The 50186-nt window shown below is 69.0% G+C and carries 57 protein-coding genes (1 of these 57 only partly in view); 13 read left to right on the forward strand and 44 right to left on the reverse strand.

Annotated features, from left to right (window positions below):
* The 3 genes from ASE10_RS16800 to ASE10_RS16810 all read right to left on the reverse strand — a co-directional run.
* Nucleotides 1–267 carry the start of an HAD family hydrolase gene (locus ASE10_RS16800; RefSeq protein WP_056305764.1) on the reverse strand. It extends 327 nt beyond the left edge of the window, so only the first 267 of its 594 coding nucleotides appear in the window; it begins with the start codon at nucleotides 265–267; its stop codon lies beyond the left edge, outside the window.
* Between the two features lie 105 nt (nucleotides 268–372).
* Nucleotides 373–636 carry a hypothetical protein gene (locus ASE10_RS16805; RefSeq protein ID WP_055901069.1) on the reverse strand — a complete coding sequence of 88 codons (264 nt, stop codon included), beginning with the start codon at nucleotides 634–636 and terminating at the stop codon, nucleotides 373–375.
* 293 nt (nucleotides 637–929) lie between these two features.
* A complete protein-coding gene (locus tag ASE10_RS16810; protein WP_055901072.1) occupies nucleotides 930–1550 on the reverse strand; it encodes a GIY-YIG nuclease family protein in 621 nt (206 codons plus the stop codon).
* Nucleotides 1551–1685: 135 nt separating this feature from the next.
* On the opposite strand from ASE10_RS16810, the gene ASE10_RS16815 reads away from it, so the two are divergent.
* Complete coding sequence (locus tag ASE10_RS16815) at nucleotides 1686–2015, forward strand: hypothetical protein (protein WP_055901075.1); 330 nt, start codon at nucleotides 1686–1688, stop codon at nucleotides 2013–2015.
* A gap of 33 nt (nucleotides 2016–2048) precedes the next feature.
* Here ASE10_RS16815 and ASE10_RS16820 read toward each other — a convergent pair whose 3' ends face one another.
* The 12 genes from ASE10_RS16820 to rlmE all read right to left on the reverse strand — a co-directional run bounded on the left by ASE10_RS16820 (nucleotide 2049) and on the right by rlmE (nucleotide 16450).
* Nucleotides 2049–3863: an SLC13 family permease gene (locus ASE10_RS16820; protein WP_055901078.1), complete on the reverse strand. Its 1815-nt coding sequence runs from the start codon at nucleotides 3861–3863 to the stop codon at nucleotides 2049–2051.
* Between the two features lie 30 nt (nucleotides 3864–3893).
* A complete protein-coding gene (locus ASE10_RS20375) occupies nucleotides 3894–4424 on the reverse strand; it encodes a hypothetical protein (RefSeq protein WP_157480992.1) in 531 nt (176 codons plus the stop codon).
* 154 nt (nucleotides 4425–4578) lie between these two features.
* Entirely contained in the window at nucleotides 4579–5871 is a 1293-nt protein-coding gene (locus tag ASE10_RS16830; protein WP_055901084.1) for an adenylosuccinate synthase, read from the reverse strand.
* 495 nt (nucleotides 5872–6366) lie between these two features.
* A complete protein-coding gene (locus ASE10_RS16835) occupies nucleotides 6367–6567 on the reverse strand; it encodes a DUF2065 family protein (RefSeq protein ID WP_055901087.1) in 201 nt (66 codons plus the stop codon).
* A complete protein-coding gene (hflC, locus tag ASE10_RS16840) occupies nucleotides 6568–7431 on the reverse strand; it encodes a protease modulator HflC (protein WP_055901089.1) in 864 nt (287 codons plus the stop codon).
* On the reverse strand, nucleotides 7428–8561 hold the full coding sequence (gene hflK, locus ASE10_RS16845; RefSeq protein ID WP_055901093.1) for an FtsH protease activity modulator HflK: 1134 nt from the start codon (nucleotides 8559–8561) through the stop codon (nucleotides 7428–7430). The genes hflC and hflK overlap by 4 nt, the downstream gene beginning before the upstream one ends.
* 75 nt (nucleotides 8562–8636) lie before the next feature.
* Entirely contained in the window at nucleotides 8637–9944 is a 1308-nt protein-coding gene (gene hflX / locus ASE10_RS16850) for a ribosome rescue GTPase HflX (protein ID WP_055901095.1), read from the reverse strand.
* A gap of 94 nt (nucleotides 9945–10038) precedes the next feature.
* Complete coding sequence (gene hfq, locus ASE10_RS16855; RefSeq protein ID WP_055901099.1) at nucleotides 10039–10317, reverse strand: RNA chaperone Hfq; 279 nt, start codon at nucleotides 10315–10317, stop codon at nucleotides 10039–10041.
* Nucleotides 10318–10462: 145 nt separating this feature from the next.
* Nucleotides 10463–11458, reverse strand: a complete 996-nt coding sequence (miaA, locus tag ASE10_RS16860) for a tRNA (adenosine(37)-N6)-dimethylallyltransferase MiaA (RefSeq protein WP_055901102.1) — start codon at nucleotides 11456–11458, stop codon at nucleotides 10463–10465.
* Nucleotides 11459–12505: 1047 nt separating this feature from the next.
* Nucleotides 12506–13405 carry a dihydropteroate synthase gene (gene folP, locus ASE10_RS16865; protein ID WP_055901105.1) on the reverse strand — a complete coding sequence of 300 codons (900 nt, stop codon included), beginning with the start codon at nucleotides 13403–13405 and terminating at the stop codon, nucleotides 12506–12508.
* 420 nt (nucleotides 13406–13825) lie between these two features.
* Nucleotides 13826–15721: an ATP-dependent zinc metalloprotease FtsH gene (ftsH, locus tag ASE10_RS16870; RefSeq protein WP_055901108.1), complete on the reverse strand. Its 1896-nt coding sequence runs from the start codon at nucleotides 15719–15721 to the stop codon at nucleotides 13826–13828.
* A 96-nt stretch (nucleotides 15722–15817) separates the two neighbouring features.
* A complete protein-coding gene (rlmE, locus tag ASE10_RS16875; RefSeq protein ID WP_055901112.1) occupies nucleotides 15818–16450 on the reverse strand; it encodes a 23S rRNA (uridine(2552)-2'-O)-methyltransferase RlmE in 633 nt (210 codons plus the stop codon).
* A gap of 68 nt (nucleotides 16451–16518) precedes the next feature.
* Between rlmE and yhbY the strand changes: the two genes are divergently transcribed.
* From yhbY to ASE10_RS16890, 3 genes are read left to right on the forward strand one after another with little or no spacing between them, the layout of a single operon-like run.
* A complete protein-coding gene (gene yhbY / locus ASE10_RS16880; RefSeq protein ID WP_055901116.1) occupies nucleotides 16519–16824 on the forward strand; it encodes a ribosome assembly RNA-binding protein YhbY in 306 nt (101 codons plus the stop codon).
* 57 nt (nucleotides 16825–16881) lie between these two features.
* A complete protein-coding gene (locus ASE10_RS16885; protein ID WP_055901119.1) occupies nucleotides 16882–17256 on the forward strand; it encodes an Mth938-like domain-containing protein in 375 nt (124 codons plus the stop codon).
* Entirely contained in the window at nucleotides 17253–17855 is a 603-nt protein-coding gene (locus ASE10_RS16890; RefSeq protein ID WP_055901122.1) for a D-Ala-D-Ala carboxypeptidase family metallohydrolase, read from the forward strand. Before ASE10_RS16885 ends, ASE10_RS16890 begins: the two co-directional genes overlap by 4 nt.
* A 280-nt stretch (nucleotides 17856–18135) precedes the next feature.
* On the opposite strand, the gene ASE10_RS16895 is transcribed toward ASE10_RS16890, so the two are convergent.
* The 5 genes from ASE10_RS16895 to surE all read right to left on the reverse strand — a co-directional run bounded on the left by ASE10_RS16895 (nucleotide 18136) and on the right by surE (nucleotide 21544).
* Nucleotides 18136–18405 carry a DUF2798 domain-containing protein gene (locus tag ASE10_RS16895; protein ID WP_055901125.1) on the reverse strand — a complete coding sequence of 90 codons (270 nt, stop codon included), beginning with the start codon at nucleotides 18403–18405 and terminating at the stop codon, nucleotides 18136–18138.
* A gap of 155 nt (nucleotides 18406–18560) precedes the next feature.
* Nucleotides 18561–19448 (reverse strand): peptidoglycan DD-metalloendopeptidase family protein, encoded by an 888-nt coding sequence (locus ASE10_RS16900; protein ID WP_235567571.1) that lies wholly within the window; start codon nucleotides 19446–19448, stop codon nucleotides 18561–18563.
* A complete protein-coding gene (locus tag ASE10_RS16905) occupies nucleotides 19445–20062 on the reverse strand; it encodes a YqaA family protein (protein ID WP_055901128.1) in 618 nt (205 codons plus the stop codon). Before ASE10_RS16905 ends, ASE10_RS16900 begins: the two co-directional genes overlap by 4 nt.
* A 25-nt stretch (nucleotides 20063–20087) precedes the next feature.
* Nucleotides 20088–20768 (reverse strand): protein-L-isoaspartate(D-aspartate) O-methyltransferase, encoded by a 681-nt coding sequence (locus tag ASE10_RS16910; RefSeq protein ID WP_055901131.1) that lies wholly within the window; start codon nucleotides 20766–20768, stop codon nucleotides 20088–20090.
* Entirely contained in the window at nucleotides 20765–21544 is a 780-nt protein-coding gene (surE, locus tag ASE10_RS16915; RefSeq protein ID WP_055901134.1) for a 5'/3'-nucleotidase SurE, read from the reverse strand. The genes ASE10_RS16910 and surE overlap by 4 nt, the downstream gene beginning before the upstream one ends.
* Nucleotides 21545–21893: 349 nt before the next feature.
* Here surE and ASE10_RS16920 point away from each other — a divergent pair, with 349 nt between their 5' ends.
* Nucleotides 21894–22469 carry a Smr/MutS family protein gene (locus ASE10_RS16920; protein ID WP_055901137.1) on the forward strand — a complete coding sequence of 192 codons (576 nt, stop codon included), beginning with the start codon at nucleotides 21894–21896 and terminating at the stop codon, nucleotides 22467–22469.
* A 6-nt stretch (nucleotides 22470–22475) separates the two neighbouring features.
* Here the strand turns inward: ASE10_RS16920 and ASE10_RS16925 are convergent, their stop codons facing one another.
* The 14 genes from ASE10_RS16925 to ASE10_RS16990 form a co-directional block, all read right to left on the reverse strand.
* Nucleotides 22476–22703, reverse strand: a complete 228-nt coding sequence (locus ASE10_RS16925; RefSeq protein WP_055901139.1) for a hypothetical protein — start codon at nucleotides 22701–22703, stop codon at nucleotides 22476–22478.
* A gap of 110 nt (nucleotides 22704–22813) precedes the next feature.
* Entirely contained in the window at nucleotides 22814–23878 is a 1065-nt protein-coding gene (gene truD / locus ASE10_RS16930; RefSeq protein ID WP_055901142.1) for a tRNA pseudouridine(13) synthase TruD, read from the reverse strand.
* Nucleotides 23875–24348: a 2-C-methyl-D-erythritol 2,4-cyclodiphosphate synthase gene (gene ispF, locus ASE10_RS16935; RefSeq protein ID WP_055901146.1), complete on the reverse strand. Its 474-nt coding sequence runs from the start codon at nucleotides 24346–24348 to the stop codon at nucleotides 23875–23877. Before ispF ends, truD begins: the two co-directional genes overlap by 4 nt.
* Before the next feature lie 100 nt (nucleotides 24349–24448).
* Nucleotides 24449–25150 carry a 2-C-methyl-D-erythritol 4-phosphate cytidylyltransferase gene (gene ispD / locus ASE10_RS16940; RefSeq protein WP_055901542.1) on the reverse strand — a complete coding sequence of 234 codons (702 nt, stop codon included), beginning with the start codon at nucleotides 25148–25150 and terminating at the stop codon, nucleotides 24449–24451.
* 55 nt (nucleotides 25151–25205) lie between these two features.
* Nucleotides 25206–25541: a cell division protein FtsB gene (gene ftsB, locus ASE10_RS16945; protein WP_055901149.1), complete on the reverse strand. Its 336-nt coding sequence runs from the start codon at nucleotides 25539–25541 to the stop codon at nucleotides 25206–25208.
* A 20-nt stretch (nucleotides 25542–25561) separates the two neighbouring features.
* A complete protein-coding gene (eno, locus tag ASE10_RS16950; RefSeq protein WP_055901152.1) occupies nucleotides 25562–26848 on the reverse strand; it encodes a phosphopyruvate hydratase in 1287 nt (428 codons plus the stop codon).
* Between the two features lie 67 nt (nucleotides 26849–26915).
* Nucleotides 26916–27473, reverse strand: a complete 558-nt coding sequence (locus tag ASE10_RS16955) for a hypothetical protein (RefSeq protein WP_056305768.1) — start codon at nucleotides 27471–27473, stop codon at nucleotides 26916–26918.
* Nucleotides 27473–28306: a 3-deoxy-8-phosphooctulonate synthase gene (gene kdsA, locus ASE10_RS16960; RefSeq protein ID WP_055901157.1), complete on the reverse strand. Its 834-nt coding sequence runs from the start codon at nucleotides 28304–28306 to the stop codon at nucleotides 27473–27475. Before kdsA ends, ASE10_RS16955 begins: the two co-directional genes overlap by 1 nt.
* Nucleotides 28307–28346: 40 nt before the next feature.
* Nucleotides 28347–30005, reverse strand: a complete 1659-nt coding sequence (locus ASE10_RS16965; protein ID WP_055901160.1) for a CTP synthase — start codon at nucleotides 30003–30005, stop codon at nucleotides 28347–28349.
* Nucleotides 30006–30259: 254 nt separating this feature from the next.
* On the reverse strand, nucleotides 30260–30646 hold the full coding sequence (locus tag ASE10_RS16970; protein WP_055901162.1) for a DUF488 family protein: 387 nt from the start codon (nucleotides 30644–30646) through the stop codon (nucleotides 30260–30262).
* 38 nt (nucleotides 30647–30684) lie between these two features.
* Nucleotides 30685–31380, reverse strand: coding sequence for a phosphodiester glycosidase family protein (locus ASE10_RS16975; RefSeq protein WP_055901165.1), 696 nt, complete (start codon nucleotides 31378–31380; stop codon nucleotides 30685–30687).
* A gap of 72 nt (nucleotides 31381–31452) precedes the next feature.
* Nucleotides 31453–31662 carry a hypothetical protein gene (locus ASE10_RS16980; protein WP_055901168.1) on the reverse strand — a complete coding sequence of 70 codons (210 nt, stop codon included), beginning with the start codon at nucleotides 31660–31662 and terminating at the stop codon, nucleotides 31453–31455.
* A 40-nt stretch (nucleotides 31663–31702) separates the two neighbouring features.
* Nucleotides 31703–32140 (reverse strand): nuclear transport factor 2 family protein, encoded by a 438-nt coding sequence (locus ASE10_RS16985; protein ID WP_055901172.1) that lies wholly within the window; start codon nucleotides 32138–32140, stop codon nucleotides 31703–31705.
* 126 nt (nucleotides 32141–32266) lie between these two features.
* Entirely contained in the window at nucleotides 32267–32512 is a 246-nt protein-coding gene (locus ASE10_RS16990) for a hypothetical protein (RefSeq protein WP_055901175.1), read from the reverse strand.
* Between the two features lie 173 nt (nucleotides 32513–32685).
* On the opposite strand from ASE10_RS16990, the gene ASE10_RS16995 reads away from it, so the two are divergent.
* The 4 genes from ASE10_RS16995 (at nucleotide 32686) to ASE10_RS17010 (ending at nucleotide 37009) form a co-directional block, all read left to right on the forward strand.
* Nucleotides 32686–32904, forward strand: a complete 219-nt coding sequence (locus ASE10_RS16995; protein ID WP_055901179.1) for a hypothetical protein — start codon at nucleotides 32686–32688, stop codon at nucleotides 32902–32904.
* A 25-nt stretch (nucleotides 32905–32929) separates the two neighbouring features.
* Nucleotides 32930–34819, forward strand: coding sequence for a DNA topoisomerase IV subunit B (gene parE / locus ASE10_RS17000; RefSeq protein ID WP_055901182.1), 1890 nt, complete (start codon nucleotides 32930–32932; stop codon nucleotides 34817–34819).
* A gap of 163 nt (nucleotides 34820–34982) precedes the next feature.
* The gene (locus tag ASE10_RS17005) at nucleotides 34983–36062 is read left to right on the forward strand and encodes a hypothetical protein (protein WP_055901185.1); all 1080 of its coding nucleotides are present in this window, start codon (nucleotides 34983–34985) and stop codon (nucleotides 36060–36062) included.
* A gap of 20 nt (nucleotides 36063–36082) precedes the next feature.
* Nucleotides 36083–37009 carry a hypothetical protein gene (locus tag ASE10_RS17010; protein ID WP_055901188.1) on the forward strand — a complete coding sequence of 309 codons (927 nt, stop codon included), beginning with the start codon at nucleotides 36083–36085 and terminating at the stop codon, nucleotides 37007–37009.
* Between the two features lie 159 nt (nucleotides 37010–37168).
* On the opposite strand, the gene ASE10_RS17015 is transcribed toward ASE10_RS17010, so the two are convergent.
* From ASE10_RS17015 to ASE10_RS17045, 7 genes are all read right to left on the reverse strand, one after another.
* Nucleotides 37169–38410, reverse strand: coding sequence for a crosslink repair DNA glycosylase YcaQ family protein (locus ASE10_RS17015; RefSeq protein WP_235565782.1), 1242 nt, complete (start codon nucleotides 38408–38410; stop codon nucleotides 37169–37171).
* A 14-nt stretch (nucleotides 38411–38424) separates the two neighbouring features.
* Nucleotides 38425–39231 (reverse strand): N-formylglutamate deformylase, encoded by an 807-nt coding sequence (hutG, locus tag ASE10_RS17020; protein WP_055901193.1) that lies wholly within the window; start codon nucleotides 39229–39231, stop codon nucleotides 38425–38427.
* A gap of 6 nt (nucleotides 39232–39237) precedes the next feature.
* A complete protein-coding gene (locus ASE10_RS17025) occupies nucleotides 39238–41304 on the reverse strand; it encodes a prolyl oligopeptidase family serine peptidase (RefSeq protein WP_056305770.1) in 2067 nt (688 codons plus the stop codon).
* A 60-nt stretch (nucleotides 41305–41364) separates the two neighbouring features.
* On the reverse strand, nucleotides 41365–42780 hold the full coding sequence (gorA, locus tag ASE10_RS17030; protein ID WP_082559567.1) for a glutathione-disulfide reductase: 1416 nt from the start codon (nucleotides 42778–42780) through the stop codon (nucleotides 41365–41367).
* Nucleotides 42777–44069, reverse strand: coding sequence for an FAD-dependent oxidoreductase (locus ASE10_RS17035; protein WP_200944241.1), 1293 nt, complete (start codon nucleotides 44067–44069; stop codon nucleotides 42777–42779). The genes gorA and ASE10_RS17035 overlap by 4 nt, the downstream gene beginning before the upstream one ends.
* Nucleotides 44070–44297: 228 nt before the next feature.
* Nucleotides 44298–45557 (reverse strand): DUF418 domain-containing protein, encoded by a 1260-nt coding sequence (locus tag ASE10_RS17040; protein WP_055901198.1) that lies wholly within the window; start codon nucleotides 45555–45557, stop codon nucleotides 44298–44300.
* 124 nt (nucleotides 45558–45681) lie between these two features.
* Nucleotides 45682–46161, reverse strand: a complete 480-nt coding sequence (locus ASE10_RS17045) for a peptidylprolyl isomerase (RefSeq protein WP_055901201.1) — start codon at nucleotides 46159–46161, stop codon at nucleotides 45682–45684.
* A gap of 118 nt (nucleotides 46162–46279) precedes the next feature.
* On the opposite strand from ASE10_RS17045, the gene ASE10_RS17050 reads away from it, so the two are divergent.
* Both ASE10_RS17050 and ASE10_RS17055 read left to right on the forward strand, forming a co-directional pair.
* Nucleotides 46280–46864, forward strand: coding sequence for a C40 family peptidase (locus ASE10_RS17050; protein WP_055901204.1), 585 nt, complete (start codon nucleotides 46280–46282; stop codon nucleotides 46862–46864).
* A gap of 210 nt (nucleotides 46865–47074) precedes the next feature.
* Nucleotides 47075–47704 carry a C40 family peptidase gene (locus tag ASE10_RS17055; protein ID WP_082559568.1) on the forward strand — a complete coding sequence of 210 codons (630 nt, stop codon included), beginning with the start codon at nucleotides 47075–47077 and terminating at the stop codon, nucleotides 47702–47704.
* A 148-nt stretch (nucleotides 47705–47852) separates the two neighbouring features.
* On the opposite strand, the gene ASE10_RS17060 is transcribed toward ASE10_RS17055, so the two are convergent.
* Nucleotides 47853–48353: a hotdog domain-containing protein gene (locus tag ASE10_RS17060; protein WP_055901210.1), complete on the reverse strand. Its 501-nt coding sequence runs from the start codon at nucleotides 48351–48353 to the stop codon at nucleotides 47853–47855.
* Nucleotides 48350–48991: an NAD(P)H-dependent oxidoreductase gene (locus ASE10_RS17065; RefSeq protein WP_082559569.1), complete on the reverse strand. Its 642-nt coding sequence runs from the start codon at nucleotides 48989–48991 to the stop codon at nucleotides 48350–48352. The genes ASE10_RS17060 and ASE10_RS17065 overlap by 4 nt, the downstream gene beginning before the upstream one ends.
* Before the next feature lie 104 nt (nucleotides 48992–49095).
* Between ASE10_RS17065 and ASE10_RS17070 the strand changes: the two genes are divergently transcribed.
* Complete coding sequence (locus tag ASE10_RS17070) at nucleotides 49096–49509, forward strand: hypothetical protein (protein WP_055901213.1); 414 nt, start codon at nucleotides 49096–49098, stop codon at nucleotides 49507–49509.
* Nucleotides 49506–49979 (forward strand): hypothetical protein, encoded by a 474-nt coding sequence (locus tag ASE10_RS17075; RefSeq protein WP_055901216.1) that lies wholly within the window; start codon nucleotides 49506–49508, stop codon nucleotides 49977–49979. The genes ASE10_RS17070 and ASE10_RS17075 overlap by 4 nt, the downstream gene beginning before the upstream one ends.
* A 6-nt stretch (nucleotides 49980–49985) precedes the next feature.
* On the opposite strand, the gene ASE10_RS21180 is transcribed toward ASE10_RS17075, so the two are convergent.
* A partial coding sequence (locus ASE10_RS21180) for a hypothetical protein (RefSeq protein WP_235567572.1) occupies nucleotides 49986–50186 on the reverse strand: 201 nt, incomplete at its 5' end.

Here is a 50186-nt window from a genome sequence, read left to right on the forward strand (position 1 = left end):
CCGGATCGCGCCAGGCAGCACCTCATCGGCGAAGCGGCGCCCGGCCTGCTCGGCCGCCGCGAGGTCCAAACCCTGGAAGCCGAACCGCGCCACCCGCGCGCGGATCGCGCTGCCCGACACCAGCCCGAGCTTGTAGCCCAGCACCATCGGCGCGAACAGCCAGCGCCCCAGGCGCAGCCGCTGTGGCGGCACCGCGCGTGCGACGAAATCGGCGAACAGTTCGCGGTCGCTGATGGTGCCGTCGAAATCGAACAGCGCGAGATTCATGCGGGCCGGATCAAGCTGCGGTCGGGGGACCGCAGCATAGCCGGCAATGCCGGAACCTCGCACACGAATGCCAGGCGTGCCGGCGAGACGGCGCGCCCGCGCGACTCAGGCCAGATTGGTGAAGCGATCCACCGTCCACTGGCCGTTGTTGAAGTAGTCCCAACTGGTCCAACTGGTGGCGCCGCCGACGCCGGGCTTGAAGGTGATCGAGGCCACCGTGTGAAATTTGTTGAAGTCGAGCTTGGTCGGATAGTCCTTGCCGCCCTTGACGACGTCGACATAGTTGTCGGCCACCTCGCGCGTCGCGCTATACGGGCCGCAGACCTTGCCGGTTTTCAGGGTGAACGTTACCGCGCCGAGTACGGGCATGAGCGTGCATCTCCTTGGGGCCCCGCGTGCGGAGCCGTGGCGGCGGCGCGCGGGACCATCCCGCGCACCGGTGGGGTCGGCCGCTGAATGCCCGTCCCCTATTCCATCAAACGGTCGCGGGCCGCGCACGTGAATACGGCCCGCGCCTAAGGCACCTAAGATGATTCGGATTTCTCTGCGGACATGTAGAGAAGTCGCCCCCGGCTCCGACTACTGAACGCAGGCGCCCACTCGGGGCGCCCCAACAGGAGTCTCGCCATGAAGTACATGTTGATGATGCAGTTCCCGGACGCTCAGCCGCGACGCATGCGGTGCCAGTCCAGCAAAGCCTCCGGCAGCCGTTGATCGAGCGCGAGACCCAGCGCGGCGTAGGCATCCAGCGTGTCGAGCACATTGCGGCGCAGGCCGGCCAGCGCCGGATCGTCCAACAACTCGGGTTCGCCACCCAAGACCCCCAGCACGCCCGCAGCCCAGGCATAGAGCGCATCGGAATGCGCATCCAGTTCCCGAGCCAGAAAATTCCGCAGCGGCGCGTGCAGGGTGTAGCCGCGCTCGACCAGCGTATCGGCCTGCGCGCGCAGCAACGCGTAGGCGCCGCGGTACCACTCGGTGTGACCGGCGGCCTCGCGCCGGATCAGCAGCGGCGCCGGCGCCCGGTGCGCCACCACCGCGTGCTGCAGCGCGAGCTCCAGGTCGCGCGCATCGCGCACGGTTTCGGTTTCGACCAGGAACGCGCGATCCAGGTCGAAGCTGTCGTAGTAACGCGGTCGCAGTTCGCCGAGACGGCGCAGCGGACTGCGCGAGAACCCGAGTTTGAGCAGGTCCTCGTAGGCACAGGGCACGACATAGACGTAGCAGCGGCCCTCGCTGGCGCTGTGGATGACGTCGGGGTCGCCGGAAGACAGGAAAGCCATAGTCACAGCCTAGGACGATTGCCGCACTCGCGCTAAGGCCCCGCGGTCGCGCCCGGCCCTTGACCTCAACTTTACTTTAGGTTGCAAACTGTGCGCCTCTCCGGCCATCCCCGGCCGTCATCGAAAGGACCACGCATGTCGAACCCCACTTCCGCCGCCCCGGTCTTCCGCCTCGATCATTTCGCCGTGCCCGCAGCGGCCATGCCGGCCTTCGTCGAACGCCTGCGCTACACCCAGCAGGCGCTGGACGGCATGCCCGGCTGCAAGCAGAACCTGGTCCTGACCCGGATCGGCATCGGCGGCGAGTACGACATCGCCACCCTGGTGGAATGGGAAAGCGCCGATGCGGTCTCCGCGGCCAAAGCAGCGATGCAGCAGCGCTATGCCGAGGAAGGTTTCGACCCGGCGGCGTTCATGCGCGGGCTGGGCATTCGCGCGGACATGGCCAGCTATATGCATGCCTGAACGGGTGCGGCGCGCGCGGGGCCGCATCGCCGATCAAGCGAACGGCAGCAAGGGCCCGCCCAGCCATAGCCAGCGCGCCATCCAGGCCACGGTCAGGGCGATCAGCGTGGTCAGCGGCACGCCCACGCGCAGGAAATCGCCGAAGGTATATTGGCCGGGATTGAGGATCAGCAGATTGCCGTGGTGGCCGATCGGGGTCAGGAACGAGGCCACCGCGCCCATCGCGGTGCAGACCACGAACGGCAGCGGCGGCAGGCCCAGGCTCTGGGCCAGGGCCAGCGCGATCGGCGCCAGCAGCACGGTGGTCGCCGCGTCCGACAGGATCTGGGTCAATAGGGCCGCCGCCGCGAACATCAGCAAAAGCAGGCCCAGCACCGGCAGGCCCTGCGCGTGCACCGACAGCAACTGCGCGACCAGATCGGCGGTACCGGTCTTGTCCATCGCGATGCCCAGCGGAATCACGCCCGCGATCATCACGTAGATGCGCACGTCGATCTCTTCGTAGGCGCGCTCGATGCTGACGCAGCGCGTGAGCACCATCGCCACCGCGCCCAGCAGGAACGCGATCTGCGGCGCCAACAGTTCGGTCGCGGCCAGCGCGATCGACGCGGCCATGATCCCCAGCGCCAGCGGCGCGCGCCGGCGCCTGCTGCCGCGCGCGTCGAAGGGTATCAGCATCAGGAAGGCGCGATGCGCGGCCAATTGCTCCAGGCGCGCCTGCGCGCCCCACAGCACCAGCAGATCGCCCTCCTCCAGGCGCAGCTCCGACAACTCGCTGTGCAGCCAGCCCTCCTTGCGCCACAGGCCGACCACGACCACGCCCAGGGTGCTGAGGAAATCGATCTCGGACACGCTGCGGCCGAGAAATTCCGAACGCGGCGCCACCACCGCCTGCACCAGACGTTCCTCGCCCAGCTCCTCGGCCTTGCCGCCCTCGCGCGGCTTCTCGCCGTACTTGACCACGGCGTGCAGAGACAGGCCGGGCTCGTCGCGCACCGATGCGATCTCGTCCGGCGAGGCGCGCACCAGCAACACGTCGCCCGCGGCCAGCGGACTGTCCGCGCGCTGGTCGCGGCGGCGGATGCCGTGACGCAGCCAGTCCACCACCTGCAGGCGGCCCTGGAAGGCCTTGTCGAACGCGGCCAGGGTCTTGCCGATCCAGGGCGAGTCCCGGTCCACCAGCAACTCGGTGTAATAGCGTTCCAGCTTGAGGTAGTCGACGTTGCCGCTCTCGCCCTGGCGCTTGGGCAGCAGCCAGCGCCCGGCCAGCATGTAGACCGCGCCGATCGCGACCAGCATCGCGCCGATCGGCGTGATCGCGAACAGGTCCATGCGCCCGCCGCCGTTGCGCGCCAGCAGATCGTTGGCGAGCAGGAACGCCGGCGCGCTGATCAGGGTCAGGGTGGTGCCCAACGAGGCAGCCAGCGACATCGGCATCAGCAAGCGCGACGCCGCCAGCTTTCGCTCCTGCGCCAGCCGCATCAGGATCGGCAGCATCATCGCGGTGACCATCAGATGATGCGAGAACGCCGCCATCGCCGCGGTCGCGGGCATGATCACCGCGATCGCGCGCGCCTCGCTGCCGCCGGCCGCGCGCCCTATCGCCGCGCCGATGCGGTCGGTGATGCCGGTGGCCGACAAGCCCGCCGAGAGCACGAACACCGCCGCGACGATGATCGCCGGCTCGCTGGCGAAGCCCGACAGCGCTTCCTTCGGCGACAGCACGCCGGTCAGGGCCAAGGCCAGCATCGCCAGCATCGCCACCAGATCCACGCGCAGCTTTTCGCTGATGAACAAGGCCAATGCCGCGGCCAGGATCAAGAGGAATACGATCTGCTGCGGCTCCATCGCGCCCCCTGTTACGAACTGCGTACCAATTTAACGCATGCGCATGGAGGCTGCATTCATGCGCGGACGGCCCATCGCGTCTGTGAGTGTGGAACGAGTGGCGTCTGGTAGGGATCGCTCATGGAAGGCCGGATCGAAAAATAAGCTCAGGTCGCGCGCGCGAGTTCGGAATACTTGTAGCGCCACACCAGCATAGCGATAGCGCCGACCAGCATGAATGCCAGCGGCGGCCAGAAATCGCTCCAGACATAACGGCCGCTGGAATACGCCTGCCAAACCTTGCCCAATGCGATGCCCACGCCGAGCCAGAACAAGCCGCGGGACCTGTAGATGGGGTAACGCTGCTCGAGCGCCCGCCGCCGCGCGATGCGCGCGCGTCGCGCTGGACAGCGGCAGCAGATCGCTCAGGGCGCCGAAGCTCCACATGATCGCCGCCAGGACCACCAGCACCAGCGCTATTTCCCAGGCGGACAGGAACACCAGCGCCGCCAAGCCTATTAGCGCGATCACGAACAAGGCGATCAACACGCGCATGGTGGGAGAACGCGGCGGCTGGGTCATGAACTCCTCCTGCGAATGGCGCTGTGCGAATGACGATCTGTATACGGCGTCAGCCCGCCGCGCCGGCAGCGCGGTCGGCTAAAGATACGAAAAAGCCCCGCATCGCGGGGCCTTCTCGTAACACTGCCTCGTCAGGCGAGGCGTCGTGCCGGCCTCAGGCCCAGGGATCGCGCAACACGATGTTCGCGTCGCGGTCCGGGCCGGTCGAGACCATCGCCAGCGGGCAGCCGGACAGTTCTTCCAGCGCGCGCAGGTAGGCGCGGGCGGCGGCGGGCAGCTTGTCCCACTCGGTGACGTTGTGGGTGCTTTCCTGCCAGCCCGGGAACTCCAGGTAGACCGGCTCGCACTCGTTCCAGCCCTGCGCGTCGAGCGGGGCGTACTCGGTTTCCTTACCGCGGTAACGGTAGGCGATGCAGAGCTTGAGCTTGTCCATGCCGTCGAGGATGTCGAGCTTGGTGATGCACAGGCCGGAGATGCCGTTGATCGCGACCGCGCGCTTGAGCGCGACCAGATCGATCCAGCCGCAGCGGCGCGGACGGCCGGTGGTGGCGCCGAATTCCTGGCCGCGCTTGCGGATGCCTTCGCCGATTTCGTCGTCGAGTTCGGTCGGGAACGGACCGCCGCCGACGCGGGTGGCGTAGGCCTTGGCGATGCCGAGCACGTAGTCGATCGAGTCCGCGCCCACGCCGGTGCCGGCGAGCGCGCCGCCGACGGTGGTGTTGGACGAGGTCACGTAGGGATAGGTGCCATGGTCGATATCGAGCAGCGAGCCCTGCGCGCCTTCATACAGCACGCGCTTACCCTGCTTGCGCAGGTCGTGCAGGATGCCGGCGACGTCGGACTTCATCGGCTCGACGTATTCGCCGAAGGCCAGTGCTTCGTCCAGGGTCTGCTGGTAGTCGACCGCGTCGACGCCCAGGTACTTGGTCAGGACGAAGTTGTGATAATCCAGCGCGGTGCGCAGCTTCTCGGCCAGCTGGTCGGGGTAATGCAGGTCGGCGACGCGGATGCCGCGGCGAGCGACCTTGTCCTCGTAAGCCGGGCCGATGCCGCGACCGGTGGTGCCAATGGCCTTGCCGCCGGCGGCCTTCTCGCGGGCCTGATCCAGGGCGATGTGGTACGGCATGATCAGCGGCGTGGCCGGGCTGATCTTCAGGCGCGAACGCACTTCCACGCCGGTGGCTTCGAGCTCGTCGATTTCCTTGCGCAGCGCGGCCGGGCTCAGCACGACGCCGTTGCCGATCAGGCACAGCGCACCGTCGCGCAGGATGCCGGACGGGATCAGGTGCAGGACGGTCTTCTTGCCGCCGATGACCAGAGTATGGCCGGCATTGTGGCCGCCCTGGAAGCGAACGACCGCGCCGATCTGCTCGGTCAGCAGGTCGACGATCTTGCCCTTGCCTTCATCGCCCCACTGGGCACCGAGAACGACGACTGACTGACCCATTGCACGTACTCCGAATTGGTTTGGCGCGGCCCGGTGGGGCCGCCTCGCGGTAAGGTTCCGCGTCCCGCGGAAACCGAAAACGACAAAAGCCGGCGGGAATCCCCGTCCGGCTTTTGTGCATTATCCGGGTTTCGGGCGACCGGGGCCACCCCGGCGACGCCAGCGGACAGATTCGGCTCAGCCTGCGCGCCGAACAGGCCGAGGGACGGCTCCATGGCCGCGAAACCACGTATCGGCGGTCCCCTGTCCGCGTCTCCGCGTCCTCCAGGCCCTTCGACGTCGCCCGGTACGGGCTGTCCGGCATGGACCGGGGTCCGTCGCGACCGTGCTTCCCAGCCGTACCGCCCCGGCAAACCCGCGCAGACCTGGCCGAGCGACATGCCGCGGCCCTGGGCGCCGCAAAGTGGCCCCGTCCCGGTAATCGAGATGCTCCGAGCCCGCAGGCCGCCGCCGAAGCGGAGGCCGGCTCAGCCGGACCGGCTCAGCCCGACCGACTCACCCGGACAACCAGGCGCGCACGACCCACAAAGCGAGCAGGCCGACCGCTACCGCCACCGCGCCGACGATGCGCAGCTGACGGTCGGGCATCGCCTGCAGCTGCTCCGCGGCGCGTTTCCAGCCGCGCGGGGCGACGAACAGGAACAGCCCTTCCAGCACTGCGACCAGGCACAGTGCCGAAATCAGCTCACCGCTCACTCAACGGTCCGACTTGAGGTATTGCAGGAACGGGTCGTCGCGGTCGAGCACGATCACGCTGTCGCCGTCCTTGAAGGACTGGCGATAGGCCTCGAGGCTGCGCTGGAAGGAGTAGAAGCTCGGGTCCTTGTTGGCCGCCGCGGCGTAGGTGCTGGCGGCTTCCGCGTCGCCCTCGCCGCGCAGGCGCTGGGCGTCGCGCTCGGCCTCGGCGACGATCACGGTCTTGTCGCGGTCGGCGGTCGCGCGGATCGCCTGCGACTGCTCCACGCCTTCGGCGCGCTTCTGGCTGGCGACCTGCAGGCGCTGCGAACGCATGCGGTTGTAGACCGAGGCCAGCACGTTGCTGTCCTGCGGCAGATCGATGCGCTTGATCCGGATGTCGAGAATGCGCACGCCCAGGGTGGAGGCTGCGCGGTTGATGCCGACCAGCTGCTTGCCGATCACGGTGGCGCGATCGCCCGAAACCACCTGGATCAGGGTGCGCGAGTTGATCTCGTTGCGCAGCGAGTCCTTGATGATCGGCGCCAGGCGCTCGGCCGCAACCTTCTCGTCGCCGCCGGTGGCCTGGTAGAAGCGGCTCAGGTTTTCGATCTGGCCGACCGCGAAGAAGTCGACGCTGACGTCGAGCTTGTCGGCGGTCAGATAGCGCTCGGGAGCGGCGGTCAGCACCTGCAGGCGGCGGTCGAACACGGCCGCGTTCTCGACCAGCGGCCACTTGAAGTGCAGGCCGGGACCGATGTCGCGGCGCACGATGGTGCCGAGGCGGAACACGATCGCGCCATGCCCTTCGCTGACTACGAACATCGAACCCAGCAGCGCCAGCAACGCGGCTACGGCCAGGGCGATCCAGGCGGAGAATCTCATGGTGCGGGCTCCTCGCGGCCATCCGGACGCTTGCTGCGGCTCGGGCGCGACATCGTTTCGGTTCCGGAATCGGACGAGGGCGTCGCGATCGTCGGGGCCAGCATTTCCGGCGTCAGCAAGGGCGCCGAAGCGCCGCCGCGGCGTTCGGGCAGCGGCACGTACAGCATCTGGCGCGAGTCGCCGCCGACGATCTTGCGGTTCTCGCTCATCACCTGCTGCACGGTTTCCAGCCACAGGCGCTTGCGGGTGACTTCCGGCGCGGACTTGTACTGGTCGACCAGCAGCGAGAAACGGCTGGCGTCGCCTTGCGAACGTGCGATCACCGCGGTCTTGTAGCCTTCGGCCTCGGTGCGCACCTGCGCGGCCTGGCCGCGCGCTTCCGGCACCACCTTCTTGGCGTAGGCCTCGGCCTGATTGATCGAGGTGGCCTTGTCGGCGTCGGCGCGCTGGGCCTCGTCGAAGGCGTCCTTGACCTCGTCCGGCGGGCGCGCGTTGGGCAGGTTGAGTTCGGTCAGGGTCAGACCGGTGCGGTAGGCCAGCAGCGACTCCTGCAGGCGCGCGCGCACGATCGTGGTCAGGGCGCCGCGCGCGCTGAGCACCGTATCCAGGTCGGAACGGCCGATCTGTTCGCGCAGCACGCTCTGTGCCGCTTGCTGCAGCACGTCGGCGGCTTCGCGCGAACCGAACAGGTACTGCTCCGGATCGCCGATGCGGTACTGGACGTTGATCTCGACGTTGACCATGTTGCCGTCGCGGGTCAGCACCGGCACGGTCTCGGTGTAGGCATTGCTCTGGGTGGCGTTGACCTTGGTCACCCGTTCGATCGGCCACGGCGCCTTGAAATGCGGGCCGGGCTGCAGGATGCGCGAGAAGTGGCCGAAGCGCAGGACCACGCCGCGTTCCTGCTCGGTCACCAGCACGAAGCAGTTGAAGACCAGCCACAGGCCCAGGATCGCGGCGGCCCAGCGCAGGATGCCGCCACCGCCGATGCCGCCACCGCCGCCGAACAGGCCGCGCAGCGGATCGAGCAAGGCGTCCAGGCCGCGGCCTTCAGGCTTGCGTTGCCGCGGCGATCGACCGTTGGGGTCGGATCCGCCGGAATTGTCACTGCCAGGGGTGTTCCAGGCCATGCCTGCTCCAAAGAGGAAACTGCACCCGTGTTCAGCTTACGGGTCGGTTGATTCTAGGTTGGGGTTCGGGCCGCCTCAAGCAAGGTCGTCCGGCACAGCCACCGATTCCAGCAAAGACCTTAGCGGTTCGCCGTGCGGCTGGGCGAACAGACGCTGGGCGTCGGCGATCGCCAGATCGACCTCCAGCTCCCAGCCGTGCTCGTCGGCGAGCTCGTTGCGCACCGCTCCCAGCTCGTGCAGGCGGGCGCGCAGGCGCGCGGCCTGCGACGGCACCCGCAGGCGCCCGGCGACATGGCGCAGCTCCAGCGCCTCGGCCAGGGCCGTGCGCAGCAGGTCCAGCCCGCGCCCTTCGCGCGCCGACAGCCAGACCCGGGTGTGACCCTCGCCCGGACGGTCGATGCGCGGCTGCAGGCCGTCCAGACGATCGATCTTGTTGAACACCAGCAGCTGAGGCAGGTCGCCGGCACCGATCTCCTGCAGCACCGAATCGACCTGGGCCACACGCTCGTCGCGCAACGGGTCGGCGGCGTCGATCACGTGGATCAGCAGGTCGGCCTCGCGCGATTCCGAGAGGGTCGAGCGGAACGCGGCCACCAGTTCGTGCGGCAGGTCGCGCACGAAACCGACCGTGTCGGCCAGCACCACGCCGCCGCCGGACAGCTCGATCCGGCGCACGGTCGGGTCGAGGGTGGCGAACAACTGATCGGCGGCGTAGGCCTCGGCGCCGGTCAGGGCGTTGAACAGGGTCGACTTGCCGGCGTTGGTGTAGCCCACCAGGGCCACCCGCGGCAGCTCGCTGCGCACGCGCGCACGGCGCATCTGGGTGCGCTGCACTTCGACCTTGTCCAGGCGTTTCTGCAATTGCTCCAGGCGCTTCTGCAGCAGGCGGCGGTCGGTTTCGAGCTGGGTTTCGCCGGGGCCGCGCAGGCCGATCGAGCCGCCGCGCTGGCGTTCCAAGTGAGTCCAGCCGCGCACCAGGCGCGTGGCCATGTGCTTGAGCTGGGCCAGTTCGACCTGCAGCTTGCCTTCGGCGCTATGCGCACGCTGCGAAAAGATGTCCAGGATCAGGCCGGTGCGGTCGACCACGCGGCGCTCCAGCGCGCGTTCCAGGTTGCGTTCCTGGCCCGGCGAGAGCGGATGGTTGACCAGGATCAGGTCGGCGCCGGTGGCGTCGGCCGCGGCCTTGACCTCGGCCAGCTTGCCGCTGCCGATCAGCATGGCCGCGTTGGGGCGGTCGATGCGCGCGGTCAGCACGGCGGCCACGGTGGCGCCGGCCGACTTGGCCAGGTCGGCGAATTCTTCCAGCAGTCCCTCTTCCGGCGGACCGCCGGCGTGGGGCTGGATCAGTAAGGCGTGTTCGCCTTTGCGGGAGCGCTCGAACATCGAGTTTGCTAAATGGGGAGGAAAACCGGGAATGCAAGCACAGCGGGACGCGACGGTCCCGCCATCATCTCATCCCTGCGTCCTGGCCCCGCGCTTACTCGTTCTCGTCGTCGCCCTCGGCGCCGCCGCCTTCGCCGGATTGCACATAGCCGCCGCCCGGGCCGACGCGGACATTGCGCGCGGGGACCACGGTCGAGATCGCGTGCTTGTAGACCATCTGGCTCACGGTGTTGCGCAGCAGGACCACGAACTGGTCGAAGGATTCGATCGTGCCCTGCAGCTTGATGCCGTTGACCAGGTAGACCGAGACCGGCACGCGTTCGCGCCGCAGCGCATTCAGGAAAGGATCCTGTAAGGATTGCCCCTTGGACATCGGTAGTTCCCCAGCTTTCTAGTTATAAGGTTCGGGTGCCAAAGACGGCCCAAAGGCATCCTGCGGGCCGCGTCGCCGGTAGCTGTCCCCACAGCGGCGACCGGCCGATGGTAACGCAAGTGGCCATTGCGGATACGGCCAGGATTCAGGCTTTGCGAAGCACGTGCCGGGATCCGCCGAGGAACAGCGCCGCCGCCCGCTCCAGCGCCTCCCGGTCGGCGCCGGGGTCCAGCCAGCGGGCGTCGAGTTCGCCGCGCAGCCAGGTCAGCTGGCGCTTGGCGAGCTGGCGGGTGGCGTAGATGCCGCGGTCGCGGAACTCGACCGGGTCGGCGCCGCCGTCGCGCTCGCAGCGGTCCAGGAACTCCCAGGCCTGGCGATAGCCGACCGCGCGCAGGGCCGGCAACTCCAACGGCCGCGGATGCGCCTGCAATTCCGGCAATGCGCGCAAAGCCCGGACCTCGTCGAGGAAGCCTGCAGCCAGCATGGCGTCGTAGCGCAGCGCGATGCGCGCGTGCAGCACCGCGCGGTCGGCCGGCGCCAGCACCAGCTTCAGCACCCGGTACGGCAGGCGCGGCGCGCCGGCGGCCTCGCGCCGCCAGTCGCTGATGCGGCGGCCGGACAGGCGGTAGACCTCGAGCGCGCGCTGGATGCGCTGGGCGTCGGTGGCGTGGATGCGCGCGGCGGCCTCCGGGTCCAGTTCGGTCAGTTCGGCATGCATAGCCGCCCAGCCGCGCCGCCCGGCCTCGGCCTGCAGTTGCTCGCGCAGCGCCGGGTCGGCCTCGGGCATCGGCGCCAGGCCGTGTAGCAGGGCGTGGAAGTACAGCCCGGTGCCGCCGGCCAGGATCGGCAGGCGGCCGCGGGCGGCGATCTGGTCCAGGGCGCGGCGCGCGTCGGCGGCGAACTCGGCGGCCGAGTACGGCTGCCAGGGCTCGCGCAGGTCGATCAGATGATGCGGCACCCGCGCCTGCTCCGCGGCGCTGGGCTTGGCCGCGCCGATGTCCAGGCCGCGGTAGACCAGGGCCGAGTCGACGCTGACGATCTCGCCGCCGTAGCGCTGCGCCCAATCCAGGGCGAGCGCGGTCTTGCCCGAGGCGGTCGGGCCCATCAGGGCGATCGCGAGCGGGCGCGGGTCGGCGGACATGCGGAGGATACGATTCTGGTACGGAGGCGAGCGCGCAGCCTCGCACAGGCGCGCGCGCGGCGGAAGCGCGACGCCCGCCGCCGCTTTCCACAGCGCTTGTGGAGAAGCGCTGGGGCAAGCCTGTTGATAAGCCGCTGCGGCGCAGGCCCGGCAAGGGCTGCGCGCGATTCGGTCAAAATTTCGCCAGTGCCCGCGCGCTATCCACAAAGCCTGTGGACAAACCTGCGGACAGAATCGGGACGGGCATGCTGAGAGCCAGGCGCAGCAAGGAGCGCAAGAGGTATGGCGAAAAAATGACCAGCGAAATCGCTTGACTTGGCGCGGCGATGACGCATGCGGCGAATGCGCTGTTCGAGCGCGAATCGCGGAACCGATGCCGGCGATTTCGTCAAGACCGAATCGCCGCGAAAAGCATGCTGCGACGCAATAAGCGCGCCGTATCGCGACTATCCACATCGCCTGTGGACAAGCCTGCGGACAGTCGCGCGCGAAGCCTGCGCAAAGCCATGCGCAGCAAGGCCCGCAAGGATATTGGCGAAAAAATGACCAGCGAAAATGTTTGACAGCGCGACGCGTTTCGGCATGCGCGTCGTGGCGAGTTCCGCGATGCGCGAACGACCAAATTCCCGCCTGCGTCAAGCTTGACTAGGCATCGCGATGTGGGTTTGCGCTGCAAGTATCGCGTCTATCCACATCGCCTGTGGACAAGCCTGCGGACAGATCCGCGATGGATGCAGCGCAGGCCAGACGGAATAAGGGGCGCAACAAGTTTGGCGATATTTTGTCCAACGCGCTGCGCAATCGCCGTCGCCGGATGGCGCTCGCGCAGATCGCCTTCGTATCGGCGCGAATGCGGCCTTTCGAGCGGGCGATGGGCTGTGCGCGGATAGGCGATCTTGCGCCGCGGTCGCGGACATCGGATCGAGGCCCTGCCAGCGAGCTCGGATGTGTGCGAATGCGGCGTTCGTAGGAACGTCGTTGCCCAAGGGCAGCGAGTGCGTTCGCTGCCTGTGCTGAGGCGATGAAGCGCGCGCGGACGCAGCGGCCTTATTCGTCGTCCGGCCACTTCGGCATCGACGGCGCCGAGGCGCGACGCGGCATGGCCTGCGCCGCGACCGCTGCCCAGACTTTGAGCGCATCCACGGTCGCGGCGACGTCGTGCACCCGCAGCAGGCGCGCGCCGCGCTGGGCCGCGATCAGGTGCGCAGCGACCGAGCCGTGCACGCGCTCGCGCGCGTCCGTGCGGCCGGTGAGCTCGCCGATGCTCTTCTTGCGCGACAGGCCGGCCAGCACCGGCACGCCGAGTTCGGCGTAGCGCTCCAGCTGCGCCAGCAGGATCAGGTTGTGTTCCAGGGTCTTGCCGAAGCCGAAGCCGGGATCGACCACGATCCGCTTCTTGGCGATGCCGGCCATCTCGGCGGCGAAGATGCGCTCGGCCAGGAAGCGGTGCACTTCCGCCACCACGTCGTCGTACTGCGGCGCGGCCTGCATGCTGCGCGGCTCGCCCTGCATGTGCATCAGCACCACCGGCACGCCCAGCGCGGACGCGGCGTCGAGCGCGCCGTCGCGGCGCAGGGCATAGACGTCGTTGATCAGTCCCGCGCCCGCAGCCACCGCGGCGCGCATGACCTCGGGCTTGGAGGTGTCGACGCTGATCGGCAGCGCGGTCTCGCGCGCCAGGCGTTCGATCACCGGAATCACCCGGCGCAACTCTTCTTCGACGGGCACCTCGTCCGCGCCCGGCCGGGTGGATTCGCCGCCGATGTCGAGCGCGTCGGCACCCTCCTCCGCCAGCTTCAGGCCATGCGCGACCGCGGCGTCCAGGCTGTCGTGGGCGCCGCCGTCGGAGAACGAATCCGGGGTGACGTTGACGATGCCCATCACGCGCGGCCGATCGAGCCTGAGGGCGCGGCCGTTGCAGTCCAGGGTCTGGGCGAGGTCGAACATGGGCGGTCTCGTGCGGGTGCCGGGTGCGAACGGGCATGCTACCGCGCAGGGGGATGCGCTGCGGGCTTCGGATGAGGTCTCTGGGTTCGACCTGAAGCCTACTTCCAGCACCGGGGGAATCTCGCGATCGCGGCTTACGCCGCTCCCACAGTGGAAGCGGCCCGCTCGGGCTTGCTGTGGGAAGGGTCACTGGGTTCTGCCTGAAGCCCACTTCCAGCACCGGCGAGATCTCGCGATCGCGGCTCACGCCGCTCCCACAGTGGCGGGGCTCGCTCGGTCTGTCGGTGTCTGTCGGTGTCTGTCGGTGTCTGTGGGAGCGGCGTGAGCCGCGATGACCCCTCCCGCACGACGCAGCTAGCCCTCAAACGAAAAACGCCGGGACGAACCCGGCGTTTTTCGTATTCGCGAACCAGCAACCGATCAGGTCTGCGCCGCAGGCCCGCCGATCGCGCCCGGACGACCCTTGTCGTCCTTGCTGGTCTTGCCCGACTTGATCCAGTCGGCCGGCGGACCCGGCACGCGGCCTTCCATGATCTCGTCGATCTGGGTGGCGTCGATGGTCTCGTACTGCAGCAAGGCCTCGGCCATCATCTCCAGCTTGTCCATGTTGGCCTTCAGGATCTGCGTGGTGCGCGCGTAGGCGTTGTCGAGAATGTCGCGCACGACCTCGTCGATCTTGCGCGCGGTCTCGTCCGACACGTTTTTGTGCTGGGTGACCGAGCGGCCGAGGAACACTTCGTCCTCTTCCTCGCCGTAGGTGATCGGACCCAGTTCGGACAAGCCCCACTTGGTGACCATGTTGCGCGCCATCTTGGTCGCACGCTCGATGTCGTTGGACGCACCGGTGGTGACCATGTCGGCTCCGAACACCAGCTCCTCGGCCACGCGTCCGCCGTACAGCGAACACAGCCGGCTTTCGATGTTGACCTTGTTGTAGCTGTAGCGGTCGCCTTCCGGCAGGTACATGGTCACGCCCAGCGCGCGGCCGCGCGGGATGATGGTGACCTTGTAGACCGGATCGTGATCGGGAACCAGGCGGCCGACGATGGCATGGCCGGCTTCGTGGTAAGCGGTGTTGCGCTTTTCCTCTTCGCTCATCGCCATGGAACGGTTTTCGGTGCCCATCATGATCTTGTCGCGGGCCTTGTCGAAGTGCTCCATGCGCACTTCCTTGCCGTTCTCGCGCGCGGCGAACAGCGCCGCCTCGTTGCACAGATTGGCCAGATCGGCGCCGCTGAAACCCGGGGTGCCGCGCGCAATGGTCATCGGCACGACGTCGTCGGCCAGCGGCAGCTTGCGCATGTGCACGCGCAAGATCTGCTCGCGGCCCTTGACGTCGGGCAGGCCGACCACGACCTGGCGGTCGAAACGGCCCGGACGCAGCAGCGCCGGATCGAGCACGTCGGGGCGGTTGGTCGCGGCGATCACGATCACGCCTTCGCCGCCTTCGAAACCGTCCATCTCGACCAGCAGCTGGTTGAGGGTCTGCTCGCGCTCGTCGTGACCGCCGCCCAGGCCGGCGCCGCGATGGCGGCCGACCGCGTCGATTTCGTCGATGAAGATGATGCAGGGCGCGTGCTTCTTGGCCTGCTCGAACATGTCGCGCACGCGGCTGGCGCCGACGCCGACGAACATCTCGACGAAGTCGGAACCGGAAATCGAGAAGAACGGCACCTTGGCCTCGCCGGCGATGGCGCGGGCCAGCAGGGTCTTGCCGGTGCCGGGCGGGCCGACCATCAGCACGCCGCGCGGAATCTTGCCGCCGAGCTTCTGGAACTTGGTCGGATCGCGCAGGAACTCGACCAGCTCGCCGACTTCTTCCTTGGCTTCGTCGCAGCCGGCGACGTCGGCCAGGGTCACCTTGACCTGGTCCTCGCCCTGCAGCTTGGCGCGCGAACGGCCGAAGCTCATCGCCCCCTTGCTGCCGCCCTGCTGCATCTGGCGCATGAAATAGACCCAGATGCCGATGAACAGCAGCCAGGGCAGTACGTTGATGAGGATCATGAACAGGGACGGGCCGCTCTGCGGCGGCGCCTGCTCGATCGCGACCTTGTGGTTGATCAGGTCGTTGACCAGATCCTTGTCGGCCGGCGCGTAGGTGGTGAACTTGGTGCCGTCCTTGCGTTCGCCGTTGATCGTGGTGCGATCCTCGGAGATGTTGACCTGCTTGATCCGGTCGCTCTGGACCTGCTGCACGAACTGGTCGTACGCGAGGCCATCGGCACCGACCGCAGGCGGCCCGAACGCCCGGAACACCACCATCAGTACGACGGCGACGATCACCCAGAGCAACAGATTCTTGGCCAAATCGTTCATTCAGTTCCTGCCTGCTGCCCGTGGGGGGCATGGTTGCCGCTGGCGCGTCTTTGCGCCGAGAGAGCGTGACGCCGGGCCGGGCCCGGGTCTCGCACCTTACTTAATTTGCGCCCGCTTGCCCTGTGCCAGCGCATAGACTTCCGTCGAACGCTTGCGCGAGGCCGCGGGTTTGCGGATCGAGACCTTGGCGTAGCGACGACGCAGCTCGCGCACGTAATCGTCGAAACCCACGCCCTGGAACAGCTTGATCAGGAACGCACCGTCCACGCGCAGATGGCGGTCGGCGAAATCCATCGCCAGCTCCGACAGGTGCATCGCTCGCGGCAGGTCCACCGCATCCACACCGCTCATATTGGGGGCCATGTCCGACAGCACAAGGTCCACCGCCTGTCCGCCCAGGCTGGCCTCCAGCTGCGATAGGACCGCATCCTCCCTGAAATCGCCATGAAGGAACTCGACCCCGGCCAGGCTGGGCATCTCGAGAATGTCCAGGGCGATGACCCGGCCCTTGGCGCCCAGGGCCTGGCGGACCCACTGCGACCAGCCGCCCGGGGCGGCGCCCAGGTCGACCACGACCATGCCCGGCTTGAGCAGGCGGTCGCGCTCGACCAGTTCCTCCAGCTTGTAGGCCGCACGCGAACGCAGCCCCTCCGCCTTGGCCTTCTTGACGAAGGGGTCGGAGAAGTGTTCCTTGAGCCAACGTTGGCTGCTCTTACTGCGGGTTGCCATGGCGGCCGGAGGGCGGGGGGAAGGCCATGATACCCTGACGCCCCCTCCGTCCCCTGTTGCGTGCCCGAATGCCGACCCTCCTGACCTCCGCCCAGACTCGATTCCTGCGGGGCCAGGCGCACGACCTGAAGGCGATGCTGCAAGTCGGCGGCAAGGGCATCACCGAGGCCCTGGTGGCCGAGATCGACCTGGCCCTGGAACACCACGAGCTGATCAAGGTCAAGGTGGCCGCCGACGACCGCGAGGTCCGCGACGCCATGATCGGCGAGCTCGCCGAGCGCACCGGCGCCGCCCTGGTCCAGCGCATCGGCCATACCGCCGTGTTCTACCGCCAGAGCAAGGACAAGCGCCAGATCGTGCTGCCGCGGTCCTGAGACCCGGCCCCGGCCGCTCCTACGACCCCCCGTTCAGCCCATCCCGAGCCCGGCCCCATGCAGCTCACCCTGGAAAACCCGGACCACACCTATTACCTGCGCGGCGCCGACGGTCAGGCCGCGCTGGTCAATGAGCGGCGCCTGGAAACCAGCTTCGTGCTCGCCCCGGACCGTCTGATCGAGAATTGGGCGGTCGCCGACGTGCGCGAGCTCAGCGCGGACGACCTCGCCCCCCTGCTCGCCCTGGAGCCGGAGCTGATCGTGCTCGGCAGCGGCGAACGCCAGGTGTTTCCGCCCGCGGCCACCCAGGCCGCCTGCCTCGGCCGCGGCATCGGCCTGGAAGTGATGACCAACGCCGCCGCCGCGCGCACCTTCAACGTGCTCGCCGGCGAAGGCCGGCGCGTGGTCGCGGGGTTCGTGCTGGGCGCGTGAGTTCGCGCGCCGCGCCGCTGGTCCTGTTGGCGGCGGTCGCGATCGGCGCCTGCGCGCCGGCGCCGACCGCCCCAACCGCAGCCGAACGCTACGCACGCTGGCGCCTGTCCCACGCCTCGGCCACGGACGCTTATCTGGCCTATCTGAGCAAACACGGCGTCGCCGACGTGCTGGCGCCGGAGCAATTGCTGCGCAGCGCACGGCGCTGGAAACCTTGCGCGGCCGAGGAGTACGCAGTCCCGGCGCAACCGCAATGGCCGGCGATGGTGCCGACGCTGCGCCTGGTGCGGGACCTGCGCGACGCCGGCTTGCTGAACCGGGTGGGCGTAGGCTCTGGCTACCGCGACCGGACTTTGAACCGCTGCGAGGGCGGCGCCGACGGCAGCAAGCACCTGAGCAACGCGGCGCTGGATTTCGACTTGGCCCCCGACGACGGCCTGCGCCGGCGCCTGTGCGACTACTGGCGAACGCATGGCGCCGCGCGACGCTTCGGATTGGGCTTCTACGACTCCGGCGCGATCCACGTCGACACCGCCGGCCATCGCACCTGGGGCTACGACTACACGCGCCGCAGTTCGTTGTGCACGACACGCCGATAAGGTCCGCGACGTCCAGGACTCGCCATCGCGGCCTGTTGCGGGAGCGGCGTGAGCCGCGATTTCGGCGCCGTCGAACGGGCGCAATCGCTACTCGGCACTCCCGCCATGGCCTTGGGGTAGGAGCGGCGTGAGCCGCGACCCACGTCGCAAAGGTAGTTTCGCGATCGCGGCTCACGCCGCTCCTACCCCGAAGCCGATGCGGTTTCGCCCGGAGCGAACGCGTCGAGCGCCCAAATCGAGCCGAGCCGAACCGCGAAACGGCTTCGGCTCGAATGAATTGTCAGGCTGCCCGCACCAGCGCTGCGGTTGCCTTGCGCACGACAGGCAAGGCCAGCAGCAGCACCGGAAACGCGATGAGCCAGGAAATGCCCCAGGCGCCCAGCCACTTGGACAGGAGTTGATCCGACATGCCCACACTCTTGATCGTGCTGATCAGCGACACGATGCAGGTCATGAAAAGGGACAACAGCAAAGGCATGACCAACGAGCCGTAGCGCGCGGGAAGCTTGGGGATGCCGAAGAGAATGGTGGATTTGTCTGAAGCGTTCATGGGGATCTCCCTGATCCGGTCAAGCGAAGACGCCTTTCGCCCCCGAAGGGAACGAACAGCAGCGTTGCTTGACGTGAACGCTTACGGTATTCGCGAGAACCGCGAAAACGGGTGGATCATAAGGAGCTTGCCGCGGACCGACAAGAGCGGCCCGACTATTTCTTCGGCAGATACAGCAAGGGATCGACCGGCTTGCCGTTGTAGCGGACCTCGAAATGCAGCATGTCGCGTGCAGCGCCGCTGCGGCCCATCTCGGCGATCTGCTGGCCCGACTTCACCAGCTGTCCTTCGTTGACCAGGCGATTGCGGTTGTGGCCGTAGGCCGACAGCCAGGCGTCGTTGTGCTTGATGATGATCAGTTCGCCGTAGCCGACCAGGCCCGAGCCCGAGTACACCACCACGCCGTCGCTGGCCGCGCGCACCGGCGCGCCGCTGCTGCCGGCGATGTCGATGCCCTGCTTGGTCGGCTCGCCGGAGACGTAGCGGCTGAGCAGTTGGCCGTCGGCGGGCCAGCGCCAGGCGATGCCGCTGCTGACCGGCGCGACCGGGGCCGGCGGCGGACGCGAAGGCGCGGTAGCGACCGGCGGGCGCGGCGTGGTCGTGCCGGGGACGCTGGTCGGCGGCCGGCTCGGCAGCGGCCGCGCAGCCGGCGGGCGCGGAGCCGAGGCGTTGCCGCCGGACGGATAAAGCTTCAGGCGCTGACCCGGATAGATGATGTACGGCGCGCTGATGCCGTTCCACGCCGCCAGGTCGCGCGCGTCGATCCCGTTGCGGAAGGCGATCCCGTACATGGTCTCGCCGCGCTGAACCACCGCGGTGGCGCCGTACTTGGGCGTCGACACCCGCACCGGCGCGCGGCCGCCGCGCGAGGGTTCGCGGATCACCGTGCTCGAACAGGCCGCCAGCGCGAGCGCTGCGGCGAACGCGAGCACGACACGGCCGCTCTTGGCCGTGCCGGGAATCGTGCCGGAATTGGTGCCGGAATTGGTGCCGGAATTGGTGCCGAGGGGCGACAGTCCGTTGTTGATCATGCGCGCGTTCATGCTCCAGATTGGGCGTGCCACCACAGCCAGCCGATGCCGAGCACCACCACCGCGGTCGCGATCCAGCCCAACGGCTCGATGTAACGACGCAGCGCGGCCTCGGCGCGCGGCCCGCCGATCCGGATCACCAGCGCCAGCAGGAACACCCGCTTGCCGCGACCGATCAGCATGCTCAGCACGTATTGCAGCATGGGAACGCCGACGATGCCCGACGCCCAGGTGAACACCTTCATCGGAATCGGCATGAAGCCGCCGATCACCAGGAAGGTGAACACCGCCCACGGCGACTCGGCCATCTTGGCCTGCACCGTGGCGATGCCCGCTTCGATATTGTCGAGCATGCCCAGGGCCGCGAACATCGGCTTGAGCGCCTCGAACGCGTAGTGGCCCAGCGCATAGCCGACGAGCGCGCCGGCCATCGAACCGAGCAGGCTCAAGGCGGCGAACCAGAACGCGCGCCTGGGCTGGGCCACGCACATCGGCGCCAGCATCACTTCCGGCATCACCGGGAAGATGATCGCCTCGACGAAACTCAGCCCGGCCAGATAGGCCGGGGCGCGGGGGTGGCCGGCCCAGGCCAGTGTGCGCTCGTAGAGCGGCCCGAAAATCTTCACGGAAAATCCCTGTCGCGTGCGGCGTTCAATCGATCATGCCCGACAGCAGCGGCACGAACACCACCGGCGCGAGCGTGGTTTGGCTGACGTTGCCTTCGGCGTCCTTGCGCAGCTGCAGCAGCGACTGCGACGACGAGCCGCCGACCGGCGCGATCAGCGTGCCGCCCGGCGCGAGCTGCGCGGTCAGCGCGTCGACCAGCGCCGGGGCCGCGGCGGTGACGATGATGGCGTCGAAGGGGCCGTTTTCGGGCCAGCCGATGCGGCCGTCGTCGTGCTTGCTGCGCACGTTCAAGCCGAGCTGGCGGAAGCGCTTGCGCGCGGTGCGCAGCAATTCGCCGATGCGCTCGACGGTGTGCACTTCCAGGCCCAGCGCGGCCAGGATCGCGGCCTGGTAGCCCGAGCCGGTGCCAATCTCCAGCACCTTGCCCGGCACGCCGTCGGCCAGCAGGGCCTCGGTCATCTTGGCCACCACCCAGGGCTGGGAAATGGTCTGGCCGTGGCCGATCGGCAGCGCGGTGTCTTCGTAGGCGCGCGTGGCCAGGGCCTCGTCGACGAACAGATGGCGCGGCACGGTGCGGATCGCATTGAGCACGCGCTCGTCGGCGATGCCGTTGTCGCGCAGGCGCTCGACCAGGCGGTCGCGCACGCGCTGCGAGGTCATGCCGGTGCCGATCGCTTCGGGTTGCAGACGCATGCGCACGCTCATTCGCTCCGCTCCAGCTCGGCGGCGAGCCCGCCGACCCAGCTGGCGACCTGATCCAGGGCCTGATAACGGGTCAGGTCGACATGGATCGGGGTGATCGAAATGCAGCCGCGGCGCAGGGCGTGGAAATCGGTGCCGGGGCCGGCGTCCTGCTCCGGACCGGCGGCGCCGATCCACCACCACTGGCGGCCGCGCGGATCGCGCTGGGGGATGCAGGCCTCGGCGCGGTGGCGGTTGCCCAGGCGGGTGACCTCGAAGCCGGCGATCTCGGCCCAGGGCAGATCGGGCACGTTGACGTTGAGGATGGTATCGGCCGGCAGCGGGTCGGTACGCAGGCGGGCGATGATCTCGACCGCGGCGCGCGCGGCGGTTTCGTAATGCTTGCCGTCGTGGTCCACCGTCTGCAGCGACATCGCCAGCGCCGGCAGGCCCAGGAAGCGGCCTTCCATCGCCGCGGCGACGGTGCCGGAATAGATCACGTCGTCGCCGAGGTTGGCGGTGTTGTTGATGCCGGACACGACCAGGTCGGGTTCGACCTCGAGCATGCCGGTGATCGCGACGTGGACGCAGTCGGTCGGGGTGCCGTGCACGCGCCAGGTCGAGGCGTCGAGCTGGTGCACGCGCACCGGCGCGTCCAGGGTCAGCGAATTGCTCGCGCCGGAACGGTCGCGGTCGGGGGCGACCACCAGCACTTCATGGCCGGCCTCGCGCAGGGTCTGCGCCAGGACGCGGATGCCGGGGGCGTCGACGCCATCGTCGTTACTCACGAGAACTCGCATGGACTCCCTTGCGTTACCGCACAGCTTTCGAAACGGGGTTGGCACCGAGGTTCGTGGAACGAAGGTCCTTCGCAACCTCGGGAGCGCGCGCGAACGGCGCACGTGACCATGATAGCCGATGGGCGTTACCGGCTCCCGCGCTCGCGCGTGCGGGGCGCCGCAGCGGCCTCGATCCAGGCCGCTGCGGCCAGAATCGGAAAAATCGCCGGTTGACTTGGGTAGGAGCGGCGTAAGCCGCGACCCATGCCGCAGCCGAAGCGTCGCAGGCGCGGCTTACGCCGCTCCTACCCCGGATCGAAGGCGTCGTACCGATATCTGGCTGCCACGACGCCCCTGCTAAAATTCGCCCATGCCCGACGACCGCGACGAAGACGAAGCCGAACTGTTCCGGTCCGCGGTCGGGCCGGTGCGGCGCCTGCCCGAGGCCGCGTTGCCGCCGGCCGCGCCCAGGCCCAAGCCGCGTGCGCGCATGGCCGAGCGCGACGAAGCGCTGGCGCGCGAGGAGTTCCGGCATGCCCTGGACGCCAGCCTGAGCGGCAGCGGCGAGCTCGAATCCGGCGACGCCCTGTCCTACCGTCGCGACGAACTGCCGCCGCGGGTGTTCCAGCGCCTGCGCCGCGGCGAGATTTCGGCCCAGGAAGAACTGGACCTGCACGGCAGCGACGTGCGCGAGGCCGAGGCGCTGCTGCGCGCCTTCCTGCACGACGCGCGCGAGCACGGCCTGGGTTGCGTACGGGTGATCCACGGCAAGGGCCGCCGCGGCACGGACTACGTCGACAGCCGGGGGCTGCCGGTGCTGAAGAATCTGGTCGACCGGCTGCTGCGGCAGCGCAGCGACATACTGGCCTTCCACTCCGCGCCGCCCTCGCAGGGCGGCACCGGAGCGGTGCTGGTGCTGCTCGCGCCGCCGGTCAGGCGGCGCTGAGCAGGTTCAATCTTCGCTGTGCTTGGCGACCTGCTTGCGCGGCAAATTGACCCAAGTCACATCGATGCCGCGGCGACGCGCGATGCGCTCGACCTGCGCCATGTAGACCTCGTCGTTGTCCATGATCGACGGTGCCTTCTGCGGCGGCACGTAGGCGGTTTTGGTGCTGTGCCCGGCGCAGGCGGACAGGCCGAGTATGGACAGCGACAGAACGGCAACTCGTAAGGCGCTCATGATCCCGTCTCCAGATGCATGCCCGGCCCCATTGCCGAACATACCTCCGGCTTATACGCCCGCCCTCGAAGGCAACCAGTGCCGCCCGTTGCTTTCCGACGAACGGTCGATCAGGGCCGAACGAACGTTGCGATATCGCCCAGTTCCGCGAGTACGACCGTGGCATAAGCGCCCGCCGGCAGGACGAAATCCAGCTCCAGTGCGGCGCCTTCGGCGGCCTCGATCCAGCGCCAGCTCAGCCCCGCCGGACGCAGCCGCAGGGCGCGGCGTTCCTGGTTGAGACCGGCCTGTTCCAGGCCCGCGCGCAATGCGGCGGCGTCCTCGCCGTCCAGCGCGGCCTGCTCGATCGCGGCCGCGGCATCGCGGCTGCGCAACTCGCCGCGGCCCCAGAGCGGGCCGCTGGGGTGGATGTCGAACGCGGCCAGGCGCGCGGCCAGAGTGTCGTCGAACGGCTCCGGACCGAACACGCTGCGGCTGCCGTCGAGCATCCAGACCTCGCCGTCCAGCGGTCGGTCCCAGCAGTCCGCGTTCACGCGCGCGGCCAGGACCCGGTTGAACAGTTCCGAACGCGCCGCCGACAGCAACAGGCTGCGCTGTTCGCGCCGCACCCTGCGCCCGCCGAACATCGCCAGGGCGTTGGCGACGTTGTCGCCGTCGCGGCCGAAGCGTTGTTCGCCGAAATAATTGGGCACGCCGCGCGCGGCGAGCGCCTGCAGACGCGCCTCGATCGCCGCGCGATCGCCTTCCAGCTCGCGCAGCGTCAGCACGAAGCGGTTGCCGGCCAGCGCGCCGCGCGGCAGCTTCTTGGCGTGCCAGGCGCTGTCCAGCACCCGCAGGCCCTCGCCCGATGCGGACGCTTCCTGCAAAGCCGCCAAATCCGGCGCCACGCGCTTGGGCAGGTGCACGCTGAAACGCTGGCGGGTGAGCGCGTGGCGGTCCTTGAGACCGGCGTAGCCGATCGCCAGCTCGCCGACGCCGGCCCAAGCGGCGATCCGTTTGGCCGCGAAGGCCGTGTTCATGCCGCGCTTCTCGATCGTCAGCAGCAGATGCTCGCCGCTGCCGCTGGGCTCGAACCCGGGCAGTTCCTCGACCTGGAAATCCTCGGCCACGCTGCGGATGCGCGCGCGCAGCGCGGGCGCGCCGTGGGCGCGCGCCAGGCCAGGCTCTGCGCTCATGCCGGCACCAGCAGGCAGATCGCGGTCGCGGCGATGCCTTCGCCGCGTCCGCTGAAGCCCAGCTTTTCGGTGGTGGTGGCCTTGACGCTGACCGCGTCGACCGCGATACCCAGGTCCTCAGCGATGGCCTCGCGCATGGCCTGCGCATGCGGGCCGACCTTGGGCCGTTCGCAGATCACAGTGACGTCGGCGTTGCCGACCCGGTAGCCGCGCTGCCCGATCAGTTCATTGCAGTGACGCAGGAAGCGGCGGCTGTCGGCGCCGCGCCAACGCTCGTCGCTGGGCGGGAAGTGGCGGCCGATGTCGCCCAGCGCCAGCGCGCCGAGTATGGCGTCGCACAGTGCATGCAGGACCACGTCGCCGTCGGAGTGGGCGAGCACGCCGCGATCGTGCGGCACGCGCACGCCGCCGAGCATGATGTGGTCGCCGTCGCCGAATGCGTGGACGTCGTAGCCTTGGCCGATTCTCATAACTGTTCCTGAATTGAATTCGTTCGCGCGTGCCGTGGTCGCGCGCGTTTGTACCCGCGCGGCGGGAGCGACCGCCACAGGCCGATGCCCGGCCCTGCTGTTAAGCCTTGCCCAGCAAATATTCCGCCAACGCCAGATCGGCCGGCGTCGTCACCTTGAGGTTGTCCTCGCGGCCTTCCACCAATCGCGGGTGCCGGCCGGCGTGTTCCATCGCCGCGGCCTCGTCGGTCGCGACCAGGCCGGCGGCCGCGGCGTCGCGCAGCGCGGCGGTCAGGGCGCCGCGCCGGAACGCCTGCGGGGTGAACGCGCGCCACAGGCCGTCGCGCGGTTCGGTGGCCAGGATGCGGCGATCGTCGGCGCGTTTGAGGGTGTCGCGCAGCGGCGCGCCGAGGATGGCGCCGTCGGGCTCGGCTTCGGCCGCCGCGATCAGGGCGTCGAGGTCTTCGCGGCGCAGGTTCGGCCGGGCGGCGTCGTGCACCAGCACCAGGGCCTCGTCGCCGACCGTGTCCGGCAGTGCGCGCAGGGCGGCGAGCACCGAATCGGCGCGTTCGCCGCCGCCGACGCAGCGCAGCACCGGCTTGCCCTGGCGTTCGCTCCAGCCCGGCCAGAGCGCATCGTCCGCGGCCAGCGCGACCATCGCGCCGGCCACGCGCGGATGCGCGAGCAAGGCGTCCAGCGCATGCGCGATCAGCGGCTTGCCGGCCGCGAGCAGGTATTGCTTGGGAGTCCCGCCGCCGAAACGGGTGCCGCGCCCTGCGGCAGGCATCACCGCCCAGACCGGCGCACTCGTCGGCGCATTCATCGGCGCGGCTCCGCGGCCGTACTGCGGCAAGCGGCGCGTAGGCACGACCCCGCGGTCACGGTTTGACGGCGTCCGCGTCGGCCGGTGCGGCCTGGGCGCTGCTCGGGCTTTCGGGTTCGACCACGCGGTAGAAGGTCTCGCCGGGCTTGATCATGCCCAGCTCGCTGCGTGCGCGTTCCTCGACCGCGGCCTCGCCGGACTTGAGGTCCTCGACTTCGGCCGCGAGCGCGGCGTTGCGTTGCCGCAGCCCGCCGTTGTCGCGGGTCTGCTGCTGCACCTGCTGTTGCAGCGCGGCCACCGAACGCGTGCCGCCCTGCCCCACCCACAGACGGTACTGCAGGAAGGCGAGCAGGCCCGCCAGGACCACCACCAGCACTCTCAGCCAGCGCATGCCCGCCCTCCCCGGTCCGCTCAGCGCTTCAAGGACACGAACGCGTCGCGGCCGGCGTAGCGGGCGGCGGCACCGAGCTGTTCTTCGATGCGCAGCAGCTGGTTGTACTTGGCGACGCGGTCGCTGCGGCACAGCGAGCCGGTCTTGATCTGGGTCGCGGTGGTGGCCACGGCGATGTCGGCGATGGTGGTGTCCTCGGTCTCGCCGGAGCGGTGCGAGACCACCGCGGCGTAACGCGCGGCGTCGGCCATGGCGATCGCTTCCAGGGTCTCGGTCAGGGTGCCGATCTGGTTGACCTTGATCAGGATGGCGTTGGCGACGTGCTGGTCGATGCCTTCCTTGAAGATCTTGGGATTGGTCACGAACAGATCGTCGCCGACCAGCTGGACCTTGCTGCCGATCTTCTCGGTGAGCAGTTTCCAGCCGGCCCAGTCGTCCTCGGCCATGCCGTCTTCGATGGTCACGATCGGGTACTGCGCGGCCCAGTTGGCGAGGAAATCGACGAACTGCTCGCTGGTCAGGCGCTTGCCCTCGCCCACCAGGTGGTACTTGCCGTTGTCGTAGAACTCGGTGGACGCCACGTCCAGGCCCAGCAGGATGTCCTCGCCGGCCTTGTAGCCGGCCTTGCCGATCGCCTCGAGGATGGTCTCCAGGGCTTCTTCGTTGCTGCGCAGGTCGGGCGCGAATCCGCCCTCGTCGCCGACCGCGGTGCTCAGGCCGCGCCCCTTGAGCACGGACTTGAGCGCATGGAACACCTCGGCGCCGGCGCGCAGCGCCTCGGCGAAGTTGGGCACGCCCACCGGCAGGATCATGAATTCCTGCAGATCGACGTTGTTATCGGCGTGGGCGCCGCCGTTGATGATGTTCATCATCGGCACCGGCAGCACCGGGGCACGGCCGTCGGCCAGGTACTGCCACAGCGGCAGCTTGCGCGAGGCGGCGACCGCGTGGGCGTTGGCCATCGACACGCCGAGCAGCGCGTTCGCGCCCAGGCGGCCCTTGTTCTCGGTGCCGTCCAGGTCGATCAGGCGCTGGTCCAGGCCGGCCTGGTCGGCGGCGTCGAAGCCGGTCAGGGCCTGGGCGACGGCGGTGTTGACGTTCTCGACCGCCTTGCGCACGCCCTTGCCCAGATAGCGGGTCTTGTCGCCGTCGCGCAGTTCCACCGCCTCTTTGCTGCCGGTGGAGGCGCCCGAGGGCACCATCGCGCGGCCGAAGCTGCCGTCGGCCAGGGTGACCTCGGCCTCGAGCGTGGGGTTGCCGCGGCTGTCGAGGATTTCGCGGGCGTGGATCTTGGTGATCGTGGTCATGGGCGGTAGAGGGACCGGAGATTGAGGGGTATGGAATGAAATTCGCGGGGGCGGCGCAAGTTCGGGGTCAAAGCTCGGGCGGGACGCGCGCCATCGCGGCGCTCAGCTCGGGCGGGACCGCGCAGCGGCCTTCGCTGACGCCGGCGATCTCGCTGGCGACAATCGCCACGGCCTTGGCACGCAGTATGTTCTGTCGGATCGAGCCGCCGTCGCCGCTGCCGAACACGCCCAGGGCGACGATCAGCGACTGGGTCTGGCCGGCGCTGCCGGCGGGGTTGTCGCGTGCCGACAGCACGCTCAGATGGCCGGTGCCGAGCACGCTGGACGCGCTCACCACCAGGGCCGGATAGCGGCCGGCGGCGTGGATCTTCGCCGCCACCTTCGGGCCGCCGACTTCCTGCATGTAGGGGCCTACGCACTCGTACAGCTTGCCGGCGAGGTCGGCCAGCGACTGGTACAGGCTTTCGTCGGCGGTCGGCGCCTTGGCGGCCTCGGCGGGCGGCGCAGGAGGCGGCGGCGGAGCGGCCGGAGCGGCCGGAGCGGACGCCGCGAACGCGAGCGCCAGCGTGGCGGCCGCGATCGCCGGGATCCGGACACTGCGACGCCTGCCGCCGCCGGGTCCCATCAGAACGAACTCTCGAGGAAACCGTTCTTCTTGGTGATGCGGTCCAGCTCGACCAGCGTCTCCAGCAGCGCGCGCATCTTGGGCAGCGGCACCGCGTTGGGGCCGTCGGACAAGGCCTCCTCGGGTCGCGGATGGGTCTCCATGAAGATGCCGGAAATACCCACCGCCATCGCCGCGCGCGCCAGCACCGGCACGAACTCGCGCTGTCCGCCGGACTTGCCGTCCATGCCGCCGGGCAGCTGCACCGAGTGGGTCGCGTCGAACACCACCGGGCAACCGGTGTCGCGCATGACCGACAGCGAGCGCATGTCGCTGACCAGGTTGTTGTAGCCGAAGCTGGCGCCGCGTTCGCAGGCCATGATCTGCTCGTTGCCGACGGCCTTGGCCTTGGCGGTGACGTGCTTCATCTCCCAGGGCGAGAGGAACTGGCCCTTCTTGATGTTGACCGGCTTGCCGGCGCGCGCCACGTTCTGGATGAAGTCGGTTTGGCGGCACAGGAAGGCCGGCGTCTGCAGCACATCGACCACCGAGGCGACCTCGGCCATCGGGGTGTATTCGTGCACGTCGGTCAGCACCGGCACGTTGAGCTGGCGCTTGACCTCGGACAGCACCTTCAAGCCCTCTTCCATGCCCGGGCCGCGGAAGCTCGTCGCCGAGGTGCGGTTGGCCTTGTCGAAGCTGGACTTGAAGATGAAGGGGATGCCGAGTTCGCCGGTGATCTCCTTGAGCTGGCCGGCGACGTCGAGCTGCAACTGCATCGATTCGATCACGCAGGGGCCGGCGATCAGGAAGAACGGCCGGTCCAGGCCGACTTCGAATCCGCACAAATTCATCGGGCTGCTCCGTTGAGGGTCGTGCCTACGAACGTCAGAGTCATGCGCTGGCTTCCTTGAGCAGGCGGCCGCCGGCCTTGGCCTCGCGCGCCGCGCGCACGAAGCCGATGAACAGCGGGTGGCCGTCGCGCGGCGTCGACAGGAACTCCGGGTGCGCCTGGCAGGCCAGGAACCACGGGTGCTGCGACTTCGGCAGTTCGACCATTTCGACCAGCAGATCGTCCATCGACTTGGCCGCGATCACCAGGCCGGCGTCCTCGAGCTGGGTGCGGTAGCGGTTGTTGAACTCGTAACGGTGGCGGTGCCGCTCGCCGACCACGTCCTTGCCGTACAGCTCGCGCGCCAGGGTGCCGGGCTTGAGGCGCTGATCCTGCAGGCCCAGGCGCATGGTGCCGCCCAGGTCGCTGTCCTCGCTGCGGCGCTCGACTTCGCCGGTGGCGGTGCGCCACTCGGTGATCAGTCCGATCACCGGATGCGCGCTGGCCTTGTCGTTCTCGGTGCTGTTGGCGCCGTCCAGGCCGGCGACGTGGCGGGCGTAATCGACCACCGCCGCCTGCATGCCGTAGCAGATGCCGAAGTAGGGAACGCCGTTCTCGCGCGCGTACCTGGCGGTCGCGACCTTGCCCTCGAAACCGCGGTCGCCGAAGCCGCCGGGCACCAGGATGCCGTCGACGCCCTCCAGCGACGCCACGCCGTCGCGTTCGATCTCGCTGGATTCCAGCCACTTCAGCTTGACCTTGGTGCGCTGGCGCAGGCCGCCGTGCTTGAGCGCCTCGGCCAGCGACTTGTAGGCGTCCTGGTGGTCGATGTACTTGCCGACCACCGCGATCGAGACCTCGTCGACCGGATGCTCGCTGGCGTCGACCACCTCGTGCCACTCGCGCAGGTCGGCCGGACCGGCGTCGATGCGCAGGCGGTCGAGCACGATCGCGTCCAGGCCCTGCTCGTGGAACCACTGCGGCAGCTTGTAGATGTTGTCCAGGTCGACCGCCGAAATCACGGCCTTTTCCGGCACGTTGGTGAACAGCGCGATCTTGCGGCGATCGCTGGCGGGCAGCGGCTGTTCGCTGCGGCACAGCAGCACGTCGGGCTGGATACCGATCGAGCGCAGTTCCTTGACCGAATGCTGGGTCGGTTTGGTCTTGAGCTCGCCGGCGGCGGCGATGAACGGCACCAGGGTCAGGTGCATGAACAGCGCGTACTCGGGGCCGCGCTCGGTGCGCAGCTGGCGGATCGCCTCCAGGAACGGCAGCGACTCGATGTCGCCGACCGTGCCGCCGACCTCGACCAGGGCCACGTCGAAGCCTTCGGTGGCCTCGACGATGCAGCGCTTGATCTCGTCGGTGATGTGCGGGATCACCTGCACGGTGCCGCCGAGGTAGTCGCCGCGGCGCTCCTTGCGGATCACGTTCTCGTAGATCCGGCCGGTGGTGATCGAGTTCTTGCGGCTGAGCCGGGTGCGCAGGTAGCGCTCGTAATGGCCCAGGTCCAGGTCGGTCTCGGCGCCGTCGTCGGTGACGTAGACCTCGCCGTGCTGGAACGGGCTCATCGTGCCCGGATCGACGTTGATGTAGGGGTCGAGCTTCATCATCGTCACGCGCTGGCCGCGTGCTTCGAGGATGGCCGCCAGCGAGGCTGCCGCAATGCCCTTGCCTAGCGAGGACACCACGCCGCCGGTGACGAAAATCAGGGGAGTCATGGTTTTACTGCCGCTGGAAAGCCGTAGTTTACCGGCAAGGCGGCCGGGCCGCGACTGCTTGACAGCGGTACGGACCGTCTCAACCGGGCGCAAAACTTGTCCTGACGGGCTTTCCAGCGACCTGGGCCCGGCCCGCCGGCCCAGCTCCGGCTCAGCTTTTGGGTAGGAGCGGCGTAAGCCGCGACCACGAAACCCGGGCCGGCGGCGAGGGTCGCGGCTCACGCCGCTCCTACCCCACGGCCCTTCCCGGCCCGTCAGGCCAGCTTGGCGCCCTTGTCGGCCAGCAACTCGCGTAGCACCGAGCGGTGACAATGCGCCTCGTCCTCGCAATAGCAGCCGACCGAGAAGTCGCTGTGCCGGGACAGGGTCGCCAGCAGTTGCAGGGCGTGGCTGGCGTCCGGCGCGGCCATCTCGGCCTTGTATTTGCGCACGAACGCGTTCCATTGCGCCGGGGTCTGCGCGTCCTGGGCCTGTTTGACGATCTCGGCGCTGGGCGCGAGGGTCGGGAACCAGACGTCGTACCAGTCCTGGCGGGCGAACTCGGCCTTGGGCACGCCGCGCGGCGGCCGCCGCACCGTGCCGATGCGGGTGCCCTCGCCCTTGGCGCGCGGGCTGCCTAGCCTGACGATGCGTACGGCCATGTGCCCTCCTCCGTGTCGCCCGACGGTTCGCCCGGCGACTACTCGACCACCCCGATGATAGGCCCGAGCCGCGACTTCGCATCGCGCCGGCCCAGGTCGGGGGCGTACAGACTGGAAATGGCGCCGTCCAGGTAGAGCGCGTTCGCGCAATGCAGGGTGTCGCGGAAGTACAGCGCCAACTCGTAGAACGTCACCGGCTCGTCGCTGATGACGAAGTACGCGGTATCGCCGTTCACCCCGACCGCGTTGCGGATGTGCCGCGAGGTCGAGGCGCGATCGAAACCGGGATGGATCGCCCCGTCGCGCAGCAGCAGCGGGCCGGACTGGGTCGCCAGGCGCACGTCGCGCGCCACGGTCGGATACTGCGTCGACTCGACGACTCGCGGACCGGCATCCGTCACCAGGAACACGCCGTTCGGCTTGAGATAGAAATTGCCCTTGCCGTCGGCCAGATTCAGCGGCGTCATCGCCTTGCCGTCGGCCACGAACAGTCCGACCGGCGAATAGTCCGGCTCGTACATGCCTGCGTTCATCGCGAACCGCAGCCGCATGCCCTGCGGCTTCAACCAGGCCTCGAGTTTCGCGAAACGATGGAAGGGCACGCCCTGCTCGTCGCCCAGGAACAAGCGCAAGTCCTGCGTACGCGTGTCCACGCGCACGACGGTAAAGCGCGGCTCGCGCGCCTGGGCGAGGCTGGAGAATGCGATCAACACGAGCAGGAGGCCTGTTTTCATGCCGTCCAATCCTAGCGCGGCGCTGCCGCGCGTCGACGCCAGCGCGAGCGAAGCGACCGGCTTATCGCCTCGTTAAAGGCTGTCGGCGCGAATCTGCCAGCGAAAGCTGAGGAAGATGCCGATCAGGCCGGGCGGGACGCAGATCACCCATTGCGCCGTCTCATTGGGCACGAGCGATATGAGCAGCCAGCACAAGCCCGCGGTGACGGCAAAGCCTACGTACAACCGCCAGGACAGAAAAAGTTCGGCGATATCGGAAACGACCTCCAGCAGACTCAACATTCCCCGACTCCTTTCGATGACTCAATAAGATACGGCCATATCAGCCGCCATCGCGCTGCAGTACGGCCTTGGTCGTCGCATGATCGATCGGCGCCGAGGTGTGCTCGTGGAAGATCTTCCACGCTCCCTCGGTCCGGCGCATCGCCACGGTGATGCGGTTGTCGAGCGAGCGCAGCCGCTGGCCCTGGGCGGAGTAACCGGTGTAGCGCAGGAAGGCGTGGCCGACGGCCAGGTCGCCGGCCACGGTGGCCTCGACCTCGTCGGCCTCGACCACTACGTATTCGTCGCCCAGCGACGCGAACCACTCCGTCGCCATCGAGCGCCAGGTCTCGATGCCGCGCAGGGACCAGGCGCCCCACATGTCGAACACCTGCACGTCGTCGGCGTAGATCGCCAGGAAGGCCTCGACGTCCTTGGCGCGCACCGCCGACCGGTAAGCACTCAGCACTTGCTGGAACGGGGCGGACTCCGGGCTCATTAGGCATCCTGGCGATGGCGCTGCGGCGTCGGACGAAAGGCGCCGGACAAAAGGCGCCGGATGAAATCGGACCCGCCGCGTCGGCAAAACGGGCGCGCCCTCGCGGACGCGCCCGATCGGTGGAACTCAGCGCTTGCCGTCCTCTTCCTCGGGCTCAACGGTCGGGTCGGCGGCCTTGTCCTTCTTCTTGTCTTTCTTCTTGTCCTTGGCGGCCTGATCGGCCTTGGCCTTCTCGGCCTCTTCGGCCTTCTTCTGGGCCTGGGCGGCGGCTTGCTCGGCGGTCGGGTTCTGGGCGGCGTCCTGCGCCATCGCCAGCGGCGCGACCAGCGCGGCGGCGATCAGGCTGGGAATCCAATACTTGCGGGTGGTCATGGTGCGGTCCTCCGGTGTCGTGGGGCCAACAGGGAAAGGCGGGACGCCTCAGCCGCTCCCCTCAGCGACGGCGCGACCGTAGCGGTTGCTTCCCTGCCAGCGACTGAACGGGTGAATGTTAACGCCCGTGGCTGACGCTGGCCCGCCGGGGCACGGTCACGACCACGGAATATGTGTTCCGGGGCCGCACCGCGAACGGCAAAGCCTTCGCCGACCCGCCCGGTGATGGCAAGATGCGTGGCCGGCTGGACCGGAGCGAGTTCGGCTTCCGCTGGCCCCTGGGCAGCCTGCCGCCGCGGCGGGACCCCGCCAACGGCGAGGCATTCCCCGGCGACTACCGCTACACCCCCTACACCGGCGCGGCCTCGCAGCTCGCCGACCCGGGGCGTTAACCGTCTCACTACCCATGCAGGTTTCATGAGCAGTCGCTACAACGCCGCAGACATCGAAGTCCTTTCCGGCCTGGACCCGGTCAAACGCCGTCCGGGCATGTATACCGACACCACCCGGCCGAACCATCTGGCGCAGGAGGTGATCGACAACGCGGTCGACGAAGCCCTGGCCGGGCACGCACGCAGCATCGAGGTGACCCTGCACGCCGATGGCAGTTGCGAGGTCTCCGACGACGGCCGCGGCATGCCGGTGGACATCCACCCCGAGGAGAAGATCCCCGGCGTCGAGCTGATCCTGACCCGGCTGCACGCAGGCGGTAAATTCAGCAATAAGAACTACACCTTCTCCGGCGGCCTGCACGGCGTCGGCGTCAGCGTGGTCAACGCGCTGTCGACCCTGGTCGAAGTGCACATCAAGCGCGACGCCAACGAGTACCGCATGACCTTCAAGGACGGCGATCGCGCCACGCCGCTGGAAGTCGTCGGCACGGTCGGCAAGAAGAACACCGGCACCCGGGTGCGTTTCTGGCCCGACCCCAAGTACTTCGACACGCCCAAGTTCAACCTGCGCTCGCTCAAGCACCTGCTGCGCGCCAAGGCCGTGCTCTGCCCCGGGCTGACGGTGAAGCTGCTCGATGTCGCCAGCGGCGAAACCGCGCAGTGGTACTACGAGGACGGCCTGCGCGACTACCTGCGCGGCGAACTCGAAGGCCGCGAGCTGCTGCCGCCGGAGCTGTTCGTCGGCCAGCTCAAGAAGGACACCGAAGTCGCCGACTGGGCGGTGGCCTGGGTGCCGGACGGCGAACTGGTGCAGGAAAGCTACGTCAACCTGATCCCGACCGCGCAGCACGGCACCCACGTCAACGGCCTGCGCACCGGTTTCACCGACGCGCTGCGCGAGTTCTGCGACTTCCGCAACCTGCTGCCGCGCGGCGTCAAGCTGGCGCCGGAAGACGTCTGGGACCGGGTCGCGTTCGTGCTCAGCGTCAAGATGACCGACCCGCAGTTCAGCGGCCAGACCAAGGAGCGGCTGTCGTCGCGCCAGGCCGCCGGCTTCGTCGAAGGCGCCGCGCACGACGCGTTCTCGCTGTGGCTCAACCAGCACACCGAACTGGGCGAGAAAATCGCGCAACTCGCGATCGAGCGCGCCGCGGCGCGCCTGAAAACCGAAAAGCAGATCGTCCGCAAGAAGATCACCCAGGGCCCGGCCCTGCCCGGCAAGCTCGCCGACTGCACCTCGCAGGACCTGTCGCGCACCGAGCTGTTCCTGGTCGAAGGCGATTCGGCCGGCGGCAGCGCGCGCCAGGCGCGCGACAAGGATTTCCAGGCGATCCTGCCGCTGCGCGGCAAGATCCTCAACACCTGGGAAGTCGCGTCCGGCAGCGTGCTGGGCTCGCAGGAAGTGCACGATCTGGCGGTGGCGATCGGTTGCGATCCGGGCAAGGACGACATCAGCGGACTGCGTTACGGCAAGGTCATCATCCTCGCCGACGCCGACTCCGACGGCCTGCATATCGCGACCCTGCTCAGCGCGCTGTTCTTGCGCCACTTCCCGGCCCTGGTCGCGTCCGGCCATATCTTCGTGGCGATGCCGCCGCTGTTCCGCGTCGACGTGGGCAAGCAGGTGTTCTATGCCCTGGACGAGGAAGAGAAGCGCATCCTGCTGGAGAAGATCGAACGCGAGAAGATCCGCGGCGCGATCAACGTCACCCGCTTCAAGGGCCTGGGCGAGATGAATGCTTCGCAGTTGCGCGAGTCGACCATCCACCCCGACACCCGCCGCCTGGTCCAGCTGACCGTCGACGACGGCACGGAAACCCATTCGCTGATGGACATGCTGCTGGCCAAGAAGCGCGCGGGCGACCGCAAGCAGTGGCTGGAAACCAAGGGCGACCTGGCGACGCTGGAAGTCTGATCGATCTTGCGGCGTCGCGTGTCGTGCCCGAACCGGGCCCGGCCGCGACGCTCCGATCGCATGGATCGGGACGCCGTCGTCCGACGCCGCTACCTATTGCCGCATCGGCGGCTTGCCTGTAGCCTGCCCCGCACCGTACGCATACGGCTGTCTTGGGGAAGACATGAAGTCGATCTGGGTGAAGTCGATCTGCACTAAGTCGATCTGGCTGGGGGCCTTGTTGGCCGCCTCGTTGCTGCCTGCCGTCGCGCAGGATCGTTATGTGCCGCACACCGCACGTGGACAAGCCGCCAGCGCCATCGTGCGGCAGTGGTCGGGCCATGTGCACAAGGTCTACGGCGTCGCGCCGATGCAGTGGGCGCGGGCGATGCGCGAGAGCTTCGCCCAGGCCGACCTGGCCAATCTGAAGAAAGCGGCCGGCATGCGCACCTATGAGGGCATGATGGGCACGCTGCTGGGGCAGCGTACGTCCGATGCGCTGGCCATCGACGGCCTGGCCCGCTCCCAGGGCACGCGCGCCGAAGTGATGGCGGTGGGCAACCCGGCACGCGATCTGGTCTACACCATGGTGACGCCGTGCCGGATCGTCGACACCCGCAATGCCGGCGGCCGCATGGGCGCGGGCGAAACCCGATCCTTCAGTTCGTCCGGCGCGAGCTTCGTAGCGCAAGGCGGCGCGGATTCTGATTGCGCAATGCCGGCCGACGCTTCGGCGGTGGTGTTGAACGCCGTTGCCGTGACGCCCGATACCGACGGCTACATGACCGTGTACCCGTACGGCTTCAACCGTCCGAACGCCGCCAGCCTCAACTACCACGCCGGGCGCGTCGCGGCCAACGAGATCATCGCCGGGCAGAGCCTGGGCCAGCCGCAGGACTTCTCGGTCTACACCTACGCCGCCGCGGACCTGGTGATCGACGTGGTCGGCTACTTCATGGCGCCGCGCACGACCGCGCTGGATTGCGTACAGGTGCGCTCGGATCCTGTCTCGATTCCCCGCAACATCGTGCCCTATATCGAATTCTCGACGCCGAATTGCCCGGTCGGCTACAGCCTGACCGGCGGCGGTTGCCGCGCCGTGGATCCGCAGGCGGCGCGCGGCCTGTACTTCCTCAGCTTCGGCAAGTCGCCGGCCTCGTTCACCGACAGCTACCAGTGCCATGCGCAGCACGTGAACGATACCGGCACCGAGCCCTCGCAGGCGGTTGCCGAAGGCATCTGCTGCCGCGTTCCGGGCCGCTGAGCGGCGCGCTGGAGATCACGATGCGACGCATCCATCTGGCCCTGATCGTCGGCGTCGCCCTGGCTGCGCCAGCGGCGCTGTTGTTGCGCACCGCGATTAAAGCGGAAACGCAGATGGGCGCGCAGCGCGCGCCGGCATCCGCGCGCGCGCCGATGGCGACGACGACGCTTCCCGCTTCGATCGCATCCTCACAGGTTGCGCTGCCGACTGCCGCGCCTCTGGACGCCGCGCAACTCGCGCAGGCCGCGCTCAGCCTGAGCACGCCCGACAGCGATCTGGTCTACAACCGCGGGGCGCCTTGCCGGATCGTCGATACGCGCCTGGCCGGCGGTCGCCTGCAGGCCGGCGAAACGCGAAACTACAACGCCGCGGCGGCCAGCTTCGTCGACCAGGGCGGCATCGACGGCAACTGCGGCGTACTCGCCGACGCGCCGGCGGTGGTGCTCAACATCGTGGCGGTGCAGGCCGACGGGCCCGGCTATCTGACCGCCCACGCCTACGGTACGCCGCGGCCTTATGTCTCCAGCCTCAATTACGGAGCCGGCGAGGTCATCGCCAATGAGGTGGTGGTCAGGACCACGGCCGCCGCGGAGTACGACTTCTCGGTGTATTCCCTGCATGGCGTGCATCTGGTGATCGACATCGCCGGTTACTTCGCGCCGCCGGTCGCAACCAAGCCGCAGTGCGTCACCACCTACGGCGACTGGGTCAGCGTCCCGGCCGGCACGCAGGCATCGGCGACGGCCGCCTGCCCCGCGACCGGCGATTACGCCATGGTCAGCGGCGGCTGCAACTGGGACTTCGTCGACCTGCAGTTGATCCAGTACGGCCAAATCGTCGGCCACAACAACGACCAGGGCGGTTACGGCTGCGATGCCGACAACCCCACGCAATCGGGACTGCAGTTCCGCGCCAAGACCTTGTGCTGCCGAGTGCCGGGGCGCTAAGCAGCCCTCGCTCCGGGGTAGGAGCGGCGTAAGCCGCGACCGGGCCAAGGCAAGTAACGGCGCAACGCGGCTCGCTGGATCGAAACACTCCTAGAATCCCGCGCCGCATGCGTCGTGACGCGGTCGCGGCTTGCGCCGCTCCCGCCTCAAACCCTCAGATCAGGCGGATCGGAGAGCACGCAACGCGGCGCGCAGCGGCGTGCGCAGGGCCGCCGGGCGGCAGCGGACCAGGTCGACCTTGGGCGTGGCGTGCCAGCGCGCGCAATCGTCAATGGCGCGGGCGATGTCGGCGATCAGTGCCTCGTCGGGGGCGACGTCTTCTTCCAGGTACAGGGCCTTGACCTCGAACACGCCTTCGCGGCGGTGCGCCTTGGCGTCCAGGCGGCCGACCAGGCGGCCGCGCGCGAGGATGGGCAGCACGAAGTAGCCGTAGCGGCGCTTGGGCTCGGGCGTGTAGCACTCCAGGGTGTAGTCGAAGCCGAAGAACTCGCTCGCGCGTTCGCGATCCCAGACCACCGGGTCGAACGGCGACAGCAGGGTCGCATGGGTCGCACGCAGGCGGCCTGTGCCGGCCAGCGCCAGCGACTGGGCGTGATCGGCATGGACGTAGCCGGGCGCGTCCCAGCCCTTGACCGGCACGCGCAGCAACGCGCCCTCGGCGACCAGCGCGTCGAGATCGGCGTCGCGCAGGCGCGGCTTGGTGCGGTAGTAGTCGGCGATCCAGCGCGCCTGGGTCAGGCCGAGCGCGCGCACCGATTTGAGGATGGTCTCGCGCCGCACCGCGGCGGCGTCGAGCCGGGCCGTGTTCCAGTCGGGCACGACCGCGCCGGCCACGCGTTCGGCCAGGTCGTAGACCCGGTGAAAGTTCTCGCGACGCGCGACCATCAGCTCGCCCAGCGCGAACGCGGACTCCAGCCAGCGCTTCTCGTCCTTCCAGCCCCACCAACCGCCGCCGCCCGCCTGCTCGCGTTCGAAGTCCGACGATTTGACCGGGCCGAGTTCGCGGATGTGCGCGAGCAAACGGTCGATCTTGGCGCCGCTGGCCTGGCGATGCTGCTCGGCGTTGCGGATCGCCCAATGGTGGGCGCGCTGCGAATGGGCGCTGCGATGCAGCAGGTAGTCGCTCATCGGCGCGAAGCAGGCTTCGTGGGCCCACAGCTCGAAGATCTCGCGCTGCGCCAGCAAGTCTTCCAGCCAGCTCTGCGGATAGGCGCCCAACCGCGAGTACAGCACCAGATAGGGGCTGCGCGCGACGATGTGGATGGTGTCGATCTGCAGCAGCTGCATGCGCGCGATCGCGTCCAGCAGATCGGCCTTGCGCGCGCGCCGGCGCGGACGCGCGAGCAGGCCCTGCGCGCTCAAGTGCAGCGCGCGCGCCTGCGACACACTCAGCGCGGGCACTGCGGCCGTAACGTTCATCCGGCCAGGCAGGTGCGCAGCAGTTCGGCCAGCAACGGCTGCAACTTCGCCGCCTTGGCTTCGTCGTAGGCGAAGCTGGCTTCGTCCATGTAGTTGCGCTGGCTCAGCTCCAGCTGCACCGCCTGCACACCGGTGTCGGGCGAGGCGTAATGGCGGGTGATGTAACCGCCCTTGAAGCGGCCGTTGACGATCCAGTCGTAGCCGCCCTGCCCGGCCAGCACCGCTTCCAGCCGTGCCTGCAGCTGCGGCGAGCAACTGGCGCCGCCCGAAGTGCCCAGGTTGAGATCCGGCAGGCGGCCTTCGAACAGGAACGGAAGCTCGCTGCCCTTGATCGAATGGCCTTCCCACAGCACCACGCGGCCGTGCTCGCCACGCAGGCGCGCGAGCTCGGCGTCGAGGTTCTCGTGATACGGACGCCAATACTTCGCGACGCGCTCGGCGACTTCATCCGGCGACGGCGCCTGGCCGTCGAGGTAGACCGGCTCGCCGGTGAATTGCACGGCCGGACACAGGCCGGTGGTGTTCTGGCCCGGGTACAGCGAGGTGTCGTCGGGCGGACGGTTGAGATCGACCACGTAGCGCGAATAGCGCGGCACCAGGATCGAGGCGCCGAGCTCGCGCGCGAACGCGTACAGCCGCGACACGTACCAGTCGGTGTCGGGCGCGCGCCGCGCCGAGGGCTGCATGCGCTCGGCCAGCGCCGCCGGGATCGCGCTGCCGTCGTGCGGCAGGCTGATCAGCAGCGGCGCGCTGCCGCGATGGAGTTCGAAGACCGGTTCGGTCGGCGCGGGGACGGTGCTCATGTCGGTTCAGGGTTTCAGCTGGCGCTCGAAGAAGTCCATGGTACTGCGGTGCACCTGCATCCAGGTCGCGTAGCGCAGGAAGAAGTGGTCCTCGTCCGGGATGACCAGGGTTTCCACCGGCGCGCCGCGCGCGCGCAGGCGCTCGACCAGGTCGACGCTCTGGCTGAACTTGACTGCGCGGTCGTCGTCGCCGTGCACGAACAGCACCGGCGAGCGCCAGCCGTCGATGCGCGCGACCGGCGAGGACGCGCCGGCGACTTCGAGCTCGTCGGGCTTGAGCCCCCACAGGCCACTGTTGTCGCCGCCCTTGGCGCTCTCGCGCCAGTCGTGCACGCCGTGGCGGTCGACGCCGGCCGCGAACAGGTCGGAATTGCGCGACAAGGCCTGCGCGGTCAGATAGCCGCCGTAGATGCCGATGCGGCTCGCGTCGACGTCGGCCAGCCCGGCCAGATGGGCGCGCGCGGCCAGCACGTCCTGGTACTCGCTGGCACCGCGCGGGCCCTGCTTGGCCGCGCGCCGGAAGGCCTGGCCGTAGCCGGTGCCGGCGCGGTAATTCAGCGCCAGCACCACGAAACCGCGGCTGGCCAGCCATTGGTTGCCGGCGTAGTCGTTGTAGTAGTAGCTGCTGTAGTGCCAGCCGGGCAGCATCTGCCGGATCGGACCGCCGTGTACGTAGATCAGGGCCGGGCGTTTGCCCTTGTAGCTGGCCGGCGGCATGAACACCGTCGCGTGCGAAATCACGCCGTCGGCGGCGCGCAGGGTCACGGGCTTGGGCTCGACCAGGGCAGCGGCCGGGAACGCGGCCGGCAGCTGCGCCGGGAAGATCCGACGCGGCTCGCCGCCGCCGGCCGGCATCACCGCGATCGCGGTCGGACGGCGCGCGTCGGCGTGGCGGAACGCGATCCACTGCGCGCCGGACAGCGGCAGCGGGTCGGTGGCGATCTGGCCGTCGCCGCTCAGCCGCTTCGGCGCGGCGCCGACGGAGGCCGCGTACAGTTGGCGGCGTTCGATGTCGTCGCAGTTGGCGCTGTAGACCAGGGTGCCGGTGTCGCTCAGGCTCGCGGTCTCGACTTCGCATTCGCCGCGGCTGATCGCGACCGGCGCGCCGCCGTCGGGCGCCAGTGCGTACCAGTGCAACCAGCCGCTCTCTTCCGAACTGAACAAGAGGCGCCCGTCGCGGCTCCAGCGCAACGGCTCGGGGACTGCGAACTGCGCATAACCGCCAGCGTTGGCGCCGGAGCGGTACAGGCGCCGCGCCAGGCCGTTGTCGGCGTCCGCGACCCAGATCTCGAACGGGTTGGCCGCGGTCAGGTCGAATGCCTGGCCCGGGCGCGTGCCGGCGGTGCGCAGGAAGGCGATGCGCTTGCCGTCCGGCGACCACACCGGCGCGCTGTCGTTGTTGTAGTCCGGGGCGATCCAGCGCACCGAGCGCGCGGCCAGATCGAGCACGCCGACGAAGCTGTGATCGCCGCGATTGCTCACGAACAGCAGACGCCCGCCATCGGGCGAGAACGCGGCCACGCTGTTGGCGCCGCGCGTCTTCAGCAGCCCTTCCACGCACCAGGCCGGCGCCTTGGCGTAGGCATGCGGATAGCAGCCCACGCCCTTGCCCTGCACGATCAGGGCGTCGCCGCCGGGTACGAAGGTCACGCTACGGCCCGCGGCCACGCGCTGGGGCGCGCTGGAACCGTCGGTGGGCACGGCCCACACCGCCTGTTCGGCGCCGTCGGGATCGCCGGTGGGATTGCTGGCATTGCCGGCCGCGTCGGGCCCGCCGCCGCGTACATAGGCCAGAGTGCGGCCGTCGGCGCTGAGCGCGAGCGAGCTCAGCAGCTGGCCGTCGTCTCGGTCGTAGGCGGTGAGCTGACGCGGCACGAATTCCGGCGCGCGCGCGACCCAGAGGTTGCGCACGCCGCGCTCGTTCGCCGCCCAGGCGATGACCGGCGCCTTGGCCGCGGCCACCGGCGCTTCCGGCTGCGGTGCGGAGAGCAGGTCGGCGATCTCCATGCCTTGCGCGGCTGGCGCGGCGACCAGCGCGCCCACCAGCATCCAAACCTGCCACCGCTGCTTCATGCGTTTCGCTCCCTGATGGATGGATCTGCGTATTCGGTCCCACACTCCGGCGGCGGCGACTCAACGCATCAGCACCACTTCCTCGGCGCTGGTGGGATGGATCGCGACCGTGTCGCGCAAATGGTCGAGGGTGATTCCGCATTTGAGCGCGACCGCGAAGCCCTGCAGGATCTCGTCGGCCGCCTCGCCCATCAGGTGGATACCGACCACCCGGCGCTCCTCGCCGATGCAGACCAGTTTGAACAGACTGCGCTGCGGAGAATTCGCCAAAGCATGCAACATCGGCCGGAACCCGGCCCGATACACGTACACCTGGTCGCCGTGGCGCTCTCTCGCCTGCGCCTCGGTCAGGCCGACCCTGCCGATCGGCGGATGCGAGAACACCACCGATGGAATGTCGCGCTGGTCCAGCACCGCGTCGGCACCGCCATAGAGACGGTCCATCAGCCGGCGCGCGGCGGCGATCGCGACCGGGGTCAGGGCGGGATCGGCGGTGACGTCGCCGACCGCGTGGATGCCGGCCACGTTGGTGGCGTGGCGCGCATCGACCTGCACGTAGCCTCGCGCATCGACGGCGACGCCGGCCGCGGCCAGATCCAGCGAGGCGGTATTGGCGCGGCGGCCGGTCGCGAACAGCAGGCGGTCGTAGCGATCGCCGAGGCTGCCGTCGGCGTCGCGCAGGCGCACGCCTTCGCCGTCGCGCTCGACCGCGGCCAGGCGATGCCCGAACTGCAGGCGCACGCCAGCGTGGCGGTAGTCCTCGATCAACTGCTCGACCAGCTCGACGTCGAAGCCGTCCAACAGCTTGCCGCGCACCAGCAGATCGACGCGGCTGCCCAAGGCCTGCAGCAGGCCGGCCAGCTCGACCGCGATGTAGCCGCCGCCGACGATGGCCACGCGCTCGGGTGCGGCGGTCCATTGGAAAAAATCGTCGGAAACGCCGCCGAGTTCGGCGCCCGGCAGTTGCGGCCGCAGCGGATGGCCGCCGGTGGCGATCAGCATGTTGCCCGCGCTCAAGCGCACGCCATCCATGCATTCAATGGTGCGCGCGTCGATGAAGCGCGCGCGCATCGGCGCGACCACGATGCCGGCGGCGTCGAGCCGGCGGCGGTAGCTGTCGTGGATGTTGGCGATGTAGCGCTGACGGTGGGCGACGAAGGTCGGCCAGTCCAGGCTCGACGACTCGGCCACGTCGAAGCCCAGGTCGCGGGCCATGCGCAGCCGGCCGGCGACGTCGGCCGCCAGCCACATCGCCTTCTTCGGCACGCAGCCGACGTTGACGCAGGTGCCGCCGAGCAGATCCGGTTCCAGCAGAGCGACGCGGGCGCCGTGTTCGGCGGCGCGGAAGGCGCCGGCCAGGCCGCCGGAGCCGCCACCGATCACGATCAGGTCGAAGTCGCGCTTTTCGGGCTCGCGCTTTTCGAGGGCGGGCTTTTCAAGGGCAGGCTTTTCAGGGGCACGCTTGTCGTCGCTCATGCGAAACGCTCCGGGCGATAAGGCGTGGGGTCGATCGCGGGCGCACGGCCGGCGATCAGGTCGGCGACGAGCTGGCCGGTACCGGCGCTCATGCTCACGCCCATCATGCCGTGGCCGGTGGCCAGCCACAGGCGGTCGCGGCCGGGCACGCGGCCGATCAGCGGGACGTCGTCGCTGCTCATCGGGCGCCAGCCGTACCAGCGCTCGCGTTCGACCGGACCGACCGGCTGGTGCAGGTATTCGGCGGCGCCGCGTTCCAGCGCCGCCAGGCGGCGCGGGTTGAGGCTGTCGTCGTAACCGGAAAATTCCATGGTGCTGCCCAGGCGGTAGCCGCTGCCCCAGGCGGTCACGCAGACCTTGCGCTCGCGCAGCACCACCGGGCGCCGCGGCACCAGGGCCGGGCGGTCGTAGGTGATCGAATAGCCCTTGCCCGGCTGGATCGTGCGCCGCAGCGACGGCAGGCCGATCGCATCGGACAGCTTCGGCGACCAGGCGCCGAGCGCGAGCACGACTTCGCGCGCGCGCAGCGGGCCCTGGGCGGTGTCGAGCGCAACGCCGCCGGCGCCGCTGTCGAGGCCGCGCAAGGCGCAGCCTTCGACGATCACGCCGCCGCGTTCGCGCACCGCGTTGGCCAGCGCATCGACGTAGCGGTCCGGTCGCAGCACCGCGTCGTGATCGAAACAGATCGCGCCGGCGACGCCGGGCTTGAACGCGGGATCGCGCGCTTCGTAAGCGCGGCCGTCGATCAGTTCGATGCGGATGCCGAGTTCGCGCAGCAGGTCCAGTTCGATCTGGCCGGCGGCGAAGGCGCGCGCGTCGCGGAACACGTAGTCGACGCCGGTCTGTTCGAACTCGCACTGTAAGCCGTAGTCGCGCACCCAATCCTGCAGGCGTTCGCGCGAGTCGCTGAGCAGCGCGGATTTCGCCAGCGCGCTCTGGCGCCAGTCGCGCGCATTGCAGCGCAGGGCGAAGCGCAGCAGCCAACTCCACAGGCGCGGGTCCAGGCGCGGGTGCACGTACAGCGGCGCGTCGGGCGTGAGCATCCAGCGCAGCGCCTGGGTGATCACACCGGGCGCCGCCAGCGGGGTCGCGTGGCTAGGCGTAATAGTTCCACAGTTTCCGTGCGAACTGCCGCTGCCGAGCGTGTTCGCTTCCAGCACGCAGACGCGGCGACCGTCGTTCAGCAAGGCCAGCGCCGTGGCCAGACCGATCACGCCGCCGCCGACCACCGCGATGTCGGTATCGCGCGGCGCATCGCTGGGCGCGGTTTGCAGGGATTCACTCGACAAGGCAGTGCTCGGCTCGAACGAAGATCCGGAAGTGTGACCGCAATCCGAAGGCGGGCGCTATTCGCCGTTTCCGCATTTCGAAAACGCGCCGTAGCGGCACTTACGGTTGAAGAACTCGGCGACGGAACGCAGACCCAAGGCGATCGATCGCATGAGTTGTGGAACGAAACAGTAACGGATGTGGACGTTTTCCACCAACCATCTTTCGCGGCGGGCCGTTCTTTCCGCTCAGGGCGAGGTCGACACCGCCGCGCGCCGCAACGCTGGCCGCCGGGCGTAGGTGAACCAGCGCCACAGCCATTCCATCGGTCCGTAGCGGAAACGCGCAAACCAGGCTCGTGCGAACGCCATCTGCAGGACGAAGAGCACGCAGGCGCCGAGCACCTGCGGCGCGCGCGAAACCTGTCCCCACAGGCCCAGGCCATAGCCGTAGAACACCAGGGTGCCGGCCAGCGATTGCATCAGGTACAGGGTCAGGGCCATGCGTCCGGCCGGCGCGAACTGCAGCGGCCAGCGCGCGCCGCGTTGCAGCGTGCGTACCAGCCAGGCCAGGTAGGCCAGCGACATCAGCGGCGCGGCCGCGAGCTCCATCGTCGCCGAGAGCATGTCGGCCGCGCTCAAGCGGCCCCCGACCAGCACCGGCTCGCTGTCGATCGCCAGGCCGCCCAGGGTGATCGCCAGACCCAGCAGGCCCGCGCCCCACCGCAAGCCGGCGTAGAGCCGGTGGTGACGCGCCGGATCGACGATGGCGCCGCTGCGCACGAACCAGGCGCCTATCGCGAACATGCCCAGCGCCATCGGCACGTACACCCACAGGGTGCTCAGGTTCTGTTCGAGGAAATAGCGCCAGCGCAGCGCCACCGCTTCGGCGTAGCTGCCGTGGGCATAGGCGGCGACCTCGGCGCTGCGCAGCGCGTTTTCGGCGGCCGTGTCGCCGGCGCCGCCGCCGGCATTGCCGGCCACGGCGATCTCTGCGGTCGCCGTCAACAACGTCGCGACGATGGTCAGGTGCAGCAGGCCGCCGATCGGCCACAACGCGCCCCGCGGCGCGTTGCGCAAGGCCAGCAAGGCGAACGAAGCCAGCGCGTAGCAGAACAGGATGTCGCCGGACCACAGCAGCAGCGAGTGCGCCAGCCCGATCGCCAGCAGCCCGCAGCTGCGGCGCAGGTAGACCGGCGCGAAGTCGGCGCCGGCCGCGCGCGCGCGTTCGCTCATGGTCGCGAACCCCATGCCGAACAACAGCGCGAACAGGGTCCAGAACTTGCCCTGCACGAAGATGTAGACGAAGCCGTCGGCGAACCGGTCCAGCCCGGCCTGGCGCGGATCGATGCCGGTGCCGGCGTCGAGCATCGAGGAGGTGAAGGACTCGACATTCATCAGCGCGATGCCGAGCAAGGCGATACCGCGCAGGGCATCGAGCGCGTCGATGCGCTCGCCCAGCGGCAAGGGGCCCAGGGCGGCGACGGGCGCAGCGTGGCTCGGGATCATGCGGACACTCTACCCGCCGCGCACGCGCCTACCGACGCGCCGGACCTTGGGCGACGGCCCTCGTCCGCAAACGAAAACGGCCCGCATCGCGCGGGCCGTTTTCCTTGCTGCGTCGTAGCGCGGCTTAGTGCTGGTGGCCGCCGTCGCCGTGCACGTGGCCGTGCTCGACTTCCTCGGCGCTGGCTTCGCGCACTTCCACGATCTCGACCGCGAAGTGCAGATCCTTGCCCGCCATCGGATGGTTCAGATCGACGTCGACCACGCTCATGCCGACCTTCAGGATGGTCACGGCGCGCGGGCCGAAGTTGGTCGGCAGCACGGCCTGCATGCCCGGTTCCAGGCGCGCGTCCTTGAAGTACTTCTTCGGCACGCGCTGGGTCAGGCCGTCCTGGCGCACGCCGTAGGCGTCGGCCGCGGCGACGTCGACTTCGAACTTCTCACCGGCCTCGCGGCCTTCCATCGCGTTTTCCAGGCCCGGAATGATGTTGCCGTGGCCGATCAGGATCGCCAGCGGACCGCGGCCTTCCGAGCTCTCCAGCGGCTCCTGGCCGGCTTCGGAGACGGTGTAGTGGAAAAGGACGACGCGATCTTTCTCGATTTTCATTCTGGGACTCGACTGGCGGCCGACGGAGCGGCGCGGATGGGTAAGACGGCGGCCGCAGCAGCGGGACCGGCGCGGCGGAGGCTTGTCGCCACCGGCGCCAGCGGCCAAGCTACGCGGCATGAAGAAGGCCGCGCATTATCCCGGCAACACCGCCCTCGCGCCAGCACGCAGTACCCGCCCCTTGCCGCTCGCCGGCGCGCGCCGGCTGCTGATCGGCGCGGTTTGCGCCCTGCTCGCGGCCTGCGGCGGCGGCCGCGAAACCGTACGCCGCCCCACCCCGTCGCCGATGCCGCGGGTCTGGCCGGTGGTCGCACCCGCCGACCCGGCCTCGGCCAACTCGGTGCTGATGCGCGCGATCAGCCTGGTCGGCACCCCTTACCGCTACGGCGGCAACACCCCGGAAGGCGGCTTCGACTGCTCCGGGCTGGTCAACTACGTCTACCGCGACATGCTGGCGGTGAACCTGCCGCGGACCTCACGCGACCTGGCCGGCTTCCAGGGCCCGAGGATCGCCCCCGAACGCCTGGCTGCCGCCGACCTGGTGTTTTTCGGCAGTTCCGGCAACGTCAGCCATGTCGGCATCTACGTCGGCGAGGGCCGTTTCGTGCACGCCCCCAGCACCGGCGGCACGGTCCGCCTGGACCACCTGGACGGGCCCTATTGGCGCGACCATTACAGCGGGGCGAAACGGGTTCTGAAGTAGCCGGCAGCTAAAATGTGAGCAAAATCACAGACTTGTTAACGAGCCTCTAACGAAATTTGAACCTTCTGCTGCGTTTTGGCAGGCATTATCGGTCGGTCTTGATTCAGTGATGACCGCGTGACGACCCAGCATTTCCGCCAAGGCCGCCCAGCTGCCACCACCTCGCCCCGCCTCGCGCGGGCAGCGCTCCGTATTTCCCTGACCTTCGCCATGGCCGCTTCGGCGCTGCCGGCGTTCGCGCAGGAGCAGCCTTCCGCCGTGGCCTCGCTGGCCGGCGGTTCGTCCATGAGCGGCGACTCGGCCGATGGCCCGGCGCCCGCCACCCGCCACATGCTGCCCGACGCGATGACCCTGCCGGATCGCGCCCTGCTGCTGGCGACCGATCTCAACCGTCTGCTGGCCTATTCCAACGCCGCCGGCGACAGCAAGGACGCCACCGCCGCCGCACCGGCCGGCGAAGGCCGCATCAAGGGCATGCTCCAGCGCGCCCTGGCCCTGCTGGGCACGCCCTATCGCTGGGGCGGCAGCTCCCCGGACAAGGGTTTCGACTGCAGCGGCCTGGTCGGCTACGTGTTCCGCAACGCCCTGGGTATCGAACTGCCGCGCGTCTCGCGCGAGATGGCCAAGACCGGCGAACTGATCAGCGACCGCAACGACCTCAGCGAAGGCGATCTGGTGTTCTTCGGCCGCAAGGGCCGGGTCGACCACGTCGGCATCTACCTGGGCGAAGGCCGCTTCGTCCACGCCCCGCGCACCGGCAAGGACGTGACCGTGTCCAGCCTGGACACCGGCTACTGGAGCGGCAAGTTCATGGAAGCGCGCCGGGTCGAAGGCATCTGAGCCGCCGCGCCCTCATCGAAATAATGGAAGGCCGCCCCCGGGCGGCCTTCTGCGTTTCCGGGGCCGTGCGCGGCCTCCGCGCTCAAGGATGCGAAGCGCGCGTCATCCCGCGCAGGCCATAGCGGCCCGCGCGGCGCGCGGCAGCAGCTCAGTCGTTGTCGCGCACGTAGCGCTCGACCGTGGCCTCGATGCCCTTGCTCAGCTCCATCACCTTCAAGGCGTACTCGGCCAGGCGCTTGTCGTCCTCGCTGGTCGGGGTCCACGGCGGCACCGGGGTCGGCTTGCCCTCGACCTGGTCCATGGCCACGAACACGATCACGCAATGCGTGCACAGCCGCTCTTCCGACTCGCCGTCGTCCAGGCCCGGGTCGCGCGCTTTCACGTCCACCGCGAAATGCATGCTGGTGGTGCCGGTATGGATCAATTTGGTGTGCACGGTGACCAGATCGCTGATCCGGATCGGCGCCACGAAGCGGATGCCGCCGACCGCGACGGTGACGCTGTACTTGCCGCTCCAGCCGACCGCGGCGGCGTAGCCGGCCTGGTCGATCCACTTCATCACCATGCCGCCGTGGACCTTGCCGCCGTAGTTGACGTCGGTGGGTTGGGCGAGGAAACGCAGGTTCAGTTCGCGCTGCTGGCCTTTCATGCCACGACTCCCTTGCACAGATGACGGACCACGGCGGCGCCGACGCCGAGCACGGCGCGGTGCAGGCGTTCGTCGACGAGCACGCCGGTGTCGGGCAGGCGCTCGGCGGCGTTGCCGACCGCGACCTGCTGCGGCACCACCAGCAGGCCGAGTTTCGACAGAGCGTCGCGCAGCACGATCAGCGAGCGGATCCCGCCGAGCGGGCCGGGCGAGGCCGAGACGATGCCGGCCATCTTGTCCTGGAACAGCAAAGTGCCGGACTTGCCGTCGGCGGTCGCCCGCGACATCCAGTCCAGGGTGTTCTTGACCAGCGCCGGCATCGAGCCGTTGTACTCGGGCGTGCTGATCAGCAGGCCGTCGCAAGCGGCCATCAGGCTTTGCAGGCGGTGCACGTTATCGGGCATGCCGGCGGCTTCGATGTCGCCGTCGTAGACCGGCAGCGGGTAGTCGCGCAATTCGATCAGTTCGACATCCGCGCCGGTCGTGCGCGCGCCTTCGGCCAGCAGTGGGATCAGGCGGCGGTTGTAGGAGCCCTGGCGCAGGCTGCCGGCGAAGGCGAGCAGGCGCGGCCGCGGCGGCGGGGTGGCGATGTAGCGATCGGCTTCGGGCGAGCGCGGATCGGAGGGGCTGGCAGGCATGCGCTGGCTCCGTGGGTCGGGGCGCCGATTATGCGCACAGCGCTGTGCTTGCGGCGATGCGCACGGCGCGCGATGCTCCCCGCGATTGCCTGCGGAGAGACGACATGGGACGCACGATACTCGCCGTACTGGCCGGCCTGTTGGTCGCCTGGATCACGATCACGCTGTGCGAATTCGGCGGCGTGGCGCTGCACCCACCGCCGCCGGGCACCAATCTGGCCGATCCGCAGGCGCTGGCCGCCTTCATCGGCGCCGCGCCGCCGAGCGCGATGCTGCTGGTGCTGCTGGGCTGGGTCGCGGGCGCCTTCGACGGCGGCCTGGTCGCGGCGCTGATTTCGCGCCGGCACAAAAACGGCGCCGCGCTGACCATCGGCGTCCTGGTGGTGCTGGGCGTGATCGCCAACAACCTGATGATCCCGCACCCGCTGTGGATGACCGTGGCCGGCGTGCTGCTGCCGATCCCGGCCGCCTGGCTGGCCGCACGCCTGGTCGGCAGCCCCCGCAAGGGCGCCGCATGAGCCGCGGCGACCCGCACAACTCGGGCAAGGCCATCCTCTACACCCTCGGTCTGTTCGCGGCGGCGTTCGCGATCGGCGCCTGGCTCGCCGGCTACGCCGCGCCCGGCCACGAGGCCGCCTGGTGGATCAGCGGCGGTCTGCTCGCGGTCGGCCTGGTGGTCGGCCTGAAAGTGCTGGAGGCGGCGGCGATGCTGGCCGCGCCGTTCGTGCTCGCGAAGATGGCGGCGCGCTGGGCGACCACCGGCAAGCCGCTGGATGTTCGCAAGGACGGCGACCGCCACGATTGGATCGCCTACCTGTTGTTCATTCCTTCGTACGCGCTGTTCGCCCTGCTCACCGGCGCCGGTGTCGGCTTCGTCGATGGCGGGCTGGGGTTCTTCCTCAGCGCGCTGCTGTACGGCGGGGTCGGCTTGGTGCTCGGCGCGGTGGCGGCGAAGATTCTGCTGAAGTACGCGCTGGAAGTAGGCTGAGATCGGTCATCTAGATCGAATCCCAGCACGCACGCGGTTGCTGTTGCTGTTGCTGTTGCTGTTGCTGTTGCCGTTGCCGTTGCTGTTGCCGTTGCTGTTGCTGTTGCTGTTGCCGTTGCCGTTGCCGTTGCCGCGGCATTGAAATCCAATGCCCCGCACTCGCCCAACCCCACTCAGACCCGAAGGGCGGCGCGCAGGACGCGCGCC

This window comes from Lysobacter sp. Root76 (assembly GCF_001428685.1).
GTDB lineage: Bacteria > Pseudomonadota > Gammaproteobacteria > Xanthomonadales > Xanthomonadaceae > Lysobacter.

What these genes read in the sequence shown, in the direction of transcription:
- miaA (WP_055901102.1), bottom strand. Translation starts at nt 11,458, where the DNA reads ATGTCCGCCGACCCGCGCCCGCTCGCGATCGCCCTGATGGGCCCGACC.
- ftsH (WP_055901108.1), bottom strand. Translation starts at nt 15,721, where the DNA reads ATGAACGATTTGGCCAAGAATCTGTTGCTCTGGGTGATCGTCGCCGTC.
- ASE10_RS16820 (WP_055901078.1), bottom strand. Translation starts at nt 3,863, where the DNA reads ATGGAGCCGCAGCAGATCGTATTCCTCTTGATCCTGGCCGCGGCATTG.
- ASE10_RS16815 (WP_055901075.1), top strand. Translation starts at nt 1,686, where the DNA reads ATGTCGAACCCCACTTCCGCCGCCCCGGTCTTCCGCCTCGATCATTTC.
- hfq (WP_055901099.1), bottom strand. Translation starts at nt 10,317, where the DNA reads ATGTCCAAGGGGCAATCCTTACAGGATCCTTTCCTGAATGCGCTGCGG.
- ASE10_RS17060 (WP_055901210.1), bottom strand. Translation starts at nt 48,353, where the DNA reads ATGAAAGGCCAGCAGCGCGAACTGAACCTGCGTTTCCTCGCCCAACCC.
- ASE10_RS16985 (WP_055901172.1), bottom strand. Translation starts at nt 32,140, where the DNA reads ATGAGCCCGGAGTCCGCCCCGTTCCAGCAAGTGCTGAGTGCTTACCGG.
- truD (WP_055901142.1), bottom strand. Translation starts at nt 23,878, where the DNA reads ATGAGCGCAGAGCCTGGCCTGGCGCGCGCCCACGGCGCGCCCGCGCTG.
- ASE10_RS17070 (WP_055901213.1), top strand. Translation starts at nt 49,096, where the DNA reads ATGGGACGCACGATACTCGCCGTACTGGCCGGCCTGTTGGTCGCCTGG.
- ASE10_RS17040 (WP_055901198.1), bottom strand. Translation starts at nt 45,557, where the DNA reads ATGATCCCGAGCCACGCTGCGCCCGTCGCCGCCCTGGGCCCCTTGCCG.
- surE (WP_055901134.1), bottom strand. Translation starts at nt 21,544, where the DNA reads ATGCGAGTTCTCGTGAGTAACGACGATGGCGTCGACGCCCCCGGCATC.
- eno (WP_055901152.1), bottom strand. Translation starts at nt 26,848, where the DNA reads ATGACCACGATCACCAAGATCCACGCCCGCGAAATCCTCGACAGCCGC.
- gorA (WP_082559567.1), bottom strand. Translation starts at nt 42,780, where the DNA reads ATGAGCGACGACAAGCGTGCCCCTGAAAAGCCTGCCCTTGAAAAGCCC.
- ASE10_RS17055 (WP_082559568.1), top strand. Translation starts at nt 47,075, where the DNA reads ATGGCCGCTTCGGCGCTGCCGGCGTTCGCGCAGGAGCAGCCTTCCGCC.
- yhbY (WP_055901116.1), top strand. Translation starts at nt 16,519, where the DNA reads ATGCCGACCCTCCTGACCTCCGCCCAGACTCGATTCCTGCGGGGCCAG.
- ASE10_RS16805 (WP_055901069.1), bottom strand. Translation starts at nt 636, where the DNA reads ATGCCCGTACTCGGCGCGGTAACGTTCACCCTGAAAACCGGCAAGGTC.
- rlmE (WP_055901112.1), bottom strand. Translation starts at nt 16,450, where the DNA reads ATGGCAACCCGCAGTAAGAGCAGCCAACGTTGGCTCAAGGAACACTTC.
- folP (WP_055901105.1), bottom strand. Translation starts at nt 13,405, where the DNA reads ATGTTCGACCTCGCCCAGACCCTGGACTGCAACGGCCGCGCCCTCAGG.
- ASE10_RS17065 (WP_082559569.1), bottom strand. Translation starts at nt 48,991, where the DNA reads ATGCCTGCCAGCCCCTCCGATCCGCGCTCGCCCGAAGCCGATCGCTAC.
- ASE10_RS16910 (WP_055901131.1), bottom strand. Translation starts at nt 20,768, where the DNA reads ATGAGCGTGCGCATGCGTCTGCAACCCGAAGCGATCGGCACCGGCATG.
- ASE10_RS16975 (WP_055901165.1), bottom strand. Translation starts at nt 31,380, where the DNA reads ATGAAAACAGGCCTCCTGCTCGTGTTGATCGCATTCTCCAGCCTCGCC.
- hflX (WP_055901095.1), bottom strand. Translation starts at nt 9,944, where the DNA reads ATGTTCGAGCGCTCCCGCAAAGGCGAACACGCCTTACTGATCCAGCCC.
- ASE10_RS17050 (WP_055901204.1), top strand. Translation starts at nt 46,280, where the DNA reads ATGAAGAAGGCCGCGCATTATCCCGGCAACACCGCCCTCGCGCCAGCA.
- ASE10_RS16895 (WP_055901125.1), bottom strand. Translation starts at nt 18,405, where the DNA reads ATGAACGCTTCAGACAAATCCACCATTCTCTTCGGCATCCCCAAGCTT.
- ASE10_RS16900 (WP_235567571.1), bottom strand. Translation starts at nt 19,448, where the DNA reads ATGAACGCGCGCATGATCAACAACGGACTGTCGCCCCTCGGCACCAAT.
- ASE10_RS16810 (WP_055901072.1), bottom strand. Translation starts at nt 1,550, where the DNA reads ATGGCTTTCCTGTCTTCCGGCGACCCCGACGTCATCCACAGCGCCAGC.
- ASE10_RS16990 (WP_055901175.1), bottom strand. Translation starts at nt 32,512, where the DNA reads ATGACCACCCGCAAGTATTGGATTCCCAGCCTGATCGCCGCCGCGCTG.
- ASE10_RS16830 (WP_055901084.1), bottom strand. Translation starts at nt 5,871, where the DNA reads ATGGGTCAGTCAGTCGTCGTTCTCGGTGCCCAGTGGGGCGATGAAGGC.
- ASE10_RS16920 (WP_055901137.1), top strand. Translation starts at nt 21,894, where the DNA reads ATGCCCGACGACCGCGACGAAGACGAAGCCGAACTGTTCCGGTCCGCG.
- parE (WP_055901182.1), top strand. Translation starts at nt 32,930, where the DNA reads ATGAGCAGTCGCTACAACGCCGCAGACATCGAAGTCCTTTCCGGCCTG.
- ASE10_RS20375 (WP_157480992.1), bottom strand. Translation starts at nt 4,424, where the DNA reads ATGACCCAGCCGCCGCGTTCTCCCACCATGCGCGTGTTGATCGCCTTG.
- ASE10_RS17045 (WP_055901201.1), bottom strand. Translation starts at nt 46,161, where the DNA reads ATGAAAATCGAGAAAGATCGCGTCGTCCTTTTCCACTACACCGTCTCC.
- ASE10_RS16970 (WP_055901162.1), bottom strand. Translation starts at nt 30,646, where the DNA reads ATGGCCGTACGCATCGTCAGGCTAGGCAGCCCGCGCGCCAAGGGCGAG.
- ASE10_RS16925 (WP_055901139.1), bottom strand. Translation starts at nt 22,703, where the DNA reads ATGAGCGCCTTACGAGTTGCCGTTCTGTCGCTGTCCATACTCGGCCTG.
- ASE10_RS16965 (WP_055901160.1), bottom strand. Translation starts at nt 30,005, where the DNA reads ATGACTCCCCTGATTTTCGTCACCGGCGGCGTGGTGTCCTCGCTAGGC.
- ftsB (WP_055901149.1), bottom strand. Translation starts at nt 25,541, where the DNA reads ATGCGCTGGCTGAGAGTGCTGGTGGTGGTCCTGGCGGGCCTGCTCGCC.
- ASE10_RS17010 (WP_055901188.1), top strand. Translation starts at nt 36,083, where the DNA reads ATGCGACGCATCCATCTGGCCCTGATCGTCGGCGTCGCCCTGGCTGCG.
- hflC (WP_055901089.1), bottom strand. Translation starts at nt 7,431, where the DNA reads ATGAGATTCTCCGCCTGGATCGCCCTGGCCGTAGCCGCGTTGCTGGCG.
- ASE10_RS16885 (WP_055901119.1), top strand. Translation starts at nt 16,882, where the DNA reads ATGCAGCTCACCCTGGAAAACCCGGACCACACCTATTACCTGCGCGGC.
- ispF (WP_055901146.1), bottom strand. Translation starts at nt 24,348, where the DNA reads ATGAGAATCGGCCAAGGCTACGACGTCCACGCATTCGGCGACGGCGAC.
- hutG (WP_055901193.1), bottom strand. Translation starts at nt 39,231, where the DNA reads ATGAGCACCGTCCCCGCGCCGACCGAACCGGTCTTCGAACTCCATCGC.
- ispD (WP_055901542.1), bottom strand. Translation starts at nt 25,150, where the DNA reads ATGAATGCGCCGACGAGTGCGCCGGTCTGGGCGGTGATGCCTGCCGCA.
- hflK (WP_055901093.1), bottom strand. Translation starts at nt 8,561, where the DNA reads ATGGCCTGGAACACCCCTGGCAGTGACAATTCCGGCGGATCCGACCCC.
- ASE10_RS16955 (WP_056305768.1), bottom strand. Translation starts at nt 27,473, where the DNA reads ATGGGACCCGGCGGCGGCAGGCGTCGCAGTGTCCGGATCCCGGCGATC.
- ASE10_RS16980 (WP_055901168.1), bottom strand. Translation starts at nt 31,662, where the DNA reads ATGTTGAGTCTGCTGGAGGTCGTTTCCGATATCGCCGAACTTTTTCTG.
- ASE10_RS17025 (WP_056305770.1), bottom strand. Translation starts at nt 41,304, where the DNA reads ATGAAGCAGCGGTGGCAGGTTTGGATGCTGGTGGGCGCGCTGGTCGCC.
- kdsA (WP_055901157.1), bottom strand. Translation starts at nt 28,306, where the DNA reads ATGAATTTGTGCGGATTCGAAGTCGGCCTGGACCGGCCGTTCTTCCTG.
- ASE10_RS17005 (WP_055901185.1), top strand. Translation starts at nt 34,983, where the DNA reads ATGAAGTCGATCTGGGTGAAGTCGATCTGCACTAAGTCGATCTGGCTG.
- ASE10_RS17075 (WP_055901216.1), top strand. Translation starts at nt 49,506, where the DNA reads ATGAGCCGCGGCGACCCGCACAACTCGGGCAAGGCCATCCTCTACACC.